Source organism: Candidatus Kuenenia stuttgartiensis (genome assembly GCF_900232105.1).
In the GTDB taxonomy this organism is placed as follows: Bacteria; Planctomycetota; Brocadiia; order Brocadiales; family Brocadiaceae; genus Kuenenia; species Kuenenia stuttgartiensis_A.
On the sequence record NZ_LT934425.1, the window covers coordinates 57,672 to 115,038 of the forward strand.

57 protein-coding genes, 2 tRNA genes, 6 pseudogenes and 2 CRISPR repeat arrays (1 of these 67 running past the window's edge) are annotated in these 57,367 nt (G+C 39.1%); of the genes and pseudogenes, 21 read left to right on the top strand and 44 right to left on the bottom strand.

Annotation, left to right across the window (positions count from 1 at the left end; translation table 11 throughout):
* The first annotated feature begins 345 nt into the window (after positions 1 to 345).
* Together ltrA and KSMBR1_RS22945 are read left to right on the top strand one after the other, a co-directional pair.
* Positions 346 to 1,242 carry a group II intron reverse transcriptase/maturase gene (gene ltrA, locus KSMBR1_RS00280; RefSeq protein WP_099323530.1) on the top strand — a complete coding sequence of 299 codons (897 nt, stop codon included), beginning with the start codon at positions 346 to 348 and terminating at the stop codon, positions 1,240 to 1,242.
* Between the two features lie 18 nt (positions 1,243 to 1,260).
* Entirely contained in the window at positions 1,261 to 1,536 is a 276-nt protein-coding gene (locus KSMBR1_RS22945; RefSeq protein ID WP_099323535.1) for a group II intron maturase-specific domain-containing protein, read from the top strand.
* A gap of 447 nt (positions 1,537 to 1,983) precedes the next feature.
* Here KSMBR1_RS22945 and KSMBR1_RS00290 read toward each other — a convergent pair whose 3' ends face one another.
* The 4 genes from KSMBR1_RS00290 to KSMBR1_RS00305 form a co-directional block, all read right to left on the bottom strand.
* A complete protein-coding gene (locus tag KSMBR1_RS00290; RefSeq protein ID WP_099323536.1) occupies positions 1,984 to 2,751 on the bottom strand; it encodes a glycosyltransferase family 2 protein in 768 nt (255 codons plus the stop codon).
* 308 nt (positions 2,752 to 3,059) lie between these two features.
* Positions 3,060 to 3,404, bottom strand: coding sequence for a muconolactone Delta-isomerase (locus KSMBR1_RS00295; protein WP_099323537.1), 345 nt, complete (start codon positions 3,402 to 3,404; stop codon positions 3,060 to 3,062).
* Between the two features lie 365 nt (positions 3,405 to 3,769).
* Complete coding sequence (fabG, locus tag KSMBR1_RS00300) at positions 3,770 to 4,513, bottom strand: 3-oxoacyl-[acyl-carrier-protein] reductase (protein WP_099323538.1); 744 nt, start codon at positions 4,511 to 4,513, stop codon at positions 3,770 to 3,772.
* Between the two features lie 156 nt (positions 4,514 to 4,669).
* Positions 4,670 to 5,260, bottom strand: a complete 591-nt coding sequence (locus tag KSMBR1_RS00305) for a hypothetical protein (RefSeq protein ID WP_099323539.1) — start codon at positions 5,258 to 5,260, stop codon at positions 4,670 to 4,672.
* Positions 5,261 to 5,602: 342 nt separating this feature from the next.
* On the opposite strand from KSMBR1_RS00305, the gene KSMBR1_RS00310 reads away from it, so the two are divergent.
* A complete protein-coding gene (locus tag KSMBR1_RS00310) occupies positions 5,603 to 6,976 on the top strand; it encodes an SPL family radical SAM protein (RefSeq protein ID WP_099323540.1) in 1,374 nt (457 codons plus the stop codon).
* Between the two features lie 230 nt (positions 6,977 to 7,206).
* On the opposite strand, the gene KSMBR1_RS20535 is transcribed toward KSMBR1_RS00310, so the two are convergent.
* The 8 genes and pseudogenes from KSMBR1_RS20535 to KSMBR1_RS00345 form a co-directional block, all read right to left on the bottom strand.
* The gene (locus tag KSMBR1_RS20535; RefSeq protein WP_157775556.1) at positions 7,207 to 7,368 is read right to left on the bottom strand and encodes a hypothetical protein; all 162 of its coding nucleotides are present in this window, start codon (positions 7,366 to 7,368) and stop codon (positions 7,207 to 7,209) included.
* 81 nt (positions 7,369 to 7,449) lie between these two features.
* Positions 7,450 to 7,539, bottom strand: a complete 90-nt coding sequence (locus KSMBR1_RS22950; protein ID WP_099323541.1) for a diguanylate cyclase domain-containing protein — start codon at positions 7,537 to 7,539, stop codon at positions 7,450 to 7,452.
* Between the two features lie 222 nt (positions 7,540 to 7,761).
* Positions 7,762 to 8,001, bottom strand: a complete 240-nt coding sequence (locus KSMBR1_RS00320) for a hypothetical protein (RefSeq protein WP_099323542.1) — start codon at positions 7,999 to 8,001, stop codon at positions 7,762 to 7,764.
* Positions 7,971 to 8,123, bottom strand: a pseudogene (locus KSMBR1_RS22955) (PAS domain-containing protein); the annotation flags it as partial. The pseudogene KSMBR1_RS22955 and the gene KSMBR1_RS00320, both read right to left, overlap by 31 nt.
* Positions 8,124 to 8,397: 274 nt before the next feature.
* Positions 8,398 to 8,868: a bacterioferritin gene (locus KSMBR1_RS00330; RefSeq protein ID WP_099323543.1), complete on the bottom strand. Its 471-nt coding sequence runs from the start codon at positions 8,866 to 8,868 to the stop codon at positions 8,398 to 8,400.
* A 131-nt stretch (positions 8,869 to 8,999) separates the two neighbouring features.
* Positions 9,000 to 9,081: pseudogene (locus tag KSMBR1_RS22960) on the bottom strand (short-chain dehydrogenase); the annotation flags it as partial.
* Between the two features lie 457 nt (positions 9,082 to 9,538).
* Positions 9,539 to 10,876 carry an IS1380-like element ISCku8 family transposase gene (locus KSMBR1_RS00340; protein ID WP_099323544.1) on the bottom strand — a complete coding sequence of 446 codons (1,338 nt, stop codon included), beginning with the start codon at positions 10,874 to 10,876 and terminating at the stop codon, positions 9,539 to 9,541.
* Positions 10,877 to 11,415: 539 nt separating this feature from the next.
* Positions 11,416 to 11,499, bottom strand: a tRNA-Leu gene (locus tag KSMBR1_RS00345).
* 383 nt (positions 11,500 to 11,882) lie between these two features.
* On the opposite strand from KSMBR1_RS00345, the gene smpB reads away from it, so the two are divergent.
* The 4 genes from smpB (at position 11,883) to KSMBR1_RS00365 (ending at position 15,090) form a co-directional block, all read left to right on the top strand.
* Positions 11,883 to 12,326 carry an SsrA-binding protein SmpB gene (gene smpB, locus KSMBR1_RS00350; protein ID WP_099323545.1) on the top strand — a complete coding sequence of 148 codons (444 nt, stop codon included), beginning with the start codon at positions 11,883 to 11,885 and terminating at the stop codon, positions 12,324 to 12,326.
* 176 nt (positions 12,327 to 12,502) lie between these two features.
* Positions 12,503 to 12,925 carry a response regulator gene (locus KSMBR1_RS00355; RefSeq protein WP_099323546.1) on the top strand — a complete coding sequence of 141 codons (423 nt, stop codon included), beginning with the start codon at positions 12,503 to 12,505 and terminating at the stop codon, positions 12,923 to 12,925.
* Between the two features lie 68 nt (positions 12,926 to 12,993).
* On the top strand, positions 12,994 to 14,454 hold the full coding sequence (gene dacB / locus KSMBR1_RS00360; protein ID WP_157775559.1) for a D-alanyl-D-alanine carboxypeptidase/D-alanyl-D-alanine endopeptidase: 1,461 nt from the start codon (positions 12,994 to 12,996) through the stop codon (positions 14,452 to 14,454).
* Between the two features lie 9 nt (positions 14,455 to 14,463).
* A complete protein-coding gene (locus tag KSMBR1_RS00365) occupies positions 14,464 to 15,090 on the top strand; it encodes a class I SAM-dependent methyltransferase (RefSeq protein ID WP_099323548.1) in 627 nt (208 codons plus the stop codon).
* 13 nt (positions 15,091 to 15,103) lie between these two features.
* On the opposite strand, the gene KSMBR1_RS00370 is transcribed toward KSMBR1_RS00365, so the two are convergent.
* Both KSMBR1_RS00370 and KSMBR1_RS00375 read right to left on the bottom strand, forming a co-directional pair.
* Positions 15,104 to 16,402: a UDP-glucose dehydrogenase family protein gene (locus tag KSMBR1_RS00370; RefSeq protein ID WP_099323549.1), complete on the bottom strand. Its 1,299-nt coding sequence runs from the start codon at positions 16,400 to 16,402 to the stop codon at positions 15,104 to 15,106.
* Between the two features lie 129 nt (positions 16,403 to 16,531).
* Positions 16,532 to 17,260 carry a hypothetical protein gene (locus KSMBR1_RS00375; protein WP_099323550.1) on the bottom strand — a complete coding sequence of 243 codons (729 nt, stop codon included), beginning with the start codon at positions 17,258 to 17,260 and terminating at the stop codon, positions 16,532 to 16,534.
* Positions 17,261 to 17,567: 307 nt separating this feature from the next.
* Here KSMBR1_RS00375 and ispH point away from each other — a divergent pair, with 307 nt between their 5' ends.
* A complete protein-coding gene (gene ispH, locus KSMBR1_RS20540; protein ID WP_157775562.1) occupies positions 17,568 to 19,310 on the top strand; it encodes a 4-hydroxy-3-methylbut-2-enyl diphosphate reductase in 1,743 nt (580 codons plus the stop codon).
* Positions 19,311 to 19,330: 20 nt separating this feature from the next.
* Positions 19,331 to 20,029, top strand: coding sequence for a DUF502 domain-containing protein (locus KSMBR1_RS00385; RefSeq protein ID WP_099323551.1), 699 nt, complete (start codon positions 19,331 to 19,333; stop codon positions 20,027 to 20,029).
* A 206-nt stretch (positions 20,030 to 20,235) separates the two neighbouring features.
* Here the strand turns inward: KSMBR1_RS00385 and KSMBR1_RS21725 are convergent.
* Positions 20,236 to 21,522: pseudogene (locus KSMBR1_RS21725) on the bottom strand (IS630 family transposase).
* 109 nt (positions 21,523 to 21,631) lie between these two features.
* Between KSMBR1_RS21725 and KSMBR1_RS00395 the strand changes: the two are divergent.
* Positions 21,632 to 21,892 (top strand): hypothetical protein, encoded by a 261-nt coding sequence (locus tag KSMBR1_RS00395; protein ID WP_157775565.1) that lies wholly within the window; start codon positions 21,632 to 21,634, stop codon positions 21,890 to 21,892.
* Positions 21,893 to 22,215: 323 nt separating this feature from the next.
* On the opposite strand, the gene KSMBR1_RS00400 is transcribed toward KSMBR1_RS00395, so the two are convergent.
* The 3 genes from KSMBR1_RS00400 to KSMBR1_RS00410 all read right to left on the bottom strand — a co-directional run bounded on the left by KSMBR1_RS00400 (position 22,216) and on the right by KSMBR1_RS00410 (position 25,639).
* Positions 22,216 to 23,274, bottom strand: coding sequence for an NAD(P)-dependent alcohol dehydrogenase (locus KSMBR1_RS00400; protein WP_099323553.1), 1,059 nt, complete (start codon positions 23,272 to 23,274; stop codon positions 22,216 to 22,218).
* Positions 23,275 to 23,422: 148 nt separating this feature from the next.
* Positions 23,423 to 23,614 (bottom strand): CxxH/CxxC protein, encoded by a 192-nt coding sequence (locus KSMBR1_RS00405; RefSeq protein ID WP_197705295.1) that lies wholly within the window; start codon positions 23,612 to 23,614, stop codon positions 23,423 to 23,425.
* Positions 23,615 to 23,764: 150 nt separating this feature from the next.
* The gene (locus KSMBR1_RS00410) at positions 23,765 to 25,639 is read right to left on the bottom strand and encodes an IS1634 family transposase (RefSeq protein WP_099323554.1); all 1,875 of its coding nucleotides are present in this window, start codon (positions 25,637 to 25,639) and stop codon (positions 23,765 to 23,767) included.
* A gap of 156 nt (positions 25,640 to 25,795) precedes the next feature.
* On the opposite strand from KSMBR1_RS00410, the pseudogene KSMBR1_RS00415 reads away from it, so the two are divergent.
* Positions 25,796 to 26,596 (top strand): annotated as a pseudogene (locus KSMBR1_RS00415) (IS1380-like element ISCku8 family transposase); the annotation flags it as partial.
* A gap of 257 nt (positions 26,597 to 26,853) precedes the next feature.
* Here the strand turns inward: KSMBR1_RS00415 and KSMBR1_RS00420 are convergent.
* Positions 26,854 to 27,264: a hypothetical protein gene (locus KSMBR1_RS00420; protein ID WP_099323529.1), complete on the bottom strand. Its 411-nt coding sequence runs from the start codon at positions 27,262 to 27,264 to the stop codon at positions 26,854 to 26,856.
* A gap of 105 nt (positions 27,265 to 27,369) precedes the next feature.
* Here KSMBR1_RS00420 and KSMBR1_RS20545 point away from each other — a divergent pair, with 105 nt between their 5' ends.
* The 5 genes from KSMBR1_RS20545 to KSMBR1_RS22970 are packed head-to-tail and all read left to right on the top strand — an operon-like array spanning position 27,370 to position 30,349.
* A complete protein-coding gene (locus tag KSMBR1_RS20545) occupies positions 27,370 to 27,642 on the top strand; it encodes a hypothetical protein (protein WP_131493604.1) in 273 nt (90 codons plus the stop codon).
* 38 nt (positions 27,643 to 27,680) lie between these two features.
* A complete protein-coding gene (locus KSMBR1_RS22965; RefSeq protein WP_164994994.1) occupies positions 27,681 to 28,133 on the top strand; it encodes a helix-turn-helix domain-containing protein in 453 nt (150 codons plus the stop codon).
* Between the two features lie 52 nt (positions 28,134 to 28,185).
* The gene (locus tag KSMBR1_RS00430) at positions 28,186 to 29,241 is read left to right on the top strand and encodes a Mu transposase C-terminal domain-containing protein (protein ID WP_230407994.1); all 1,056 of its coding nucleotides are present in this window, start codon (positions 28,186 to 28,188) and stop codon (positions 29,239 to 29,241) included.
* Between the two features lie 2 nt (positions 29,242 to 29,243).
* Positions 29,244 to 30,035 carry an ExeA family protein gene (locus KSMBR1_RS00435; protein WP_099323525.1) on the top strand — a complete coding sequence of 264 codons (792 nt, stop codon included), beginning with the start codon at positions 29,244 to 29,246 and terminating at the stop codon, positions 30,033 to 30,035.
* Between the two features lie 11 nt (positions 30,036 to 30,046).
* Positions 30,047 to 30,349: a CHC2 zinc finger domain-containing protein gene (locus KSMBR1_RS22970; protein WP_099323524.1), complete on the top strand. Its 303-nt coding sequence runs from the start codon at positions 30,047 to 30,049 to the stop codon at positions 30,347 to 30,349.
* 32 nt (positions 30,350 to 30,381) lie between these two features.
* Here KSMBR1_RS22970 and KSMBR1_RS00445 read toward each other — a convergent pair whose 3' ends face one another.
* Both KSMBR1_RS00445 and KSMBR1_RS00450 read right to left on the bottom strand, forming a co-directional pair.
* Positions 30,382 to 30,918, bottom strand: coding sequence for a hypothetical protein (locus tag KSMBR1_RS00445; RefSeq protein ID WP_099323556.1), 537 nt, complete (start codon positions 30,916 to 30,918; stop codon positions 30,382 to 30,384).
* Positions 30,919 to 31,098: 180 nt separating this feature from the next.
* Positions 31,099 to 31,395, bottom strand: coding sequence for a transposase (locus tag KSMBR1_RS00450; protein WP_157775568.1), 297 nt, complete (start codon positions 31,393 to 31,395; stop codon positions 31,099 to 31,101).
* An 869-nt stretch (positions 31,396 to 32,264) separates the two neighbouring features.
* Here KSMBR1_RS00450 and KSMBR1_RS00455 point away from each other — a divergent pair.
* From KSMBR1_RS00455 to KSMBR1_RS00465, 3 genes are all read left to right on the top strand, one after another.
* On the top strand, positions 32,265 to 32,831 hold the full coding sequence (locus KSMBR1_RS00455) for a YqgE/AlgH family protein (RefSeq protein WP_099323558.1): 567 nt from the start codon (positions 32,265 to 32,267) through the stop codon (positions 32,829 to 32,831).
* A 152-nt stretch (positions 32,832 to 32,983) separates the two neighbouring features.
* Positions 32,984 to 33,436: a ribose 5-phosphate isomerase B gene (gene rpiB, locus KSMBR1_RS00460; RefSeq protein ID WP_099323559.1), complete on the top strand. Its 453-nt coding sequence runs from the start codon at positions 32,984 to 32,986 to the stop codon at positions 33,434 to 33,436.
* A gap of 44 nt (positions 33,437 to 33,480) precedes the next feature.
* On the top strand, positions 33,481 to 33,960 hold the full coding sequence (locus tag KSMBR1_RS00465) for a TlpA family protein disulfide reductase (protein ID WP_230408027.1): 480 nt from the start codon (positions 33,481 to 33,483) through the stop codon (positions 33,958 to 33,960).
* Between the two features lie 664 nt (positions 33,961 to 34,624).
* On the opposite strand, the gene KSMBR1_RS00475 is transcribed toward KSMBR1_RS00465, so the two are convergent.
* The 15 genes and pseudogenes from KSMBR1_RS00475 to KSMBR1_RS00540 form a co-directional block, all read right to left on the bottom strand.
* Entirely contained in the window at positions 34,625 to 34,795 is a 171-nt protein-coding gene (locus KSMBR1_RS00475; protein WP_197705296.1) for a hypothetical protein, read from the bottom strand.
* A 737-nt stretch (positions 34,796 to 35,532) separates the two neighbouring features.
* Positions 35,533 to 35,880, bottom strand: a pseudogene (locus KSMBR1_RS22975) (transposase); the annotation flags it as partial.
* A 232-nt stretch (positions 35,881 to 36,112) separates the two neighbouring features.
* Positions 36,113 to 36,756: a CRISPR direct-repeat array (repeat unit 37 nt; unit sequence GTCTCAATCCCTTCTACATCAGGTCAATGATTTCCAC).
* A gap of 205 nt (positions 36,757 to 36,961) precedes the next feature.
* On the bottom strand, positions 36,962 to 37,237 hold the full coding sequence (cas2, locus tag KSMBR1_RS00485) for a CRISPR-associated endonuclease Cas2 (RefSeq protein WP_099323562.1): 276 nt from the start codon (positions 37,235 to 37,237) through the stop codon (positions 36,962 to 36,964).
* Between the two features lie 3 nt (positions 37,238 to 37,240).
* Positions 37,241 to 38,242 (bottom strand): CRISPR-associated endonuclease Cas1, encoded by a 1,002-nt coding sequence (cas1, locus tag KSMBR1_RS00490; protein WP_099323563.1) that lies wholly within the window; start codon positions 38,240 to 38,242, stop codon positions 37,241 to 37,243.
* Positions 38,224 to 39,168, bottom strand: coding sequence for a reverse transcriptase domain-containing protein (locus KSMBR1_RS00495; protein ID WP_099323564.1), 945 nt, complete (start codon positions 39,166 to 39,168; stop codon positions 38,224 to 38,226). The genes cas1 and KSMBR1_RS00495 overlap by 19 nt, the downstream gene beginning before the upstream one ends.
* Positions 39,169 to 39,170: 2 nt before the next feature.
* The gene (locus KSMBR1_RS00500) at positions 39,171 to 39,410 is read right to left on the bottom strand and encodes a CRISPR-associated protein Csx3 (RefSeq protein ID WP_197705297.1); all 240 of its coding nucleotides are present in this window, start codon (positions 39,408 to 39,410) and stop codon (positions 39,171 to 39,173) included.
* Complete coding sequence (locus KSMBR1_RS00505; protein WP_099323565.1) at positions 39,407 to 40,303, bottom strand: hypothetical protein; 897 nt, start codon at positions 40,301 to 40,303, stop codon at positions 39,407 to 39,409. Before KSMBR1_RS00505 ends, KSMBR1_RS00500 begins: the two co-directional genes overlap by 4 nt.
* Positions 40,304 to 40,560: 257 nt before the next feature.
* The gene (locus KSMBR1_RS22580) at positions 40,561 to 40,692 is read right to left on the bottom strand and encodes a hypothetical protein (protein WP_261341074.1); all 132 of its coding nucleotides are present in this window, start codon (positions 40,690 to 40,692) and stop codon (positions 40,561 to 40,563) included.
* Between the two features lie 282 nt (positions 40,693 to 40,974).
* Complete coding sequence (locus KSMBR1_RS00510; RefSeq protein WP_099323566.1) at positions 40,975 to 42,360, bottom strand: hypothetical protein; 1,386 nt, start codon at positions 42,358 to 42,360, stop codon at positions 40,975 to 40,977.
* Positions 42,361 to 42,367: 7 nt separating this feature from the next.
* A complete protein-coding gene (locus tag KSMBR1_RS00515) occupies positions 42,368 to 42,763 on the bottom strand; it encodes a hypothetical protein (RefSeq protein WP_099323567.1) in 396 nt (131 codons plus the stop codon).
* A gap of 22 nt (positions 42,764 to 42,785) precedes the next feature.
* A complete protein-coding gene (csm5, locus tag KSMBR1_RS00520) occupies positions 42,786 to 43,955 on the bottom strand; it encodes a type III-A CRISPR-associated RAMP protein Csm5 (protein WP_099323568.1) in 1,170 nt (389 codons plus the stop codon).
* 10 nt (positions 43,956 to 43,965) lie between these two features.
* Positions 43,966 to 44,940, bottom strand: a complete 975-nt coding sequence (gene csm4, locus KSMBR1_RS00525; RefSeq protein WP_099323569.1) for a type III-A CRISPR-associated RAMP protein Csm4 — start codon at positions 44,938 to 44,940, stop codon at positions 43,966 to 43,968.
* 9 nt (positions 44,941 to 44,949) lie between these two features.
* Positions 44,950 to 45,747 carry a type III-A CRISPR-associated RAMP protein Csm3 gene (csm3, locus tag KSMBR1_RS00530; RefSeq protein WP_099323570.1) on the bottom strand — a complete coding sequence of 266 codons (798 nt, stop codon included), beginning with the start codon at positions 45,745 to 45,747 and terminating at the stop codon, positions 44,950 to 44,952.
* A gap of 18 nt (positions 45,748 to 45,765) precedes the next feature.
* Positions 45,766 to 46,200 (bottom strand): type III-A CRISPR-associated protein Csm2, encoded by a 435-nt coding sequence (gene csm2, locus KSMBR1_RS00535; RefSeq protein WP_099323571.1) that lies wholly within the window; start codon positions 46,198 to 46,200, stop codon positions 45,766 to 45,768.
* Between the two features lie 21 nt (positions 46,201 to 46,221).
* A complete protein-coding gene (locus KSMBR1_RS00540; RefSeq protein WP_099323572.1) occupies positions 46,222 to 46,728 on the bottom strand; it encodes a hypothetical protein in 507 nt (168 codons plus the stop codon).
* Positions 46,729 to 46,887: 159 nt separating this feature from the next.
* Here KSMBR1_RS00540 and KSMBR1_RS00545 point away from each other — a divergent pair, with 159 nt between their 5' ends.
* The gene (locus tag KSMBR1_RS00545; RefSeq protein ID WP_099323573.1) at positions 46,888 to 48,624 is read left to right on the top strand and encodes an IS1634 family transposase; all 1,737 of its coding nucleotides are present in this window, start codon (positions 46,888 to 46,890) and stop codon (positions 48,622 to 48,624) included.
* A gap of 64 nt (positions 48,625 to 48,688) precedes the next feature.
* On the opposite strand, the gene cas10 is transcribed toward KSMBR1_RS00545, so the two are convergent.
* The 4 genes and pseudogenes from cas10 to KSMBR1_RS00570 form a co-directional block, all read right to left on the bottom strand.
* A complete protein-coding gene (gene cas10 / locus KSMBR1_RS00550) occupies positions 48,689 to 50,728 on the bottom strand; it encodes a type III-A CRISPR-associated protein Cas10/Csm1 (protein WP_157775571.1) in 2,040 nt (679 codons plus the stop codon).
* Between the two features lie 260 nt (positions 50,729 to 50,988).
* Positions 50,989 to 51,402, bottom strand: a pseudogene (locus KSMBR1_RS22255) (four helix bundle protein).
* 135 nt (positions 51,403 to 51,537) lie between these two features.
* A CRISPR array of direct repeats spans positions 51,538 to 52,243; the repeat unit is 37 nt; unit sequence GTCTCAATCCCTTCTACATCAGGTCAATGATTTCCAC.
* A gap of 291 nt (positions 52,244 to 52,534) precedes the next feature.
* A complete protein-coding gene (cas6, locus tag KSMBR1_RS00565) occupies positions 52,535 to 53,497 on the bottom strand; it encodes a CRISPR system precrRNA processing endoribonuclease RAMP protein Cas6 (RefSeq protein WP_099323577.1) in 963 nt (320 codons plus the stop codon).
* A 309-nt stretch (positions 53,498 to 53,806) separates the two neighbouring features.
* Positions 53,807 to 53,883, bottom strand: a tRNA-Val gene (locus KSMBR1_RS00570).
* A gap of 276 nt (positions 53,884 to 54,159) precedes the next feature.
* On the opposite strand from KSMBR1_RS00570, the gene tsaB reads away from it, so the two are divergent.
* Positions 54,160 to 54,837 (top strand): tRNA (adenosine(37)-N6)-threonylcarbamoyltransferase complex dimerization subunit type 1 TsaB, encoded by a 678-nt coding sequence (tsaB, locus tag KSMBR1_RS00575; protein WP_157775574.1) that lies wholly within the window; start codon positions 54,160 to 54,162, stop codon positions 54,835 to 54,837.
* 57 nt (positions 54,838 to 54,894) lie between these two features.
* On the opposite strand, the gene KSMBR1_RS00580 is transcribed toward tsaB, so the two are convergent.
* The 4 genes from KSMBR1_RS00580 to atpD all read right to left on the bottom strand — a co-directional run.
* Positions 54,895 to 55,347, bottom strand: a complete 453-nt coding sequence (locus KSMBR1_RS00580) for a hypothetical protein (RefSeq protein WP_099323579.1) — start codon at positions 55,345 to 55,347, stop codon at positions 54,895 to 54,897.
* Positions 55,348 to 55,370: 23 nt separating this feature from the next.
* The gene (gene rfbB, locus KSMBR1_RS00585; protein WP_099323580.1) at positions 55,371 to 56,393 is read right to left on the bottom strand and encodes a dTDP-glucose 4,6-dehydratase; all 1,023 of its coding nucleotides are present in this window, start codon (positions 56,391 to 56,393) and stop codon (positions 55,371 to 55,373) included.
* A gap of 131 nt (positions 56,394 to 56,524) precedes the next feature.
* Positions 56,525 to 56,929, bottom strand: a complete 405-nt coding sequence (atpC, locus tag KSMBR1_RS00590) for an ATP synthase F1 subunit epsilon (RefSeq protein WP_099323581.1) — start codon at positions 56,927 to 56,929, stop codon at positions 56,525 to 56,527.
* Between the two features lie 2 nt (positions 56,930 to 56,931).
* Positions 56,932 to 57,367 carry the 3' end of a F0F1 ATP synthase subunit beta gene (gene atpD, locus KSMBR1_RS00595; protein ID WP_211436038.1) on the bottom strand. The gene runs 980 nt beyond the window's last position, so only the last 436 of its 1,416 coding nucleotides appear in the window; its start codon lies beyond the right edge, outside the window; its stop codon occupies positions 56,932 to 56,934.

The following is a 57,367-nucleotide window of genomic DNA, read 5'->3' on the forward strand; positions in this document are numbered from 1 at the left end:
TTACGCCTTGGGCAAAATTCCCTAACAGCAAGGTATAAGGAAATTCCGAAGTCCGAGCTGTATGAGATGGTGATAGACAAGCTTCTCTCACAAGTCTATCTTTGAAGTCGTCAGCATTGCTCATAATAGTTTCCGGTGTGAATCGGAAATGAAAGGGGCATAACCGTAGTGGAATTGATGAAAGTGGTAGATTGAATACGTTCAATGAGAAAAGAAACTCTTTTGCGTAGGTAAGCAGTAACAAGAGCCTCTCTTGTTTTTGCCTATGTTTGGGAGAATCCGTACCCAGGAAACACGATTGACAAGTCTATTATCCGTAATCAATCGAAAGGAATATATCGAGAGATGCTTAAGTATCATTCATTAAGAGACAAGGTGTTTAGTCTGAAAAACCTTTATGCTGCTTTCAAACACGTAAAGAAGAATAAAGGCAAAGCTGGTCTTGACAGGGTAAGTATTAAGCAATTTGAGTCCAATCTTGATGTGAATATCATGAGTATCCATCAGGAACTCAAGACTGCCATATACAACCCTGCGCCTGTCCTGCGGGTATACATCCCCAAAGGCAGGCATGACAAGAGACCTCTTGGCATTCCCATTGTTAAGGACAGGATTGTACAGCAGGCGTTCAGGCAAATCATAGAGCCAATATTTGAGAAAGGATTCTCAGATAACAGCTTTGGATTTCGCCCTGACAGATGCTGTCACGATGCTATCAAACGGCTTGAACAGTATAAGCAGGAAGGGTATACCAGCGTCCTTGATGCCGATATAATGGCATTCTATGACACCATACCCCATAAGCTTATTATGGACTCCTTACGTGAGAAAATTGCTGATGGATGGGTTTTGAACAGTATTGAGAACATGCTCAAGGCAGGGGTCATGGAGGACGGCATCGTGCACGAGACAAACAAAGGCACTCCGCAAGGAGGCGTCATTTCCCCTTTGCTTGCAAACCTTATCGGTGACATCATCGACAAGGAACTTGAAAAGGCTGGATATAAGTTTGTCCGATACGCCGATGATTTCGTTGTCATGACTAAAACAAAAGATGAACTCCCAGCCGCCCTCAGCTATGTCAAAGAAATCATTGCAGGGAAACTTGGAATGAAGCTGAGCGAGGATAAAACCAAGCTCACCAACTTCGAAAGAGGTTTCAGGTTTCTCGGATACGATTTCAAGGGCAAGTATAAGGGTATAAGCACGAAATCACTGAACAAACTCAAGAGCCTGTCCTGAGCCTGCCGAAGGAACAACATCAGAGACATCACCAGACGTACACAGGGCGTCAATCTGCAAGCCATTGTTGATACATTAAACCCTGTAATTCGTGGGCATGTCAACTATTTTCGGCTGGGCAATGTACAAAAGGTATATCGCTCATTAGACTGTTGGGTACGCATGAGACTGAGATGTTTCAAGTTCTCAAGAAAATGGAGAACAGACAACAAGCGTTTCCCTGTTCACCGATTCTTTAAAATGGGGTTACTCTCATTCGAAAGAGAATTTCTTAAGGCGTGTGCTAAAGCATGATGTTTGACTTTTCTCTGTTATAGAGCAACACTTCGGGGTCGCTGACTACGAGAAAGACGTATGGTTTAAAAAGGATGCTTTGTCACGTTGTCCAAAGTATCTGGCGACGAGTGGGGGTTGGAGGCTAATGGCCTCCAGCCTACCAGCTATAACGTTTCATTAAAATATCTACATTGATACCGTCATTGCGAGCGACAGCGAAACAATCTTGAGTTTTTTTGGAAACAAGAGATTGCTTCGTCGCTCCACTCCTCGCAATGACATTTTTTTACGTACACATTTTAACGAAACGATGTACTAAATATGAGTATGACGCCCAAAACAGGTTTTGTAATAGTTCAACACCTTCCTCTAAACTAATAAGCGCTAGATTGTTTTTAATATTTTTTATATGGAGTCCAATATCGAAAATAGGCAGTCGGCAGTCAAATTCTAAATTTTACCCTTTCATATGTTAGAAAAATTTTCTGCTTTTTCCCGTTCTCTTTTCCCGTCAAGTTCTGTTTCTATAATTTTTTTATAATACTCTAATCTTGTTTCAGCATTTGCTAAATTGCCATGGAACCGTTTCGTAAGGTCTTTGTAGATAAGTTTAACCGGCAGTTCCCTTACTTCCAGCCCAGCCTTCCATGCCTGTATCCATAACTGTACCGGCATGCCATAGCCTGGTTCCGTCAGGATTAAATTCTTTAATTTTTCCACCTTATATGCCTTAAAACCACAAAAAGCATCAGTAAGTTGAAATCCGGTAATATCATTTAACATCTGTGTAACTGCCATGTTAATGCGATAGCGATCATCAGGCACTTCCTGAAGGCTATTGACCGGAAGAAGATATCTGGATCCTGAAAGTATATCATACTCGCGAAAGGGCATTTTGCTTAAAAACTGCGGGATTTCTTCAGGTTCATGCTGTCCGTCAGCATCTATGGTCACCAGGTAATCATAATCATTATTTATCGCAAAATTGAACGCATCGATAATAGTTTGCCCATAACCTAAATTCCATTTATGTCTAATGACATATATGCTCTGTATGTCCTTTAAACTACTACCAATATCATTGGTAGATCCATCGTCCAGCACCAGTACCTCCACGCCGACCTTTTTTACCCTTTGAATAATGTCATAAACATCACTTTCATTGAAAACCGGTATTGCCACTACATTTTTTAATTTTTCATTTTTTCTCATTTCTATCCATTCGTCAATCACATCTGTAACTTGCTACAACCAACACAAACCATTCTTTCCGTCAAAATATGAAACGGTAAAATACGCTTCTTCAGTATATCGCTTGCTGCGTTTTCGGAGGGCGGTTAAGAATGGCACAATCATCAGGAAGGCAAATATTGGAACTTACTAATAAGTTGAGGTTTTTATAACAACTTCCACAGTACACAGTCGGCAGTCGGCAGTCGGCAATTTGCAATTTGCCGACTGCCGACCGTACAGCAGAACGGTCAAGTTTTTAGAAATTCAGCGGTAATTTAATTATAGTGGGGGCTGAAAATCATCGGCCCCTATTTCATAAGGGAATGAATTCTCCTGGTGTCTTGTAATGCTTTTTCCATTGGTACGAGTGGCGTAATTTCTATCTCTGTAAAAAAAGGGAAGAGTGGCAACTTTGCTACAATCTCTTCCACTTCTTCATTCGATTCGGCATCGATAATCGCTGCGGCGCCTCTCCTGCCTGAAAGTTTTCCGCCTGCCACAATCTTTCCTCGCCTCTGATACCGTGAAAAATACTCCCACTCTTTTATCACATACCCCAGAAAATCCTTTACCGGCATTTGCGGCATTTGTTTTACTTCAACCTTCAAAAGAAACAACATCTCTTTTTCCCTTTCAATTGTTAAAAGCGCCATTTTATAAAATACCTTTCTTAGTAACACTTTAGTTTTTTGAAAAAGTAGGGGCGAAGCATTTACCCGTTTGAGTATGAACGCATTTATGACAATTTACAACAAATGCTTCACCCCTAAATTGCGATTGTTGGGATTTTTCAAAAAACTAAAATGCTACCATCCTTATCACATTACTTTGTTAAAATAATATGCAAAACAACCTTAATTCCCTCTATTTAAAAGGATTTATGCTTTGAAAAATCCTTGATTAATACCATACAATAAGTAGGATGCCGAACGCAAAGGCATACAAAATATATCACTTTATGAACGGTTTCAGTGGTTTTTAACAAAGTAATGCTTATCACTTCTCTTTATAATAGCGACTACATTGCCAAACCACCATCGACATTAATTACCTGGCCGGTAATGTATTTTGCATCTTCAGATAAGAGGAATTTTACCAATTTTGCAACTTCCTCCGGCAAACCAAATCTTTTTACCGGAATCATTTCAATCATCTTTGTTTTATATTCCTGCGGCAAAACGTCCGTCATGTTCGTTTCAATAAACCCACAGGCAATGGCATTCACCGTAATATTCGCCTTGCCCACCTCCTTTGCCAATGCCTTGGTAAAGCCAATCATGCCGGCCTTGGAGGAAGAATAATTCACCTGACCGGCCATTCCCATAATGCCGCTTACCGATGTTATATTAACAATGCTGCCAGACTTCTGTTTTATAAAAGGCATTATCAATGCCTTTGAGAAATTGTATACGCTCTTAAGATTGGTATTTATTACGTCATCCCAGTCACTTTCCGACATAAGCGCCAGGAGTTTGTCACGGGTGATGCCTGCATTGTTTATCAGAAAATCTACTTTCCCAAATAACTCTTTCACTTCTTTTACCATATCCTTCGCGCCGTTAAAACTCACCGCATCCACCTGAAACGACTTCCCTTTCACTCCCAATGTTTCAATTTCCTTCACCAGCGCATTGGCCGCCTCCACATTTTTGCTGTAATTAAAGGCAACATTGCAACCATTCTTTGCAAGTTCCCATACAATAGCTTTGCCAATCCCGCGTGTACCGCCAGTTACAATGGCTACCTTGTCCTTGAATTGCATAAAAAATCTCCCGTAGTAATTTGTTTTGTTTAATAAATGATTTCGAAAAACATTACAGGGTATGTTAAAAACATTGATGGAAAACCCTTTTTGAATCTCTGAATTTCAGGCGCATCCCCATACAAACACCCTCATAACCTGATCGTTATCGATCAATCAACGCCCTTCATTGCTTTTAACCCACTCTAAACCTGAGTCAATTAATAATTTTATTGCTTTTAACTCTTCCAAAGAATTAAAACGGCATACAGCGCCAACACCATATCCACCCGAAGAAAACCCTTGCCATGAGTAACCACTCTGCGAAAAACCTATTCTGAATGTGTCTCTCGTTGTAAATGCAACTTCTGTGTTTAGTCTGCGCACAGCCTTCCATTTATTAGACAGACTTATCATATATTCCGCTGCATTGGCCACATTTTCAATTTCATCCAGATCAACAAAAACAGTTTTTCTCTGTTCATTCCTTCCTCCCTCATAAACAATAACCTGAAAACCGCTTATTTTTTTATTTGCACTGATTGGTTCGTAAGAGACAATGGCCTTAATTTCAACGTATGACCCATAAGTGCCTTCAACCTTGCCCAAATCGACACTTTCTATGACAATTAACGTCTCAACTTTCGATAGAAAAGCCTCCAATTTTGTTGCAGGTTCATTTGCGGCTGCAATTGTTTCATGCCCCGGAGATATTAAAAAAAAGAGCGTTATTACGGCATACAAAATAAATATACATTGCTTTTTCATAAGCTTTTCTTGTTCAAACGTGCTTTTTATGCCGATTGCAGGTCATTTTTACATAAGCAAAAAGATCCTTCTGCCAAATCATAACAGGGCTGTGCATATGAAATATTTTTCTTTCCATAACCCCTTTTTCCCTGATAGTATTCTTTCATGCTTTTTATGGGGCAATCACGAGGGTTACCCCTACTGTGCGGTAAGCGGTAAATTGGTTTTTTGCATGTTAACAAACTCCATGTATGGTTTTCAATATAAAACAACTATCCCCGATAATAGCCACAGGTGCGACATCTGGCAACCATGTAAACGTTTCCCTTTCTAAGATAAAATTTATCTACCTGTATAATTATGGAAGATTCTCTTTCAACAATAGACGACATTGACTCTTTAAAAACCTTCGTCAGAAAAAAATATTACTATCTTGGGCAAAACAAGCAACAAGAGATATCCCGCCTTATCTTTGAGATTGCAAAACGTGAAAAGGTTGGATTTTCACTTGTTTTTGAACAGATTCCCCCACCGCCAAGCCGTTTCTCTTTCATTAAAAGTTATTTGCTGGAACGGCGTTATCCTTTGCTTCACCAAAATGGGGTCAAAATAAGCCAGACTTTTTGCGACGTCGATATAAATCCCTCCTTAAGGGTTAATCTCACTACGAAACAAATCATCACGCCGAAACAGTTTTTTGTAGAAGAATCCGTTTTGTCTACCGAAACCGTTCAGCGAATACGCGACAAATTCCCCAACAGTACTTTTACCATGATAGCGTCCTACCGTGAATACGTGAAGAAGAAAGCATTTACTATTGCCGATTACAACAGAAGGCTGGAAAATTTCTTTATTATACGCGAAAAATTTGACTTTTATAAACACTGTCCATGTTCAAACAACTCCGCATCGTGCGGATATTTTGTAATGAATTTAGGGAGCGGATGCCCATATGAATGCACCTATTGCTTTCTTCAAAACTATATTAACTCGCCTGGGATTGTGCTACCGGCAAATATAGAGGATTTTTTCACCGTCTTCAGGAATTTAAAAAAAGACATGCGCCTCGGATCAGGAGAATTAACCGATTCCCTTGCATTCGACCACATTACGGAGTATTCGCCTAAAATCGTGAATTTCTTCCGGCAATATCCCAAAAGCACTTTCGAGTTCAAAACAAAAAGCAACAATGTGCGCTTGCTCACTTCAGCACCCGGAGCAAAGAATATTATCATTTCATGGTCATTGAATCCGCAAAAGTTGATCGACACCGCAGAGTATTTTACCGCTTCCCTGGAGGAAAGGTTAGAAGCAGCGCAAGCATGCACAGCGGCGGGATATCGTGTTGCTTTCCACTTTGATCCGATTATCTGCTATAGTGGATGGGAGACAGATTATGAAGTATTAATCAATACCGTCTTTACCAAAATTGAATCAAACACTATCGCGTGGCTGAGTTTAGGAACATTGCGCATATCGCCTCAATTAAAAAAAATCATTGAAAACCGGTTTCCCGAAAATGCCCTGCTTGACGAAGAATTATTAACCGGTTTCGACGGAAAATTGAGGTATCCGGCAGAGATAAGATCATTTATATACACCACTATGAACTCATGGATACGGAAAAACAACAAAAGTGTTCCCGTTTATTTATGCATGGAGGAAAGAGAAATGCATAGAGACACACATCTCTCCCTTAAACATGAAACAAAACAGACAACGGTAATTTTTTAAAAGAGGGGATGATACATTTCGTGCCAGGGGAAAACCACCGTGAATGGATCTTGAGGCATTCAGATATTTATGTGCAGATAAGATTACAATGAGTGGAAAACTATTCTGTAATGTGTATTATTATCGGTGCAAAACTTTGTTTAACAGAAGATAATATGCAGGCAATCAAGAGGTTTCGACCCGGTTTCTCCCGTTTTTCCTGGATTTGTATAGTGCATCATCTACGGCATTTACCAAGGTTTCTCAGGTTCCATATTGCGGAAAAGACGCAATATACTTACGGTCAGTCGATACGTTTGTCCGTAAACAATCGTGCCAAAACAGGTAACTTCAATTGATTTACGAATTCCTTCTGCTTTTTCTTTTGCCTGCGATACATCTGCTCCCGGCATTATAATTACAAATTCTTAACCACCATATCGTGCCAATACATCTGAAGTTCTTAAAGAATTATTTAATATCTTAGAAACTTCCTACAATACCCGGTCGCCAGCCGTATGACCATACGTATCATTAATACTCTTAAAGTGCCATATCCAAAAGAAGCAAACATACAGACTCATAGCGCCTTTTCGTTAAAGCCAATTGTTTTTTCAACATTTCATCAAAGAATCTTATGTACTGAAACCGTAGCTATTCAGCGTAATTTATTAAACTACCTGAGATCAGAGCACAACTCGTTCCCAAACAGATACTTCACTGTTTTCAATATTCCACTCACAACTGCTTAATTGAGCAATCTTCTGGGCATGGGCAAGCGTATTCTTGCTTTTACGCCACTCTTCTTACATAAATTTTCGTTCAGTAATATCTGTTATTGCCGCTATATAGACGCTGCTTTCCTCTCTTTTCCCGACATCAGAAAAAAACAGGGGAATTCCTATGCACAATACCCACGTAATCTTCACATAAGGATAAATAAGGCGAAATTCCGATTTAAATGTTTTCTTGTTCTTTACTGCATCTGCCCATTCTTTACAATACGCGTGTGAGGTTAATCCCCCCCATGCAGTACGCCCATCCATCCGTTTCCCAGAGATTCATCCGTGGTAAGCCCTGTAATCTTGCACCATTGTTCATTGACAAATAGAAAATTCCATTCAAAATCAGTATAAAAAATTCCAACCGGCAGAATATTTGTTATTGTGCGAAAACGTCTTTCGCTTTCACTGAGTAATTCATTCTTTTGCTTGCACTAAATCAACAAGGATTTCAGTTTATTGATATCCGGGGACAAAGATTCAACATTCTCCATCAAACTGTTTTTTTTTATAAGATGCACTCATTTTTTCCCACCGGACGCAAGTAAACTTCCCACAGCAACGCAAATAATTTCCATGACCATCTGGAAACATTCGCGATGTAAAGGAATACGCACTTCCTGTTTTATTAATGATTATTAAGACCTGATTAATAGAAGATTACATTAAGTGTAAAACAATATATTGATCACCATATTTTTCAATATTGTTTACCATTGTTTGTAAATTACTTAAATGTTCTTCTTCCGACTTGAGAATTTCTTCTAAAAGCATTCTGCTTCCATGGTCTTTTTCGTTAAAACATATTGTTATGCCTTCATTTAATCTTGCAATAGCTTCAACTTCAATATCTCTATTAAGTTTTAACATTTTAACAATATCAAACTGTTTTTCTTCAGGCAAGGCATGTTTTTGGTTTTTAACTATTTCCCCTAAAAACAATATGCGCCCCGCTAACATTTCAGCATGCTTCATTTCATCTATTGCGTCTTTTTTAAGCATTTCTGCAAGTTTATTTAGACCCAAATCTTCACACTTTGTATGCTGATCCATATATATGCCTATAGCGCCTATCTCTGCTGTATATACCTCACACAACATTTTGTAAACTTTTTCATTCACACTACCCATTTTATCCTCCTTTTAATCTCTGGTTTTATTATATAATTCACTTTCTGTTTGTTCTACATTTCTAACTAGCATTTTTATTGAGCAGTATAACCACCATCAATAACCAATTCACTTCCGGTAACAAATTTTGATTAATCCGACACCAGGTAAAGAATTCCATATGCAATATCCAGTGGTTCGCCAATATGTACTTATTGGATGTAAACTGTCAAGATGTTCTCTAAAACCGTGTGTTTCTTTACCTGACGCGTCTACTAATGGTGTCTAAATGTAACTATTCAGCGTAATTTATTAAACTACCGGGGAGATCAGAGCACAACTCGTTCCCAAAAACCTTGTACTGAACATAGTGAAGTATCTGTTTGAGAACGAGCCGTGTATCGTTTAAGCTGAGTAATTATCTTTTATTTGTACCTAAATCCTGCAAACGATTTTCGCAATGCGAAAATCAGTATTTTCCACTACCAAGATTGGCAAAAAGCGATAACAGATATCCGTTTTTTAGCAATTGTGGTAGCGCTATTGTACTACTTTAAACAAAAAGACATGGGAAATTGTCGGAAACGTGCTCTCTGATGCAATGAAAATCAAGATAGGGATGTACTGTCTCCATCTGCGGTATACTTACCACTCTCAAAAGACTAAAAAAACGAAATACAACGTCGGTTTTCTACTGAAAAACTACATCCAGTGACATGCGTTCCCACTTTTCCCATTCCTCCTGATGGAGAAATTTCTCCGGCAATTTTAATGTCATCTGCCGGCTTCTCTCCACCAGTTTCCCTGCCACACGGATTAACCACAGTCTCATCGTCTTTACTTCCCACTGTTGTATCACTCCACCACTGAGCAATCCCATCCACTTCAAAAGATTATACGCTAACACCGCACACTGAAATAGCGCAGCATTGGCCAAAAATTCACCCGTACGTATGTGCCCCGCATTCATCTGTCCTTTACTCTCTTCTATCAAAGTCTCGCAGGTAGCCCTCTTTCCATAACAACGATGCGCTTCCATCGGACTTAACCGCTCCGTTGTAACGTAACAAAAATACTCATACACGGACACTTCTACTAATTTCTTTTCTCTTTTGACCAATTGCCGCACTGCCACAAAACGTCTCGCACGATCCCACCCTGCACATCGATACCAAAATTCAGCCTGTTCCCATCCTGGCTCCCCTTTCACCTCATTCCATTTCTGCCCTTCAAGCAATCCTTCCAGATTCTTCAGCTTTACCTTAATCAGATATCCCGCCAATATTGACTCAAGGTATTCAAGTAATTCTCCGGTAAAAAAACCGCTGTCTCCCCGAAATACCACCCTTACCCCCTTATTCATGTACGCCATACATTCCTTCATGAACTCTACTACTCCGTTACTCGTGTAGGCGCTTCCACAGCGGAACCAACTATGTAATACCTCCTTTGTTTCTGCAATAAATGCCATTAAGGGATGATACGCCTTCTGCCCCTTCTTGTGCGGATTATATCCTACCTCTGCACCCTCCTGTTTCCCATATACACCATCTACGGTAGAATCAACATCTATCCATACTTCGCAAAGAGCACTCCTGAGTTTATGGCCTGATCTCACCGCACGCTTCCATATCTTTCCCCTAAACCGGTGGATCACCCCCGTCAGTTCCACTATATCTCCCTGACTCGCCAGCTTCATAATACGTCCTATCGTAGTATCTACAGGTACCTCTTTCCACCCGGACATCTTCTTCAATACCTCATCTGTACACACCTTCATCACCTCTACCATCGATGTCGCCCCTGCTATCAACCCTATCACTACCATTTGTACCGCATCGACAAACTGATACCGGGCATTTGCTCCACGATCCTTATGGACCGCTTCATGGACTCTCTCCCGGAACATCAGCTTACCCATAAAATTCAATACCGGTAAAAGCCCTGCATGTACCGTTAAGCCTTTCCCGCTCATCTCTGCCTTGATTTTCGGTTGTCTTTTGCTGTATTTTTTTGCTATATTCTTCATCGAAATGGTGAATCTCCTTTCAGGTGTTTTTTGTTATCAATATACCGCCGAATACCTTGGAAATCCTACCATTTCAATCCTATTCCTGCAACAAGGCTTTGCCTTGTTTGCAGGATTTAGGTTGTATATTATTTCAATTACGTTGGATACTTTAATTTACTAAACCTAAAAACTTAAGTATTGCCAGATAATATTGTAAAAATTATTTAAACACCAACTTAACAAAATATATAATAATTAACTTTGAAAATCAAAATATTTTTATGTAATAATTATTGTTAATACACAATATCTAAAAATGTTTTTAAAAGAAAAAATCATGATGATCCCAAAAAACGTATTGGCGATAGGAAATGACCTCTTTTAAGGAAGATTGGAGGGTGGATCATAAAAAACGAAAGGAATCGGGCAGTTGGGATGTATATGTTATAGCACGGAAAATCGTTGTAGCCACGCTTTACCAATTAGACCTATGAAATAAGTTCTATTAAAAACCTTGTATATTGTACCTGTACCAAATCTTATCTTTAACATCTAAATGCCGAAGAAGGGACTTGAACCCTTACGGTGTTGCCACCACTAGAACCTGAATCTAGCGCGTCTGCCAATTCCGCCACTTCGGCATTCGAAAACACTTATTTTATCGAACATCCCATACGCAGAGATTTTAGGAAATAAAGACGATTAAGTCAAAGGTTTTTCACAAAATGACCTTGCATTGCCATTTGCAATTTGTTATTATTTGCAATCGTATGCCTTTAAGTTGTCAATAATTACGATAAAATTTTTTTATCGTAGTGATGAAAATTCATTTTGTCTAATGATTCGTCTCATTTATAAACTTTCCTTATTAAAGCAGTTATTTTGGTAACATCGCACTCAAATAAAACAAAAACCGTGTTTTATTTCTAATAAATATTATCGTTTCAAAATAAACCTATAGGAAAACATATGCATGTGAGAACACTCATAAAACAGAAGCATACTTTGTTTTATTCTAAATAGCATGGAAATTATTGCCAAAAATAGAAAAGCCTTTTATCAATATGAGGTTTTAGAAAAAATAGAATGTGGGATTGTGCTCACTGGTACAGAAGTTAAATCGTTAAGAAATAAGGATGTTAGTATAAATGATAGTTTTGCGCAATTGGATCATGGCGAAGCCTTTCTGTATGAAATGCATATTGGTGAATATAAACAAGGAAATCGCCAAAATCACGAACCCAAAAGGAAAAGAAAGCTCCTCCTTCATAAAAGGGAAATATCAAAAATAGCAGGAAAAGTACAACAAAAGGGATACACTCTTATACCATTATCAATATATTTTAAAAATGGACTTGCTAAATTAGAAATTGCAATAGCACGAGGAAAATCCATGTTTGACAAACGTGAAGACATTAAAAAAAGAACGGTCGAAAGAGAGATTCGCCAGGTAATGAAAAAATTTTAACATTCATATCAGTTGCTAATTAATAATAGTATTCAAAACATTTTTCAATGAAACAAATGTATCAAAACATAAAAAAGGAGTTTTAAAGCTCCTTTTTCATTCTCTTTCTTTAAAACAATTAATTATACAGGTTTTTGCACCTTATAAAACCACACAATTAACGAGAAAGGTAAATTATGCCTTCATCAAGGATAATGATTGTAGAGGATGAGCGACAAACAGTTGATACATTAAGGGATTTATTTGAACAATACGGTTATGAAACAGAGGTTGCCCTTAATAAAAATGTAGCGATGAATATTCTCCAGGAGAGAAAAATGGATGTTCTTATAATAAGCGAAATGGTTCAGGACATCCCTGGCATAGAAATTATGTACGATATCAGAAAAACAAACAAATTTTTACCAATAATTATGATTTGTGATCAAAAATCAAAGCGCATTGAATCTTCTCTGATGAAGGCCGGCGCAAATATTGTTCTCTCTAAACCTTTAGACCCCATTATTGCAGTGCAAACTATCGATAATTTGTTAAAGATGAAATATATCGCCGAAAACATAAAACCTAAAAAACGTAAAACCTCTCTAAAAAAGAAATAACTTTTCTCTCCCAATTTTTCATACCAATACGATTTATGTTTCTATTTCAACGGTTATTGCATTTTTATATGAGAAGTTGCATAATTTTTATTGCCTTATTCACCTGTTTAACGTTGCCAGTCAAAGTAATCAAGGCTGAACCAACGCATCTCAATGAACAAATCAGGAATATTTTACAGAAATATTTATTAAAAAATGCTCACTGTGGAATCAGCGTTGTATCTCTAAAAACGAATACACCTGTCGTTAATTACCAAAGCAACGATTTATTCATGGTTGCATCTAATATGAAACTTGCAACAACCGCAACCGCATTGGAATATTTAGGGACAGATTTTAAATACAATACCTCCGTTGAAGCAGATGGGAATATAAAGAGCGATGGAACACTTGAAGGCAACATTATCATCAGGGGAAGCGGTGATCCAAATCTATCGGGAAGATTTTACAATAACAATATTTTAACTATTCCGAATGCATGGTTACAAGCAACAAAAAATCTTGGCATACAAAAAATTACAGGGGATATTGTAGCAGATGACTCAATCTTTGACCGCAATTATATCAACGATGCCTGGCCAAAAAACCAATTGCATGAGTGGTATTGTGCGCCCACCAGCGGTTTATCATTTAATGATAATTGCATTGATATTATTTTCGTTCCCCGGAATAACGTAAATAAAAAAGTCTCGCTGCTAATTGAACCGAACACTTCGTTTGTCACTATCCATAACGAGTGTATTTATACTTCTGAAGAGAAGCAACATGCGTATTCCATTTATCGAAAACCCGGAACAAACGATATTTATGTTAAGGGGAAATTTTGGACGAACGCCTCTCAGAAACGGGAGTGGGTAAGTGTGCACAGTCCTTCACTCTATCTTGCAACACTTTTTAAAGAAATGCTTAAAAATGGCGGTATATCTGTCTTTGGAATTGCCCGATTAATTAATGAAAACGACCGGATATCATATTCGAATAAACCTATTAAAATTGCCCAAACCATTTCCACAATGGAACAATCTATTCACATCACAAACAAACGAAGCCAAAATTTCTATGCCGAACAAATAATAAAAACATTGGGAGCACATATAAAAGGCTGTGGCAATACAGAAAACGGTTTACAAGTTATTAGCGCTTTCATGAAAAAGTTAGGCTATGACAGTGAAGAGTATAAAATACGGGACGGGTCTGGTTTGTCAAAAGAAAACAAACTCTCGCCTAATATGATAACCACTCTTTTATCATATATGAATACACACAAACACGGCAAAGTGTTTTGCGACTCACTTCCAATTTCAGGCATAGATGGCGGACTTCACCGCCGTATGGCATCTCTACAATATAAGGGTAAAATTCACGCAAAAACCGGATACATTGCCGGAGCTTCGGCGCTTTCCGGTTATATTGATACCTCTAAAGGCGATAGACTTGCATTTTCTATTCTTATTAATAATTTTAAAAGCTTACGCGATGCCAAAAAAGCACAAGACGAGATTTGCCAATTTTTAGCAGATAATTTATAAACCATACACATGAGCGACCACTTAAAAAAAATATATTCACTTTATGCGTACGTTTACGACACGCTCTTCGGAAAAATATTCGAACATGGCAGATGCACTGCTCTTAAGATGATGGATATTGAACCACATGATACCATTCTTGAAGTAGGTATTGGTACAGGGTTGTCATTGCCGCTTTATCCGAAGGGAATCAGTATAATAGGAATAGATTTGAGTGAAGAAATGTTACTGCGGGCAAAGACGAAGAAAATGAAATACACCTTGAATAACGTGCACTTATCTACTATGGATGCATCACTACTGGCCTTCAGGAATAATACTTTTGATAAAGTCATCGCATCACATGTTATTACCGTAGTACCGGAACCCATACACACTTTGAATGAAATAAAAAGGGTTTGCAAAAAGGAAGGGGATATTTTTATCTTAAATTACGCCGGTATTGATAATCAGTTCATCTCCCGATTTGAAAAAATTATCTCACCCATAAGGGATAAACTCGGTTTAGGAAAACATTTCGATCTTGACTTGTTATTAAAGGAGGCCAGCCTTCCTGTTATGAGTAAACAACAGGTAAATATTTTTAACGCATGTCAGATAATAAAATGTCGCAATAATACCTCCTCTGAAGCTTGAAGGTCATTAATAATTATCTTCCCACGCATAAATAATGAAAACCCAATTCTTTCATATCCTTAGGTTCGTATATATTTCTTCCGTCAACTATATTTGGACATTTTAAAAGTCTTTTTACTTTTTTAAGATCAAGGTCTCTAAACTCGTTCCACTCTGTTACAATAACCAGAGCATCACAGTTTTTAACCGCGGAATAAGGATCATCATAATATTTTATCCCTCTAAAGATAGTCTTTGCATTATCCATTGCTTCAGGATCAAAGGCATTAATTTGAGCGCCCGCTTCCTGCAATTGCTTAATTAACGTTATAGAAGGCGCATCTCTCATATCATCTGTTTTTGGTTTAAACGCCAAACCCCATATAGCAATTTTTTTGTTCTTCATTTTGGGGACAAGTATTTGTATTTTTTCAAAAAGAGACCTCTTTTGTTGTTCATTTACCTCATTAACCGCTGTTAGTATTTTTGCATCAATGCCATTCTCATTCATTATTTGTATCAATGCATTTACATCCTTCGGAAAACATGACCCGCCATATCCAATGCCTGCCTGAAGAAACCGTGGCCCTATTCTTGAATCTAATCCAGTCCCCTTCGCAATTTCTTTTATATCTCCACCAACTTTCTCACATAGTTGCGCTAATTCATTCATAAAAGAAATTCTCGTTGCAAGCATTGCATTACTCGCATACTTAATTAACTCCGCACTCCTTATATCAGTAAACATAATCGGTTTATCTGTTCTTGAAATACCATTATATATCGATTCCATAATCTTTTTTGCCTTTTCGCCTTGCACGCCTATTACAATTCTGTCCGGGTTGGTAAAATCCTTAATCGCCTCACCCTCTCGCATAAATTCAGGATTCGATGCCAAGTCAAACCTTATTGCTTTTTTTTGAAACGATTTTACCACTTTTCCTATTTTTTCTAATGTTCCGACAGGTGCAGTACTTTTATTCACTATAACTTTATACCCATTCATGTATTTTCCAATACTTTCAGCAACCGAAATAATAGCGGAAATATCAGCGCAATTATTAAGGTCGGATGGTGTTCCCACCCCAATAAAAATAACGTCTGACTTTTGAATGCCATCTTTAATATTTGTTGTAAAAGTAATCCTCCGCACTCTTGCATTTCTTTCCAGCATGTCTTTAAGACCGGGTTCATATATAGGAATGATACCTTTTTTCAAATTATCTATTTTGCCTTTATTAGAATCTACGCATATAACATCGTTGCCCATATCTGCAAGACATGTGCCTGCCACAAGACCTACATAACCGCTGCCAATACAACATATTTTCAATTATCGCCCTCCCCGTATTATTTTTGCCACTATCATCCTTAAAAAGAAAAAGCAGCAAGATAAATGAAATGACATTCATCATTACTGCTTTTTCAATGATCCCAGATTTTAATTCTCTAAACCGTCATGTTATTGCAAAGGATTATTAATGCGTCTCGTCTTAAAAACATGCCTAGTTTTCCCTATTCTGTACTCGCCATCTACCGACACGATTATTTCTTTTACCATACTGTTTACCGATACATTTTCGGATTCACCTTCGGTCAGAATAACATCATACGTCAATGACCAATCTTTTATATCCTTATCGGGATCAACAAATATTGATCCGAAATGATTGGTAAGTGAACTAACCTTATCAGTAACAAAGATTATTCTGTAGTTGTTAAGATTAAACATATGTTCCTGAAATACTTTTGGAGACTGATGGATTGGTTGACATTCAGGAATTAATTCTGAGATTTTTCCCAGAGGTACCGGACCATCCGTAAAGTTCACATAGTATTCACTCACACGGTATGTTTCCCCGCCATTTGATCTGTCAACACCATAATAAATTCTTAACTCTATATTAGTATTATTTCTTTTTAAATAGTACAGATCGTGTAGCGGAACATCATACAAAAAAGTTTTTTTCAAACCGTCCTCTTCCTCCGGAGTAACTATTCTGTATCTCCTGAAAGGTTCTTCTTCACAATATAAGTAATTTGGCGTACCAAACTTCTCCCGAACTGCATTTTTTGTCAACCATAAGATGCCATCTTCCAAACTCTCTGAAGCATGCAAGCTGCAGACAAAACCAAATATAATACTGCACAAACTAAAAACCAAGGCCATCGAACGTATTTTCTTTACCATAATTACGAATTCCTTCCTTAAAATAGAAATATCTTCACTATTTAATACAAAAAAAGCTGTTTTGAGTGGTCAGACTGCCCTAAAATCAAAGTAAGCCGAAGTATATAAATTATCAATAAATTTGTCAATTAATAATTTAGAAATTAAAATCTCCAATTATTTCAATAGCAAAAGCGCCACTCATTTAAAATCATTGACAACCAATATTGCAATTGATAGAATTCTGTTTAAAAATTATAAATCTTGAACATACTTGAGTTTATGTCTGATATAGTAATATTGTTTAAATTTCTTTCTGGAGTTATCATTGAAAGTTTTTGTTGCTAAAACCGCAGGTTTTTGTATGGGAGTCCGAAGGGCAATGGATATCCTGCTCGATGCGGCGAATGAAAAAAATATTGGCGCTAAAGTTTATACGGACGGTCCGTTAATCCATAATCCGCAAGTGCTTGAATATCTTGAAAAAAGAGACCTTCACATTGTTAATGATGTTACAGACCTCTCGAATAGCACCGTTGTCATCAGAGCGCATGGAGTGACTCCATCCCGAAGAGCGGAAATCGAAAGTAAAGGCGCAAAAGTATGCGACGCTACCTGTCCGCATGTAATGAGGGTGCAATCTATCATCAAAAAATATGCCGCACAGGGATATTCGACGATAATTGTCGGCGATAATGGACATGCCGAGGTGGTAGGATTGCTCGGTTATGCCGAGGGAAGAGGGCATGTAGTTGAAAACATGGAAAATATAGAACTACTTCCCCCTATGGATAAGGTATGCATTGTCGCCCAAACAACGCAAGACAGGCATTTATTTAAGAGGGCTATCGATGAAATAAAAAGACGTTATCCGAATTCAGAATCTTTTGAAACTATTTGCAGTTCCACCTACAAAAGACAGGATGAAGTAGTGAATCTCTGTAAATCTGTAGATGCAATGATTGTTGTTGGGGGCAGGGGAAGCGCAAATACAACACGGCTAGTTACAATATGCGAATCACAGGGAACTCCGACATTTCACGTTGAAACAGACTCAGAAATAGACCTCAATAAATTAAAAGTTTTTAATACCATTGGCGTTACTGCAGGTGCATCAACACCAAATTGGATGATCAAAAGGGTTGTTGACAAAGTAAGAACATACAAGGTCAATAAATACCAAAAAATCTTATTTGCTACAAAAAGTATCTTTAATTTTTTAATAGGCAGTTGCACGTATGTAGCATTAGGTGCGGCAAGCATGAGTTATTCGTGTGCACTGCTGCTTGGTGTTCAGCCAAGATTGATTTTTTGCATAATCGCCGCTCTTTTCATTTTTTCAATGCAGGTACTTAATCATTTTGCCAACAAAGAATCCGTGGCACTCAACGAGCCGGCGCGGGCAAAATTTTATGAAAAAAAGCAGGTCCTTTTTGTTATTTTAGGCATATTAGGAGCGGCCTTATCTTCAATTCTTGGGCTATACCACGGCAAATCCATCTTTTTTTGTGTTTTTCTCGCCAGTCTTTTTGGTATTTTTTACCGGCTGCAAATTATACCAAAGAGTTTTTCAGGTTTTATCCGGTACAGAAGCCTTGAGCAAATACCGGGTTCAAAAGAAATTTTCTACGGCATCGCCTGGGCAGCAAGCACCGCTTTAATTCCTTTTCTGGGTGTACGGAGAGACTTCATACCGGCGCTTGCCATTACGGTTGCATTCGCATTCAGTCTCGCTTTTATACGCGCTGTCGTTCTTGATATTCGGGATATTCAGGGGGACCGCATTTTGGGCAAAGAAACCATTCCTATCGCAATTGGAAAAGAACGCACAAAAAAAATTCTTGTTAGCATTACCCTTTTCATGGCATCTCTTCTTATAGCAGGCACACTCCTTGGATGGATATCAACGCTGGGATATTTTTTGCTTCCGTGCATAGCTTATGCCTCCGGTTATCAATATCTTTTCCAAAAAAGAATAATAACGGAAGGATTGCTGCTGGAAACGATAGCAGATTTTAATTTTATTTTTGCCGGTCTTATGGCGATTTTATGGCAATCTTTAACTTTTTAATTCGATAAAGTAAGGCGTGTATGGAAACATTAAACAAATTTTTCAATCTATTAAAAACAGACATCCGAAAAAGGATGTTAACGGGCTTGTTATTAATCATCCCCATTTACGTAACCTTTTTTGTTGTAAAATTTCTCTTTAGTTTTATTGGGGGGACTCTTTCTCCACTTATAAAAAAAATATTTCTTTTATTTGATGCTGAGCTGCCAAAAACATCCGCCGATGAATTTATAATTACGTTCATCGGGCTTATCTTCACATTCGCCTCATTGTATTTTATAGGTGTCTTCGCCGCGAATATTATCGGCAAATCAATAATTCATTATTTTGAAAACCTTTTAACAAAAACACCTGTTATTAACAATATTTATTCCACCGTGAAACAGATCGTACACGCAGTAAGCCTCCCCGGCAAACAAGCTTTCAAACGTGTTATTATACTGGATTTTCCAAAAGAAGGCACAAAAGCAATTGGTTTTGTAACAGGCAGCGTAAAAGAGAACGGCAAAGAAATATTTATTAGTGTTTTTGTACCAACCACTCCAAACCCCACATCTGGTTTTTTGATATATACGACAGAAGATGCGGTGATAGACACAAACCTTACCGTTGAAGAGGCATTTAAAGCACTGCTATCTGGCGGCGTATTAACTCCTAAACAATTTGCAACAATTTTAAAAACACCGCCCGACACGAAGTCTTCTGAAAAAAATACCTGAACCATTTCACACTACAGGTCATTTATCAAAATCGGCATTTGTTTAGCCAACGCTTTTGATAAAATCCAGGTCGTTCAATGCTCCGTGTTTATAAGTGTATTGCTCCTTGATTATCTGAATTTCAGACAGCACTACATTGAAAGTCTCAATCAGCCCAGGATCAAAATGCGTCCCGGCGCATTCCCCTATTTCACGCACCGCCTCTTCTATAGACCATGCCTTTTTGAAGGACGATCTATTGTCAGGGCGTCGAAAACATCGGCTATGGTGATAATCCTGCCAGACAGCGGGATTTCCTCGCCCCTGAGCTTCTTGGGGTAACCACTCCCGTCCCATTTTTTGTGGTGAGTTAGCGCGAGTATGCATGCTGTCTGGCGCAGAATTCCGGGATGGTTCCCGATAATTTCTGCACACATTGCCGGGTGCATACGCATAACCACCCATTCGGTTTCATCGGGCTTACCAAGCTTGAGGAGTATATTGTATTGAAAATTAGGTGTCAATAGCGAAGCAAGTTCTTCTTTATGCTGCGAATGGTTTTTTTGCAAGCAGTCCATTATAGCGTTTTTAAATTTTGCAAACTCTGAATAATACTTTGAATATAAGCACTGTTTTTTGACAAATTTCCAAAGCCGCTCAATAAGATTGAGGTTCGGTGAATACGGGGGCAAAAAAACCAACTCAATATGCAACTGTGCTGCCAGATTCTTAACAACGGTACACTTCTGATAACGGGCATTGTCTAATATGAAGGTAATAGGCATCGCTAAATTTAAACAGGCAGTTTTCCATAGTAAATCACAAACACTTTGAGCATCTATGTAAGTCTCATTGGTTATGGTAATCAGTTAATGGGTTATTGCATTCAACGCTCCAAGGACATTCAACCGTTGCCTTCCGGAAGGCGCTTTGATAAATACACTGGCAAAGCACCAAAGACACCCTAAAAAGGGGCTAACACAAAATGAGCCGCATCAATAAAGAATACGGTTCTTTTCCCTTCTTCGGCTTCTTTGAGAAAGGGTTCTAACGTTTTTTTTAAAGGCTTCTTGCTCGTCAACATTAACTTTGGAGGGAATTGTGCCTACTTTACGACGGTGTAAACCAATCTTCTTGAGAAATTTCGCCACTTGTTTTTCACTGCGCTTGAGCCCTGTTAGCTTCTCTATTACGCCAATTGCTTCTTTCATTGTCACGGGTGGGTGTTCGCGGAAATAATTCTCAATCGTTTGTTTATGCTCGCTGAGTTTACTTTCAGGACGATAAAAATTGATCTCTTTTAATTTCTCTATACCTCCATCCTGATATTCTTTGATATACTGGGTAACAACATTAATCGAGATTCCGGTTAATTGTGCTATTTTGTTATACGGCTCTCCTTGACTCTTGAACCACAGCGCTTCCATCTTTCGTTGCACTCGTGTATGGGGATGATGATATCGTTCATAATTTAATGCTTTTATGTCTTCTTCAGTAAACGCTATTTTTATCATAATCTCCTCATGGTTCAGGCCAAAAATAACACCTAAAAAAACCATATAATAAAGAATTCCATATATTCGTCCTCTAATACTTATATAGAAATAAAATAGTAAATTTAATATGGTGTCCTCTAAATTCATGTATGGCAAGGAACCACCGGAATGGTTGCTTACAAAGCCTATTCTTTCTCTTTTAGAAACAAAAAATAAGTATCTGGCATATAGGAAAATGGTACAAAGTTATTCCAGGGAAGAAACAAAAATATTGGAAGATTTCCGGCATGGTCTTTTTTTGAGTTCCCGGAAGTTGATTGACCGTATAAAGTCAAAATATTTGGCAGAGAACTTGATGTTGAAATACCTCAAAAACGGCAAGTATTAAGGGGCACTAACCCTGAAAATATTCACAAGAAAGCCGCAAAGATTTTAAAATGTGATACAAACAATTTTTTACAATCCGCAAGAGTAAGAGAAGCGAAGGGGGGGGCAAATCTCTATTGTTGACAAATATGTCATTTTAAAAGATTTGACCCCACAAATGCCACTCATTATAGCAACCTCCTCAATGCATATAGTTAGTATCGCCAAAGACTAATAATTTAATTACTTTCTTAGTGATTGAGAAGTAATGAAAGTTAAACAAAAAAATGACACTATATACCGGTGTACATAATGCCATTTTATTATGAGGAGATATTGCTTCTGTTAATCAATTAATACAACTGGCTTTATTAAATCAGCGGGTTTCTCTTTCATTAGCTGTAAAGCCTCTTCTATCTTGTCAAATCCGTAGAATACATGGGTAACTAATTTTCCTGGATCTAATCTGCTGTATTTGACCAATTCAATTAATCTTTCCATTCTTACTCTACCGCCAGGAGTTAATCCACCATTAATCGCCTTGTGACCCATTCCTACTCCCCATGCTTCCCTTGGTATAGGTATGAATTCATCGCCACCAAAGTAGTTAATATTACCAATTGCTCCACCGGCCTTTAGAATTTTTACTGCATCAATAAGAATGTCACAATTCCCACCAGCTACTATTACTTTATCTGCTCCTCGATTATTAGTCATCTCTAGTACTCGATCTACTACAGATCTCTCTCGATAGTTAACTATATCTGTTGCTCCATAGAATTTAGCGGCTTCAATTAAAGCGGGTCTGCTTCCTACACCAACAATTCTTCCTGCCCCCATTAATTGAGCTCCTGCAACTGACATCAGTCCAACAGGTCCTATTCCTAAAACCACTACTGTATCCCCATATTCTACATTAGCCAATTCCACCCCATGGAAGCCTGTTGTTACCATATCTGTAAGCATGACTGCTGCTTCTAAAGTAATTCCATCTGGTAAAACAGCTAAATTCATATCCCCATCGTTCACGTGAAAATACTCACTAAATACCCCGTCTTTAATATTAGAGAACTTCCAGCCAGCCAACATCCCACCTGAATGCTGTCCAAGTCCTGTGTCTTGTAATTCAACACTTCTCCAATCAGGAGTTATAGCAGGTACTACCACTCTATCCCCAGGTTTAATATATTTAACCTCGCTACCTACTTCGACTACCTCTCCCACACTTTCATGACCTAACACTAAATTCTTTCTATCTCCGATAGCACCTTCAATTGTATGTATATCTGAAGTACATGGTGCGAAAGCAATTGGTTTCACAATTGCATCATATGGACCTGCAACTGGTTTTTCTTTCTCAATCCAACCCACACTACCAATCCCTAACATTGCAAACGCCTTCATTATGATTCCCCCTTGAATAATTAGTTTATATTAATATCCAAAATAGTTTTGATTAGTATCTATTATAGCTAACTAAAGGGTGAAGGGTATAACTTCTTGAAGAATTTGTCAAGTATGTTTAATCTTTTTTTCACAAACAATTTAGATACTATACCACTAAATATTTTGGTGGATTATCACACATGTCATAATGGTTTGGTGATGTCCAGTCTGAGAAAAAACCCTTATCCAAAATATAAATATCCGGTGGCACTTCATAAACATTTACAAATTCATCTATCGCGATTTCAATATGTTCTTCACAGACCACATACATCCCCTTCACCCCTCTTATCTTCATAATATTTATTTCTTAGCCCGACTTTACCTAGTTGAGGAAAGAAGAGCACGCAAACTCGCACGGCATAAGGTAGTGAGCACAGTCTTAATCCAACTTCGACAAGCAGAAATCGTATCTCTTTTATTGCCAATGTGATACGACTTTAGTCCTTCATTTTTCGGCACTACATCTTTGAGTTTTCATGGGTGATTTTATATTTTTTCTGCCTAATGGTGTATGTTTAATTTGTAGTTTATTGTAAATCGTGTGCTGCTTTTCCGTGGGCGCTGTGCAGGTTCTGACGTCAATAACGCAGCCGTCCTTTGTGTTCATGGTCGTTGTTACCCTTATATGGGTGGCAAGGATATTACGAATCGTATTCCAATTATAATGAACCCCTGCGGTTCTTAGCTTTTTTAATATCCCGGCAAGTATGTGATAGGCCAATACAGTGACATGCACGTGGGCAATGGTTGGGGTATCTGTGTGGTGAAAGTTTGGCCGTAAACCAAGGTTGCCTTTCATTGTTTTAAAACTTTCCTCAACAGTACTCAACGACCTATGGAGCTTTGATATCTCTTCCCCGCTAAGATCAAGTCGGTTTGTCCGTAATACATACGTGCCTATGGCTTCTTCCTTTGCTTGCGCCTGAGCATTTTTCTTAAATTTGATATCGGTCGCTTTGCCATCCGTCTGTTCCACTTTGATCGTATATAAATTGCCCACCTTGTAGCGTTCTTTTAACCGGCCTATCCTCTCTATGATCGTATCATATTTTTTCTGTCTTTTTGGCTTCTCTAATCCTTCTTTTATTGCCGAGAGCGCCTCTTCAAACCTTTGTTCTTTCAGGGAAAGGATGGACTTCTCTTTTGACTCTTTTGCCTCTTTTGCCTCGCTGTGGCATAAAAGGAATGCCTCTTCTTCAGTACGGACTAATTTCATGCCCAACGTTGTTTTCCCGTCTGATAACATAATCTTCTCTTCGTCCGTTTCAGGCCAAAAAGTATCTTCAAAAGATTTCTTGCGCGAGACGACCACATATTTATAGCCACTCTTCCTGATAAGCGCAATGTTCTCTTCCGTTGCTATCCCTGCGTCCATAACTATCGTTCTATCATTTGAAAACATACCGTCTTCTTTTTTTAATCCATCCAAAATATCTTTTAGGGTACCAGGCTCCGACACATTGCCCTCAAAAACCTTGCTCTGCTTGGGAAATCCCTCTTCATCAACGGTAAGGGATAGCGTAATTAACGGACAATCATTACGGCTCTCTTTTGATTTGTAGCGCCGGGCCACCTTACTCCCTCTTTTGCTACCCTCAAAATAGGTATTTGTTAAATCATATAAAATCACCGTCTCTTTAAGGGAAAATATCTCTCGCGCCCGCTTTGACAACTCTTGCTCTATGGCGGCATGATTCTCCCAAAGCAAGACTGCCGCGCGATGCAGCGCTTTATCATACAGTTTAACCCCTGAGTCCAACAGCTCTCCCGCCCCGCTTGTTTCAGAAAGCCATCGCACGGTATCACGCTCGCTGCCGGGATGAACCATTCTCCCCACAATGAGCATCTTGGAATAGGCAATCTGGTCATCTGTAAAATCAAGCCCTTGCAATATCTTATCAAACCCGTATTCATTCATTTGGCTTATGGCCACGTGTTCGGCGCCTACGGTCTTTGCATCATTTGTTATCAGGGAATTAATATTCACGTGCTCGTATTGAGCAGGTTCTTCCCCTGCTGATTCACCGCCGGTAATACGTTCTTGCGCCCTGTCCAACCGCTCCTGTCTTATCTGGCTGGCATAATGCCTTGCTTTCGCCTCTATTTCAGGATCTTGAGGAAACAACGTTTTTTGATTTGCTAAAAATCCTTCAATGCAATTGGCAAGGGTCTTCCACTTCTCCTCGGGCAGACTAAGCTGCCCAAGGTTTAAGACTATTTGCTGTCTTGGCCCTGAAGGGGTGCGAATGGATTCGATGAGTTGGTGTTGTATGTAGCTCTTCCCGCCATTCACTTTTTTGATCTTTTCACGGATAAACACACCGGTATTTTACCATGTAAGCAATGGCGCCGCAAGCATAAACAATAATATTCAGGCACTACATTAAACGCCGAAAGCAACATTCAACCATACCAATAGGTTACGACTATTACATGCTCAATTTCTTGCCTTTTTCAGGATAAATTTGTCGAAGTTGGGTTAACGGTACATGCAGGGCTTTTACCGGTATTGAATTTTATGGGTAAGCTGATGTTCCGGGAGAGAGTCCATGAAGCGGTCCATAAGGATCGTGGAGCAAATGCCCGGTATCAGTTTGTCGATGCGGTACAAATGGTAGTGATAGGGTTGATAGCAGGGGCGACATCGATGGTAGAGGTGATGAAGGTGTGTACAGATGAGGTATTGAAGAAGATGTCCGGGTGGAAAGAGGTACCTGTAGATACTACGATAGGACGTATTATGAAGCTGGCGAGTCAGGGAGATATAGTGGAACTGACGGGGGTGATCCACCGGTTTAGGGGAAAGATATGGAAGCGTGCGGTGAGATCAGGCCATAAACTCAGGAGTGCTCTTTGCGAAGTATGGATAGATGTTGATTCTACCGTAGATGGTGTATATGGGAAACAGGAGGGTGCAGAGGTAGGATATAATCCGCACAAGAAGGGGCAGAAGGCGTATCATCCCTTAATGGCATTTATTGCAGAAACAAAGGAGGTATTACATAGTTGGTTCCGCTGTGGAAGCGCCTACACGAGTAACGGAGTAGTAGAGTTCATGAAGGAATGTATGGCGTACATGAATAAGGGGGTAAGGGTGGTATTTCGGGGAGACAGCGGTTTTTTTACCGGAGAATTACTTGAATACCTTGAGTCAATATTGGCGGGATATCTGATTAAGGTAAAGCTGAAGAATCTGGAAGGATTGCTTGAAGGGCAGAAATGGAATGAGGTGAAAGGGGAGCCAGGATGGGAACAGGCTGAATTTTGGTATCGATGTGTGCTACGTCTTAGAATAAATGCTCCAAAAATGCCCAATTAGTCTCAGAATATTTGAGTCTAATACCCAGCAAATGATTTGAAAAATCTTACCCAGCTACCCCGCCTTTTTTTTATCCTGCGTAAGTATTTCACTTGATTTTTTGTTCACGTTAAGAAAAATACATCGTTTACCCCGTTAGAAAGAAGTTCCGTCCGTAAGGCGGAGTAAAGCCTCATTAAATAGTTTGGAAGGGGTTAAAACCACTTCCAAACTTCCTAACGGCGGTTTACTTCCCAGTTCCCCGTTTTCACGAGGACAAGTTTTGTAAGATTTTTCCGGAACATAAAAAACTCAGGGCAGGAGGACCGAACGTTGGGAAACTTCATCCTCCTGCCCATTTCCCCCCTATACAAAGGAGGCAGTGCGTGAATATTATAGAAAAAATCCACAAGCATGAAAAGCTTATTGCGACAAAACAGAAGCCATGCTTTTGTCCAAAGTGCAAGAGTACCCATGTCAATTTCACCCTTCATGAATGCAGATATCGGTTGTTTCACGTTATTATCGACTCCCTTGTTCATACGATAGAATCTTTCCTGGGACGTTGGAAATGTTCCTTGTGCAAGAAGACGTTTACTTCCTATCCTGAGTATGCGCTCCCTTACAAGCGGTACGTAAAGGATCACTGTCTCTCCTTCAGTCAGGCTTATGTCAAAGATGATACAGAAACCTACCGGAGTGTCTCCTCTGCCATCGGATATACTACCCGAACACAGGAAATAGACAACCGCATGCTTGCCTGGTCAACCGTTTGGAGGTGGCTGCGTTTCTTTGGCTCACTGAAATACACACTCCGCAACGCCTTTGACCTCATCAGGCAGGCCGACCCCAACTCTCCGGTTTTTCGCCAAATGTTTCCCATTTACCACGGAAAGTATAAAAGCAAACAACGAAAAACCTCCCTCGATCAATCGATTCAATTGTTCAGCGCCGAGCCGGAATATCACCGAATTTTTGGGCATTCATTTTTCCCCGAACTGGCAACAAAAAGCGGCTGGTCTTGAGTTACAATCACCTCCACACTTAAAAAAGGAGGTGAATTATGAAATCGAAAGACGAAAAATGGGCTTTATTCTGGTGCAATCTTCTGCATCCTGTCATCTTCGGTGAGATTGAGAAGGAGCAGACCAACCTTTTTCTGAAAAAACTCTGCCTTCAGGAGGTCGTATTCCCCAACGGAAAGCGGAAAAGACCCACTATCTCTACCCTCAGGAGAAAACTCAACCGCTACCGCAAAGATGGATTTCAATCTCTTGCAAGAAAGGCGAGGAGCGACCGTGGCGCATCCAGAAGGTTTTCTCCTGAAATTATCGACAAAGCCGTTGAACTCAAAAAAGAACAACCACGCCGCAGCGACGATTGCCTCAACCGCTTTCTTGAGAAATACTATGGGAAAACGATCCCCAAATCCACCCTCTACCGCCATCTCAGACTCGCAGGGGCGACCCGGCTCAAACTCGGCGTCTCACAGCAAAAGGTGCGTATACGCTCTTAGCCGTGAGCATACCCACGACCTCTGGATTGGCGACTTCCAGGAAGGCCCTTTCGTGCTCGTTGACGGCGAGGCGCTTCCCACAAACCTCTGTCTCTTTATCGACTGCTACAGCCGTTATGTGGTCGAAGGACGGTATTATCTCAAACAAACCCTCGATATCCTTATCGATTCTCTCATCAGGGCCTGGACTATCCACGGCTCGCCCAAAGAACTCTACCTCGACAATGCCAAGGTCTACCACTCTGACGCCCTGCGCTCTGCCTGTTACAACCTCGGCATTAAACTCATCCACAGACCACCACGCGACCCTGCTCCCGGCGGACTGGTCGAACGTTTCTTCGGCACCAGCCAGACACAGTTCGAGTCGGAAGTCCGCTCCGGCGACATTATCACCCTTGATGCCATTAACCAGGCCTTCTCCGCTTACCTTGCCGTTGTCTATCACGCAAGAATCCACTCCGAAACCAATCAATCTCCAAAACAACGCTACGACGAGGGGCTTACCGTCATCCGACACGTCGATATGGACGCCGCTCTTGCCTTCTTCATGAAACGCATCCCCAGAACCGTTGACAGAACCTTTGCCGATGTCCGCATTGATAACCGCTTTTACCGTGTTGACCCCAAACTCAGAGGCGATAAAGTAGAAGTCCGTTACGACCCATACGGCGATCTCAAAAAGGTCTTGATCTATTCCGCAAACGGTGAATACCTCGGCTCGGGAAATCTCTACCTGCGCGACCAGGGCGCTGAAACTCCAGCCGCCTCACCTTCAAAACCAAAACATAATTACCTCGACCTTATCACTCAGAAACACAAATCCATTCTCCAGGCTCAGGCCAAAGGCATTGATTACCACCAAATCATCTCCGAACGACCCTGGCCATTCATGGCATTCGTCCAGAAACTCGCACTCCTCATGGGACACAAAGGCTCTCTCTCCGCCTTCAGCTCTCATGAACTCGAATCGCTTAAAAAATGCTACAACCGTATCCCCGCTCTCAACGAATCATTGCTCACGGAGGCATTCCAAAATGCCTCCGTGAAAACCTTACCCTATATCATTCGTGAATTACAAATCGCTTACTCGAAAAAGGAGGTCTCTTAACCATGTTTACTTCTCATTTTTCCATGACTACTCAGCCGTTCTCTGAAAGAATCAACACCAGCCTTATCATGAAAGACGAACGCTTTACCCAGGGGCTTGCACGACTCCAATACCTCTTACACTCAGGCTCTATCGCCGTCCTCTACGGACAGACGGGAGTCGGAAAATCCACACTCCTCAAACTCTTCCTCTCACAAATCCCCCAAAACCTGTTTCTCCCCATCTACCTCCATTTTACCCACCTAAAATCATCCAGCCTTCTCTCCTTAATCGTCTCCCAGCTCGGTGAAATACCAAAACACACCAAAGACCGGCTCTTCCTCCAAATTATGGATAAATCCTTGCGCTCAAATCTCACTCCCATTATCGTTATCGACGAGGCTCATCTCCTGAAAACCGACGCCATCACAGACCTCAGACTCCTTGTCAGCTCTCCGCTTGATTCTTCCACTCATCTCAAAATCATCCTCTCGGGACAGGAACACCTCAAATATATCCTCAAAAGAGACATCCATGCCGACTTCGCACAACGCATCTCGGTACATTACCACATTCATCCCCTTACTAAAACTCAAACCGCTGCATACATAGACTTCCATCTGAAATCTTCCGGCGCATCCGATAAAATCTTTGACTCAGACGTCAAAGACCTGATCCATGAGTTCTCCGCCGGCATCCCAAGGCAAATCAACGCCATTTCCACCGCCTGCCTGATTAACGCTTCCATCAGACAATCACAGAAAATTACCCAGGATATCTTCCATCAGGCTCTTGCTGAAATTCAATCTTTTTAAGGAGGTCTACCATGGCCCGTCTCTTTTCCCCTCAACTCTTGCGCTCATTACGAAACGATATCCCCATCGATCGACTCATCGCTGATGTCCTCTCCATACCTCATAAATACTCCGAAGGCTATTTCCGCTTCCTCTGCCCTCTCTGTTCTGAATTTAATTCCGCCACCAACCCAAATACGAACCTCGCCAGGTGTTTCCGTTGTAAAAAAAACTTTAATACCATCGACATCGTCATGGTAGATTCCAACTCCTCTTTCCCAGATGCTGTCTATCTGCTAAAATCCGTTTTACCTCAATATATTAATTCCACTTAATCTGAGAATTCCAGGTTCATTTATTGTGGGGCTTAGCATCTTAACTCAAACAGCTTTCGCTCTATCTTTGCCTGATTCTCTGACAACCATGACAAATTATCGTACAGATTGTTCTCGTCAAACCCACGCTTCATATCCAGGACGTCACCCGCAGCATGTATCTGCGCCAGCCTTACTGCAGACAGTCTTGACCCCTGGCCTATTACCCTTGCCATTACTTGCCAAAGCGCCAGCTTTCCTTCAAAGTCCTTTCCCAATGCCTCTTCTATCCCTAATTCCTTTGCCACTTGGTACACGCTCCACGCTGCTCCCACAGACAAACCCTCATGGAGTTTCACCGATTCTGACAATGCGCCCAATGCACAGAGATCGTCTTTATGTGCGAGTGCAAGTCTTATCGCTTCAATCTCCAGGGGAGTGCAATTCGACAGATTCGCAATGGTACGTTTCTTGACCTTCCCATCCTCACGGTACGATTCCCGCAGAAGGGTAGATCGATAGATTTTTTTACCGGATTTTGACTTGTTCTCTACAATATGCATGTCCACCATTGTACAGATAACAACCATTATCAGTCAAGTATATTGTCGTATAATAACAATATATTAGTGACTACATATTTATTAAAAATACAGCCTTAACAAACTATGTATTAAGCACTTATGCGTTTTGGCAGGGGTGAACATCCGATATAAACAAGGTGTTTCCCTCTATCAATCCAATCTCTATACAGAATTTTACATTCTGATTTAACACCTGCTTTTTATCGCCTCTTTATTCTCTCTGCGAAATCTCGATATCGTACGGTAATCAGGTTTTATACCGGATACTAACCACATGAAGGATAGATTATGATAGCACGCCCTTTCCAGTCTGCGGGAACTCCTTTCCCCATAGGCATATCCATATACGATTAATTTTAAGAGCGCCCTTGGATGATACTCATGCGCACCGGCTTTATACGCATTGATCTCAAAACCCATTTCCTGAAGGTCTAAGCTCTCTATAAACGCATCATACGCCCTCACAGGATCTTCTTTTCCCACATAATCTTGTATTACCGGTGGAAAAAGTGTATTTTGATCTCTATTCCCTATAATATAGCCAAACAAATATGATTTTAGGAATTTGGCAATAAAATGGCTTTCTAAAAAACAGATTTATTTGACTAAGCATACTATACAAGCACGCCCCTTAATTCCCTCTTTATAGAGAGGACTGGGAGGTGTAAATTTTTCGAAAACCTTATTTGTTTGACTATATATGCCATATTCCCCTTGTCTCCTTAGTTTAATGCAATCATGTGTGATGAAAACAAACCGTAAAATAGGTTTATCTCTTTATTTTACAAGTGGTTATGTTAGCATAAACCATACAGATAGTCAAGGGTTTTTTGACTTTAATTTGTTGATTTATAAACACTTACGTCATTTCACCTATGTCTGGCTAAAACCTGCACACAACGACTACCTGGTGAACGGTTGTTTGGCTGAAGATAGTTTCTTATTCACCTATGTGACCTTTTTAAGCCATAAATGTTTTCATTTGACCCAGTCTGCGGAGCTTTGGAACGAGCGTTTTTTTCATAGAACTAAAGTGTTACGCTTTTTTAGATGAATCGTAACAGTTTGCTTAACAGATAGAGTGTATTCCCGATTGGGATAGTTCAGCAGCGGCAATTCATGGAATTTTTAAAACTAAACTGTTGCGCTGAATCTTATAATTAAACTACAAATAAACCATGAATGAATATAGATAAATACTTTGTATTTCTCTAAAACATACCATAGAATGATTAGTCTATTTGTCAGTTTTATTTCATTTTTGCGCTGTCAGTAGTTTTCAGGTTGCCATGTAATACAAGATTGCAGAAATTCAGATATTTATTTATAGGAATAAATAGGAGTTATGGATAATGGAAATAGATGTTGGCAAGGGATCAATACTTATTGCTAATCCGCAGGGCACCGATCCGAATTTTATGCAGACAGTAGTGCTAATATGCGAACATAGCAAAAGAGGGACATTGGGTTTAATATTAAACAAAACATTAGGGAAAAAAGGACAGGAAATATTTGTTTCTTCTGCCAATACCAAGACAAAGGATAAAGAAATATTTTTTGGAGGCCCTGTCGATACAAACAATATGTTCTATCTTCACGGCAACTTTAAAAATGAAACACATAATTGTGTGAAAATATGTGAAGGGGTTTATTTAGGTTCAAATCAAGGATGTTTCAATGCGTTTATGTCTCGTAAAAATGTATCGGATAATATTTTTCGTCTTTATCTTGGCTGTGCCTGCTGGTCGGGCGGACAGCTTGAATCTGAAATTGAGACGAAGTGCTGGACGGTGGGTACCGCAACTGAAAAAATGGTATTCTATCCTAGCCCGGATAATATATGGTGGAACATCTTACGTTCAATCAGCAGTATTGACCCTGAATTTCCCTATGATAATGCGGAACCAATACTGAACTAAAAAACATTAATATTGAAATTCCTAAACGTTCAATTAGGGCGGATTGGCACGGACAAACTTGTTTGACCGTGCCACCTTGCAACGAATTTTTATTTAAAATGTATAAATCCTTATTATTCATCTTTTGAAAACCTTATTTGTGTGACGATAAAATGAAAATTGCCATTGGATCCGACCATGCCGGTTTATGGTTAAAGAAATCATTTATAGCACATTTTGATAAACCGGAGTACCAGTTAATTGATGTAGGCACATACAGTACAGAACCGGTAGATTATCCTGATTATGCAGAAGCGGTTGGCAGAAAATTACTAGATGGGAGCGCCGATAGGGGTATTTTGATTTGCTGTAGTGGTGTTGGAGCTTCTGTTGCGGCAAACAAGATTCCTGGTATTCGTGCCGGGCTTTGCCACGATACCTATTCTGCTCACCAGGGCGTGGAACATGATGATATGAACATACTTGTGCTTGGCGCATGTATAGTAGGATTAAAACTAGCCATTGAACTCGTCCAGTCATTCTTAGGCGCCACATTTAACGGAGAAGAACGTCACAAGAGAAGAGTAGGGAAAATTGAATCTATTGAAAAACGTTACAAAGGCTAATTACTTAAATTGTATTGTTTATGCTTCTATGAAAGGGGGGGACGGTGAATAATAACGTATTTAAACGTGCATGCCGCAATGTATTATTTATAATGATGTTGTTTTTATGCTGTGAAACAACCTATGCCAATGAAATTAGCCGCATTAATCTTGATGATTTGGAAAATATTATTTCTGACAATAAAGGGAAGGTGGTTCTGGTAAATATGTGGGCAACATGGTGTCCATACTGCAGAAAAGAATTGCCAGGATTTAGCAGTTTACAAAAAAAATACAATGGCAAGATAGAAATTATTGGGATTGCTTTCGATGAAAACGGTGATCAAACAGTACCGACATTTTTAAGAAAATGGAACGTAACATATACAAATTATCTTGCAGGGGAGGATCTTACTTCAGGATTTAGTTTACTGGGATTTCCAACAACAATTATATACGATACAAACGGAAAAGAAGTTAACAAACACATCGGCTATGTATCAGAACAGGATTTTGAAAAAGAGATTAATGAAATATTGGAATAAATCTGATCTGCAGAGATTTTAAATATGAAATTGCTGGAGACGATGTAAAAGGGTTCTTCGCATATAATGGGATTGATATTGTTGGCGTTGTAAATGCCCAAGGGGCTGTTCCTTGTACAATTAGTTAACCAAAAATCGGGAATGCTCCTGTTGTTCAAACTATGTCCCCCGCTGGCGGGGGTGCAGGGGGTGGACTGTATTTCTCCATCGATTCAACTACCCCTTTTATTATGAAAATAAATTTGACCCTCTTTCCCACGCCCAGCAGACTGGTCAGATGGACAATTTTATCCTGTTTCGTGACATGCATTCCCGCAGAACGTAGGAATGAGAAGAAAAATTTATGGCTATTCATATTATAAACCTCCCGAATTTCCTTCGCAGACAATTCCACCCCCTTAATCCCCCGCCAGCGGGGGACAGGCTTGCAGCATTGTTTTGCCCCAATCACACAAACGGTTACAAAAAATCGGGAATGCTCCTGTTGTTTGGGAATGCATTTGTTCGAGAAACTCCGGTTTCTCGCATGTTTGCGGATAGATAGGGAATAAAATCACAGGGTTAAAACAGTTTGTAATTTGTCAAGTCAGACCCTCACTGGAAACAAAGTTTCCAGTGCAATTGCGTTCTGATCTCCGATAGTTTAATAAATTACGCTGAATAGTTACAAGATCATTGCATGTCTTTCTTGCCTGGGTATTGTTGATTTCTGTATGCCGCGGCACAGACGATCGTTTGTTTTGAATTGGATTCCACCACCACTAATGATGACTACCTTCTTGATAAATTCACATCCTTGCGGCCGTAAATGCTTCAGCAGATCATTGCGCTTCATACAACAATTTTTTCTTCCACATATCACTTCCTACGGGAGCATTCCTGATTTTTGGAAAACAAAAATGCTCGTTCCCAAACTCCGGTTTGGGAACGTAATTGCGTTGGAAGCTCTAGCTTCCATTTAGCCGGCAAGCGAAGCTTCGTGTATTATTCGATTCAAAAGAGGTTTCCAAATATCTTGGGTAACATACTGAAAAGCCTCCAAGCTGACATCATGGGTTCATTCCCTTTTCCATTCGAAGCTGGAGCTTCTCAAACAATCCCGTTCCCAAGCCGGAGCTTTGGGAGCGAGCGGTTTTTTTCACGGGAATGCATCCGTTAAGAATTATTGTAACACTTTGGTTTTAAAAAAAACGTATTACCGATAAGCTCCGTAGGAGCAACCTGTTTGTAGATAGAATACCATAACAGATCGTAGAGACAGGTTTGAAACCTGTCTCTATAATCAGGAGCGGCCTGTCTTCCTGTCAATCATATACAGGCCGCTCCTACGGAGCTATTTACCTGTTGAATTTTATTGCGCTACAAACAGACCGCACCCAAAGGGGCTACATTGTTTTTTATATCCCCTTGAATTTTTCAAATAACTAAGGTGTTGAGAATTATTTTATTAAAAACAACCCCCCCTTTTTCCCCCTTTATTAAGGGATACTTTTCTGGCAGGTTGCTTAACTTAATGACATTGGTTTGCAAACCTGAACCTGCCGGGAGTCGTGTGATGTTTATGCTGAATAGTTACTCAAAATGGGAAAGAACTGACGTTGTAAGCAACCACTTTGGTGGTTTTTTGCCATAGGCACACACGGGATAACTACTCCACGGATAATCTGCCAACCGCCTGACTATTTTGGCTCGTAAAGGATTCCTGTGTATATAGCGGGAAAGACACATCTGGTATTCATCCTTTTCAACAAGAAAGGTTTTGAATCGTCCCTGGAAAAGGTGCCAAATTCGCTTGTGTTTTAAATTATACCGGTGCGTGTACGTAGTTCCAAACCATTGCATACATTGAAAAATATTGGGTTTATTGGTTTTGAGGAGTAAATGATAATGGTTATCCATGAGAACATAGGCATATACTTCAACCTCAAACCGTTCCTATATGTTTCCCAAAATATCGAGAAACGAAATACGATCGTCATTGTCATGGAAAATATTCCTTCGCTCATTTCCCCGTGATAAGATGTGATAGTAAGTCCCCTTCAAATTCTATGCGCCATGGCCTTGTCATGGCAGCCAAGATATAAAAATTGCCTTTTATTATCAACAAATTAATCACCAATCAAGGTGTGACCCTCGCCCTTTTAATTGAAGCGTCTCAATCCCTTCTACATCAGGTCAATGATTTCCACCGACAAAATCAAGTACATAAGGAGCTGCTCTTTGGAGTCTCAATCCCTTCTACATCAGGTCAATGATTTCCACGCAATTGTGTCGGCGATGAGCTATTCCCGGTAACAATGACCGTCTCAATCCCTTCTACATCAGGTCAATGATTTCCACAAAATGGGTATGCTCCTCATCAAGCATTCTCAATCAAGGTTGTCTCAATCCCTTCTACATCAGGTCAATGATTTCCACGTGGAATGACGCGTGGCTTAGTAACAAGGACTGCGACGTCTCAATCCCTTCTACATCAGGTCAATGATTTCCACGGCAAACTGGAGGTGCTGGTCGGAGGGCAAAAGACACTGTCTCAATCCCTTCTACATCAGGTCAATGATTTCCACCGTTTAGTTGTATCGTGCGCGCGCACGGATACTTTTTTGTCTCAATCCCTTCTACATCAGGTCAATGATTTCCACGTATTAATATGTTAGACGGCGTTAACGAGGTATTTACCGTCTCAATCCCTTCTACATCAGGTCAATGATTTCCACAAAAGCACCTGCGATAGTAGCTAAAGCACCCGGCAACATAGCGTCTCAATCCCTTCTACATCAGGTCAATGATTTCCACAGCGGCATATGTAACTTTAGAATTAACAACTACTTGCAAGGCCATTTCCTGTAACCTCCACAATCTGTAATCATTACACATCGAAATTTTCATCCTTTCCATTAAAAAATTGTCTTAACCTCTTAAAACACAATCGATTATGATTTTCCTGTAACCACCCCCTTTTTAGCTATGTTTTAAAAATCCGCTAAATGCTTATCACACTTTAAATTACGTATATATTTTCAATCTTTGAGACCTTTCCCTTTCCCATTACTTCTATCCTTTTTTCACACCCGGCACAAATAGAATAAATACGGATACTGTCGTCTTCTGCGATTATAATCTCCTGTATTCTTTTTATCATTTTGCCTAAAAGCTTCTCATCCAAAATACATTCAAATACACTATACTGCACCCGGTCGCCAAAGTCTTCCAGGATTTTTGCGAGCTTTGTCCTTCTTCTTGTTTCCGGAATATCATAGGAAACCAAATAAAACATTGGTTATATCTCCATTACAAATGAAGTATAAGGAATATTATTTTGTATATGAGACGCTAAATTCTCCGCTTGTATGCGAAAACATTTTCTGAAGGTGGTGTTTTCTTTTTGTTGCGGATGAAGAAATTCCCTGTTTATCATTGTTTCATATTCCACAAAATACCGTTTCAATGGCTCTCGTTTCAAATACACCCCTCCCGTACTCGGATTAGCATAGAAATCTTCCTCGCAAAATATCCGGTTATTGATAAGATTCAGGGTGATACGATCTGCAATGGGGGCACGAAACTCCTCCATCAAGTCAGACGCAAGGGAAGATCTGCCATAATCAATTCCATGATAATATCCAAGATAAGGATCAAAGCCCAGCCCGTCAAGGAGCGAGGATATTTCATTAAAAATCATCGTATAATTTAATGAAAGCAATGCATTCACGGGATCAGTTGACGGGTACTTTTTCCGTCCTGGAAAAGCAAATGCAGAAAGGATCATTTTCCCAAAAGACGTAAAATATACCCTGGCGGCATTTCCCTCTATACCAAAAAGCTGGCTGATGTTCGCCGCTGATTCCACTTCATTTAATCGCAGGGAAAGGTCGTCCATTTCTACATCAAAGCTATTGCGGGGGTGATTATACGAAAACGACCGTACCAGTTGTATACAATTTTGTATCTTCCCGCAAACAATTACTTTTGCAAAAGCCAGCCGAAAGTCGTCATTCCAATATTGTTTAAACTGTTGAACACGAAGGGTAATATTTTTGGTGTAAGGGGAGGTTATCTGTCCAATGAGTTTCCCTGTTCTCGTGAGAATAGCCATTTCTATTCCATGCTCAAAGAGTTCGTGTACCGCTTGTGTGGTAAACTGTACATTTCCAAATATGAGAACGGCGTCTATTTTATGGCATTGCACTTCAAGAAGCACTTTGTCATCCTTTTCAATAATTAACCGGTCACCGCTTTTCCGTAAAATGGAATTCTGTTCAGTCAGGTAGAGGTTTGCCATATTTTCCCTTGCTTTCTTTGCTTAAAATAAACTTCAAGGTCTAATGGTTTTGGAAAGAACAACACCTTCCGTTCCTTCTTTGGCCGGTCGAAAGGCACCATGATCATACTCTTTACAAAAATAACTCCCAGGAATTTAAAACCCTGGTCAAAGTTAATCACCTGTTCTTCATCCAGTTCTAAAAGAAGTTTTTCCAATATTTTCTTTGTTAATTTGAGTGATTCTTTTGCCATTCCGGAATTTTTGCAAAGGATGATGAAATCATCTGAAAATCGCACAAGCTTATATCCGTTACGAGTAAGTTCTTCATCGAATTCATCAAGATACAGATTTGCAAGAATCGGGGAGATGGGTGAACCTTGCGGAATCCCTTTTTTTAATGTGGTTACCGTTTTTCCATCCCATACTTCACCTTTTAGCCAGAGCCCTACCAGGTTTTGAATACATGGATCGTGAATATAACATTTGAATTTTAACAGGAGCAATGAATAATCCACACTATCGAAAAACGCATCGATATCTGCATCCACAACCCACTGATAACCCTGTTCATAATACTCCCTGACTTTATAAACCGCCTGTTTTACGGAACGGCCTTTCCGGTAGGCAAAGCTGCACTCTTCAAATTCTTTCTCAAGAACAGGTTCAATGAGTTGCAATACGGCTGCCTGTACTATCCGGTCTCTCACTGAAGGGATGCACAATGCCCTGGCCTCTCCGTTTCCCTTATCAACCAGGATTCTTAAAAGAGGGAGAGGAAAGTACGTTTGTTCCGTAAGCTCCTTGCGCATAATTCTTAGATTCAGATCAAGGTTTCCCTCATAACGTTCGATAGTAACACCATCCGCGCCTGCACAACCGTGATTTTCCTTAACGGCATCAAAGGCGGAATATAACGCTGAGAGATTTAATGCAAATTCCTTCATACTCAAAATGGGTCATGGTCAAATATGACAACATCACCGGTAACAGGTGATCGATATATCAATTTCTTCGCTTTTCCGTGCAAAGCATGTGCAACCGCCAGGTAAAGCCAGACAGGGGCACTACCGGTCAAAATAACTTCGTCTCCTTCGCCGGCGAGATTCATACATTTGCCTAAATATTCATCTAAATTTGAAAGTTTAGCAACATTATCAAAAACCGTTGAGAGATCAATAATAATCACGAATCCAGCTCCCCACTATCAGCAGAAGAAAGGAGAACATCATAACTCACCACATGCCATGGTAAATTTGTTTGAACATATTGCAATTTGATTTTCAAATTAAAGGTCATTGAAGCGCCTATAACACTTGTTGGTTTTTGACCTCCCGTAATATCGATCATAATTTCTTCTTCTTTATATTTATTTTTCTTAAATTCACTGAGCAAAAACCATAGTGCGTGTGAGAGCCTGTCAAATTCTTCAAAATCAAAACCTTGATAACCATTTATTGTTACATCAGGAGAAAGTTGCAATAGTTTGTTTGTGTCCCCTTTTCGTGCTAATAGATAAAAACGAATCTGTCTAAAAGAATTATATTTTTCGCAAAGATGAAGAAACATATATACTTGATTGATAGATTCCGGTGAACAAATAAGAGTAACGGTTTCCAGAATACCCATATGATGCCGTATTGCCCTGAGCGGCATTTCCCATTTCCACAAAATTGGGTGTTGTGGTTCTTGTTTTAATAGTTCAATGGTTTCTATATCTTTATCTATTTCATAAATAAGGTGTAAACCCTTCGGAATTCCGTTTGTTTCCTCAAGTTTCTTCGGAAGATTTGAAAGGAAAAGAACAAGGTGTTTCCTTTTTTCAGGATTTTCATCATATGAAAAATATCGGGTACGAGGCCTGAAGAAAACATTTCTCTTTCTATACAATAGATAGGCCATAGAGAAAAAGAAAACAACAGAGACAATTTTTAACAATCGATGCAACATTATATTTTCTTTCGTCAGATATTCAAAAAAATCCCAAAAAACTTCGGTCGCCCATCCCGCGCTTAATAATACACATAGAGTAATAATAAACGGCGATAATTCTTTTATTCTTGTTTGTATCTTTCCTCTCATTAGATTCGATTATCTCCATTATTTGAATAAATACGGAAGGTAATGTTTCGTGCTCCTTCTGTTAAACCCTTGGCGGTGTTAGCGCTTATTGAACCAACCGATCTTAAGAGTTAATCAATTAAATTATATGCACCTCTACCACGGGGAAATTTCTCAACATCAATCAGTGCCAATAAATATAAATTGTGTGCCTCCTGCCATACTTTCAATTCGGTAAAATGATGCAGTATGTTTTTATGCGTATTTTTGTTCATCTGTCATCTGGCCACTCGCCTCTGGTAACTGTGTTCTGTCCCTACGACAACAGGCCAAACAAATGCAATGTTCAATTGTGAATGAAGAATTATCAATTCGTATCTTTCTGTATCCTTCGATTCATCATTGTTCATTCTCCATTCCTAATTAATTTCTAGCCCCTTATTCATCAGGTCAATGTTTCCTAGGGTACCCTTTTTAACATCAATAAAGACAGCCACTTATAAGGCCAATTCCTGTTATCATCCCCTTTTTTTACGATAAAAAAAATTCGTTAACCTATTATAAAATAAGGTTTTATATATAATTTTAGCCAATTTCTCACAAAAACGGCTCTACCACAGTATTTCTTGCCACGGAGAATACAGAGGGACAAGGAATAAATTCTCTTGTAGAAAACAAAATTCTTCTCCACATTAAAGTAACGACTCAATTAATTTATTTACTCTGATAAACGGATTCTCAATTGCTTTTATATCCAGATTCTCTATAACAAGAACAAGTTGCTCTAAGGAAAATCCTGGAATTATTTTTTCTATTTTTTCTTTGGAAACGCCTTCAAAACCGTGTCCCAAGGGGCTTTTATTTCTTAGTGTATTGAGACGTTGAAGTTCTCTTAAAGTATTAAATATATTTGAGAAAGAGGTGTTCCCCTCGTTTTTTTGTGTAATAAAATTCAAAATAGCCATCAAGGTTGGAACAGAAGGCTTGTTGTAGAGCAGTTTATTGTTTTCAGAAGGGTACTGCTCTAAATAAGGTATCAAACCCTCGATATTTTGAATACCCCTTGAGTAATTTTCATAGGTATTCTTGTTTTTATCTGTGTCGGTAACTATTTCAAGATTTGTTTCAACAATGTAACGCAACACCGCTTCCTGAAAACGAAATAATCTTCCAAGGAAATCAAGATATTCCCCCTTTTTCCATTTAATCTCCGCATTAAAATAGAGTTCCAATATTAAAGATTTAAGATCATGATCCAAAAGTTCCTGAAATTCCGATGTAAATACAATTAAAAGGTTTCTAATTTTGCCAGACACCTTTGCAATGAGTTTTCCCGATTGGCTCCTTGCCAAGTCGAAGTTGAAATTAAGTCGGTGACGAGTTATTTCCGCAACTGAAGCAATATCTTCCTGGTTCAAATCCCTTAAAAGAGAAGACGCCACGCTATATTCAAAATTTTCTATTTGTTTCAATACAAGAGCAATTTTGGAATTTTTAATAAGTTGTTTTCCTATTTGCAAGGGAACAACAATACCGCTACCTTCTAAGGAATAGACAGGTACACACTTTTGCTGAAAAATACTGATTGAGTGGAAGCACAACGCCATATTGCAGGCAGGTATTCCACCTGCAAGAGAAACGTAAATTTCATCAAAATGATCATCGAACATACTTTTTTTACCACTGAGAAATTTACCGAAATATTCGAACATTGAGTCATAAAGGTTAGGATTTGCATCTATTTCTTTGATAGCAACTTTCGTTATTGGTTTTTTACCACGATATAATTGTTGAATGCATTTTGCAAAGTAGAGAGTATCGTTACTTCGATAATGTTCTGCAGCATCCTCTTGATTGGTAGAAAAAAGCAATAATTCAATGTCGGAGTCTGGATTATTATCTTTGAGGTAGTTTATTATGGGGGATAAAATAGGTGTTGAGAGTTTTTCAGAGACACTTTTGAAGTTCTCGTTCATCCTTTCACCTTCTATCCTTGCAGGCTTTATTGCCTCACCCTCTAATTGAAGGTCGCGACTGCCTATATTGGCAATAAGAAGTATTTTTATTTTGTTATGCATGATTATTTCAGGTTCTAAAGTTTAATATTTTGTTATCAATTTCACATTCGAAATCATAAAAATCAATCGCTAACGCATTACAATCGGGGCATTTCGCTAAAGTAATTGCAATTTCTGCAAATTCCTTTTTTAACCTTTTCAATCCTGATTTTGTTCGAATTCCATTAACACGTTTGTGGATTTCTATACATTCATCAGCTTCTGGTTCACATTTCTCACAACCTCTGACCCTATGAATGTTCGCTAAAAGAAAACAGCTAATTTCATATTTAATGTCATCAATGTTTGTTACCGTATTAGCATCAATGTCTTTTTTGTTTTTTCTAGCAATAACGAATTCATATATAACAACTAAAGCAGCTACACCTCCTAGTATTGTGGGAATTATTATTATCCAGTCCATAATTTATTTAAAGAATATTTCTTCAAATATTATTTTCTACTACACACCAGCCTAATATAGCATAGCTTGAATGGTTACTTGTTATTATCCTTCTTGACTTAGGCGCAGGTGAATCTCCCCGATCTGTGAAGAGTATATTTCTTAAGTCTTGTTTCGTCTCTGCTGGCAGAAGCATTGCTACGGACGTCCCTAAAAGTCCCATGCCCCAACCCAGTCTAAAATTTGGAGTTTCATTTCCAAAATTTAAAATATTCTTCAGTTTCAATTTTTGCGAAAAGAACGATTCTTCCTCTCTTAATAAATCGGAGGTCATTTCATTCACTGCTTCAAAGGGATTAGATAAAATTTTCTTTAGTTCTGAGAAGGCTACACCGAAGGAATTTGATGGGTTATTTTCTTTAAATTTATTTAGCAACCATTCGTCAATTTTACATTGAAAGGTAAATTCATTACCAGCAGGTATGCATTCAACAAAAACAGACCAGTCTTTTGGGCTTTTAGCAGAGTCAGCACTGAATATTTTTACTTCTTCAAGATGTAAATTGCCGGTATCAATAGAGTTTGAATCGGAAATCTGTATGCACCTTAAGATATCAGAATGCGGATCATATCGTTTCTGGTTATTTTTGATAACAAATTTTTGAAAGATTTCTTCGTCGAGTCTTTGTGCAAACCATTGTTTAAACCTTTCTTTAAACCAGGAATAGCCCTGCTCTCCTCTGGGATCTTTTTTATATTCCAAAAGTTTTTTTTGTACAAAATCAGTTAATATCTTTTTACGTAAAGTATCATTAAGTCTTTTTAAGATGACATACATTATTGACGTCCTTATCACCCCTTTTATGGCAGAACCGGGAAGATAAGGCTGTGAAAATGCATTTCTAATGCAGGATCTTATATTACCTTGGATATTGATGTTGCAATGACTGGAATAACTGGATGTTTTATCCAGGAATTCCTGTGTCAGGAGTTTTTTTTCTTTAAGGAAGGCATCAACGCTAAAATCTTTGCCTTTTTGTTTGATTCCGGTTAAGAAGTTATCAAGAAGTTGTCTATCGTACAGTTCTTTTGAGAGCTTATCTTCGTTAATGAAATAACATTTATTTCTAAAAATGAGATATTCCATCGGTAAAAAATTTCCCTCTTTTCCTCCAATGTGAATGGAAGAAAGGGTTTTAAGCTTCAATTTCATAATTGATATCCTATGCTAAAATTGGCACGGTAAAGGCAAGTCCATTTCTATAAACGGGATGAAAATCTTTTTTTTCTAATATTTCCGGTGTAACGGAAACAAGATTCCCTTGTATGGTTTGTTTGAACACTGAACCTTCAGAGAACATGCTTACTGTTTTTCGTTTGTATTGAGCTTTACTGAATGGAGTAGACATCCACCCTCTTCGCTCAATCAATCCATATGAAGCGCCTTCAATAAGACTCTCTAAAACCCCTTCAATATTCATGTGGTAAAGCGATAATGTGCAATGCGCATTGCCTTTAAAGGCAAGAAGATTTTTCCATTTTTCATTTATGTCTTCCCAACATAATTTGTATCTTCCCAATCCAATGTTTCTTTTTCCACCGAGCCCAGATTCCCCAAGGTATTCAAGGGACGACTTTATCTTCTCTTCAATGGATAAATCATTTATTTTGACGATGCAATATAAACCGCAATCTTTATTGAATCTCACTGTTTTCATGCGGAATATTTGTGCATTTAAGGTTGAGCGATCAATGGTAGCTCGTGGAATCAAATCAAATTGGTAACATGAGTCGTAGTCCGGCAATACTACTTTTTTGAGATAATTCTCAATTTTTTCTCTTTTTGCCCACTGTTCAAAAAGTTCAAAAGGTAAAAAAGATATATTCTTAACCTTTTTGCCAAATTCTTCGCGAATCTCAGCGTTTTCAAACCCAGGGGGAAGTGTATGTGGTTTGGGTAAAAAAAATGTTTCGTTGCTATAAAGAAAACAGGAGGTAATCAGAAAAGGAGCGGCATCTTTGAATTTGGCAAGCATGGATTCCATATCCGTTTTTCCATAGACTATTCCCCAAGCATGACATATGGCGCTAAATATGGTGTCGGAGTGAACCATTTCACTTGATTCTTCAACGCCGATTCCGGCTTCACCAAAATAAGCAGAAGTATAAAATTGAAATTTTGCAATTTTAGTAGACATACCAACCCCTTACAAAATATCAAACATAGATAATATTTCGTCAACATTCTGCTTGCATTCATCAATGGTTTTATTTTCCAAGATTGAACTATTGCTTTTTTTGTCTTCTTCGGAGGTTGCCCTGTAGAATTCCAATTTTCTTGCCATGAATTTATCTATTGTAAAACCGACTTTGCCGTAACCTCTTGAACCATGTCCTCCCAGATAATCGTCTTGCAATAAACTTATTAACTCTAAAAGGTTGGATAAATCTTTTTTTGCCTCGCCATTACTAGCCTCCACGTTATATACGATTTCAAACTCGAATTTGGCGCCAGCGGGAATACGCTCTAATTGTCGAGGATTTGCGGCGGCAGTAACTCTATCAAGTGAGTTTTCAAATTTCCATTCCGTGTATTGCAAGCCGGTATCAATTTTTTTTAATTTTTCTCTACTCTCTTCCTCCAATAAACAATCTCTGACAGAAAGCCTGGAAGGAAGATTTTCATCTGCATTACTTCCGGTAGATCCGAAAAGTCTACAGACGTAGCACTGAGAGTCTGTGCATTCATGCCTCCAAACGTCTCCCCCACCTGATCTATTAAACTGCTTATTCTCCATTCGCTCAAAAAGTGATCTTAACTTTCCTTTCAATGAACTTCCGGGTATGTACGGTTCTCTTGTAAGAGGATCTCTCATTACCGGTGCGTCGATACCACCAATATCCATTTTTTCTTTTGAGCCGCCAATATGAAGTCCAGTTTCACATTTTATCTTTCCCAGAATAAATATTTTTCCTAGTAATGGTTTTTCTTGAAGCCTTGGCATTATATTTTCTCCTTTTATTTATGATTCCCGACCGCCATGATACCGATGATATGCAACAATCGACTCAACGAACTTGTGAAATCTTTCAAAATCCTTTTCAACCTTAACTTTGTCCATACAGGGATCAAGAACTTCCATAAGGGGGACAACCTCTCTAGACCTGCCTGCCGCATATGCAAGTTTGGGCTTTAACAGAATTACTTTTTCCTTATAATGCAACTTAGGATTTGCTATCCCCTCGGCCCGTATGGTATTTACCATGTCGAGAAATTTACGAATTTGATTTGTTTTGAGACGCACTTTGTTTGCGAGAAAGTCACCAACGTCTTCTGCGTATTTCACAAGATGCGATGCCGGCAAACTTCCCATATCTGGAAGAGCCTTCAATTCTTTCACTATGCCGTTTATTACAGAAGGTGGACCGCTTGGCACATTTTTTTTAAAATTTGACATTTGCCTATTTCCCTCTCATTATTAATGAAGATTTTCTGCTCTACTGAGCAACTCTATCCATATTAAAGGAATTCTTAAATTAATAATATCATTCGGATTCATTAAAAAACTTTCAAATTTGTTTCTGTCAGTCTCATTTATTTTTTCGCTTAACTCCTTTCTTACTCTCGCAATTACATACGCCATTCTCGGCAGATATATGACACCTTCCCTTTCCCACAATTCAAAGAGGGAAAAGAGTTTGTAAATTAATCCATGCGCATATTCGGATTTAAAACGATTTTCATTTTGATCTATTTTGCCCATGGTTTTAAATAAATTTATGAACTTCAATACATCATCCGTAGTTTTGTCCCACGAAAAAACCTGCTTGATTGTATTCCTTGTTCCAAACCTTTTATTTTTTAACGCTGGATTATAAAATAATGCCAGGCTGTTCCGTCCTGAATCTTTTGCAAGATTTTCAGCGTCTCCTGCAAGATCTGCTAGCGTGAGTTTATCACGAAATAAGGTGTAAGACAAAGACATCAAGTTGCAATCCAATGATTTGTATCGGGTTGCGACTTTTTTTGTCTAAAAAATTATGTATACACTGAATAATACTATATTTATATTGCATTATATGCCTGTATATACTATTATACACGGAGTATTAATCTATTACGTATACACTAACAACTAATAGCCATGGCTACCATTCAATCTAAAAACTCCAGAGGTTATAAATATTGGTATATTGTCGAATCGCGGCGCGTTAACGGCAAGCCCAGGCCCATCGTCCTGGCCTATCTTGGCAAGGCAGACGATTTATTAAAACAACTGCAAGGTCTTACCGAAAAATTACGGCTCAAATCTTATTCACATGGCGCGGTAGCCGCATTGCTAAGTGTGGCCAATGCCCTGGACGTCCCTTCCGTGATTAATAAATATATAAAGTCGCCACGGCAGTATTGTGCTAAAAAACCTGTTCGAAATAATCTGACCGCCGGAAGTACCCTCTTGTTGGGTGCCGTGGGGAGAGTGTGTGTGCCTACCAGCAAAAGAGGATGGTGGGATTGGGCAAAGACGACTACTGCCGAATACTTACTCAGACACAGCTTGAGTAAAATAGACAGTCAGCATTTCTGGGATTTGATGGATGCACTTCCTGAAGAATCCATTGCAGAAATCGAGCGCGAATTAATTGAAAAGACATTTAAAACATACAACCTTCAAAGCGACACACTGTTTTTTGATACAACCAATTTTTTCACGTATATCGACACAACTAATCTGCGATGCACTATTGCCCGGCGGGGGAAAAACAAACAAAAGCGATACGATCTCAGGCAGGTCGGGTTGGCGATGGTCGTTACACGTAACGACATGATACCGTTGTTTCACCATACCTATCAGGGGAACATGGCGGATGCAAAGGTGTTCAGCGCGGTTCTTGAGACGATAAAAGACAGGATGACCGGATTAGGTTTCGACAGCAAAAAGCACACTATTGTTTTTGATCGTGGAAACAATTCCATGGACAATATGGCTATTGTAGAGAGATTGGCATTGCATTACGTTGGAGCGCTTACACCGTATCATCACAAGCAGTTGGTAGGGGATGCCATGTGTAATTTCAGGGAATATGACGTTGACGGCAGTAAGATACAGGTGTACCATGACAAACGGGTTATTTGGGGGCAGGAAAGAACCGTTGTCGTATTTATTTCCGAGAAATTAAAGGTTGGGCAATTAAGGGGAATGTCTCAGTCTCTGGAAAAGGCAGAACATCAGTTAAAGCTCTTACAGCAGCATCTGTGTAATCCAAAGGGAAAGATGCGGGACAAAGAGGGTCTGGAGGATACGATAAGAAGTGTAGTGAAATGTCAATTTGCGAAGGATGTTATCGATTGGTCGTTAAAAGAGGTATCTGAAGGCAAGTTTCAATTGAATTTTTCAATCGACCAGAAAAAGCTCGAAGAAATAGAAGGGGAACTGGGGTTCAGGATTCTTATGACAGACCATCACGATTGGGATACCGCGGACATTATAAAAGCCTACTATGGGCAATCAAAAATTGAACATGCCTTTAGAAATCTCAAGAACCCCTATCACCTTGCTTTAAAACCGCAATTTCACTGGACGGATCAGAAAATCAGGGTGCATTTTTTTATTTGCGTCCTCGGATACCTAATGGCGGCGATTGTGTGGTATCAGGCAAAAGCGCACGCACAATTTAGTGGAACGTTAGATACCCTGTTAGACACCCTTAATAATATAAGGCTTTCTGCTATGCTTGAAGAAACAAAGGCCAGAGGGAGAGTTAAGGCTACCTACAAATTGGAAGAAATGTCCGACAAGGAATCTCTGTTGATGAATGCGTTAGGCATTATGGATTTCCACAAACATCGGCTGAAACTTCAAGGACTCAGTGTATACAATTGATGTTGTGCTTAACGCATTGACTGTATTTATGTTACGTTGCTTCATGCCTTATTTTGTGATAAACTCACGCTAGAAGATGTAAAGGGTAGTTTTCGTCGGCAGTGATAATACCTCCTGAAATGCTAAGCCTACCGCAGGTATAACTCTTGAAACTATTATTAATGTCGAAGGCAACTTCAACTACATCATCCCATGAACCAACTAAAAACAAATCATCACCACCGGAATAGATTATGCTTATATTTCTACCTTTGTTTTCCGTGTGGCTTTTCTCGCTAATATCAAGGGCGCTATATATACTGCTATCAAGCTTTCTCTCACAAATACGCCTGATATAATGTTTAAAAAATAAGGTCAATTCTCTTGAGAGTGTGGATAGTTTGGAGAAGGTTCTGTTCTGTTTGTCTAAACCTTTTAAAAATACTTTCGCCAGATGATCAATATCCATTCTTAATACACCAATCCTTGATGCGCCTCTCGATGCCAAGCTGAGCCCCTGAAAACTAGCAGTAGATCTTATGGATGCTTTCCCTTCCAATTCCTTACTTTTGGCTTTTTCCGGGAGATCATTTACGATACGTACATAATTACAATAACAGAGTTGAGAGGTGTTATGGGTTGAGAATTTATTTATGTCGGAATTATTTAGAAGATAAGTCCTGTCTGCATCATTTGTCCGATTCTCAAAAGAATAGGATATAAAATGCCCTTTAATTTTAGGCAAACATATCGTGTCTTCAATTTTTTCATCTACATTCTTTCCTTGTATCTCCGTGCAATCAATTAGGGTATCTCCCAAAGAGTATAATTTTTTGCAAAAGTCGCAAGATTTTATTTTTTTCTGAAAAATAATTAGATCAGTTAAAGTAACATCATCTCTGTAGCAAATAGAACATTTTTCTAAAGGGTCTTTTGTCTCTATAGGACTGAGTATCTCCGACAAATTGTTGCTGAATTTGTTTGATTTTACTTTTGATAACTCATTGCCCAAGTTAGACCATACTTCGCATATTTTATCCGTAGATAAATCATCTCCTGAGACCGGAACGGAGGTCATCGCGAGAAATAGCGTGTGTCGAAAATTGGCCAATAACCAGTTGTTAATTTTTTGTGCAAAATGATTTATTTCTAATTCAATACCATCCTTGTTATGAGAAAGGATATAAAATTTGCCTCCGCCATTGTAAATAATGTTTGCTCTGGTTAAATTGAAGTACTCTATTATTTCAGAAACCACGTGTTCCGTAAATAGCTCAAGAAAAAAAGACCGTGCTCTTAGAGTTTTTAAGGCACCTTTTGAAGATATTGTATAGATAAAGGTTTGAACCCCGGAGATATCACCCCCAATGAGTCTGAAATAATTTTTATTTCTGTCTAATATTTCATCCTTAAATATATTTGCATTAAACATTTCTTTTTTTAATTCAATAAAATAATTATAAAGGCAGGAAGCTATGGCGGATGTTACCTTGGCATGGTCAAAAAAAGAAACGTCTGAGTATAAAGCCACATTATTTTTTGTTTTTACTGTTTCCGAAGGTACGGAAGACCAATATTTTTCTAATAATACGATAAGTGCTGAAATCGATAAACCTTTTTGAATCCAAATTGTAAAATCATTCTCAAATTGCTTGAGAAGGTTGTCGTAATCGTACGCTTCTATTTTTATATGCTCCCTCTCTTCTGGATAGCGTATTTCTCTTGAAAGCGGTTTTAATTTATGAAAATAACATTTTTCTTCAGATATATTTTCTTTCAAATGGATTTTTGAAAATATTGACATTAAGGGCTCATGCTTTAGGTTGATTGATTCAACTATTTCTTCGTCTTTTAGTGACGTTGCTAAATTATTTGCCTGGTAGCAAATCAAGGTTAAATTGTTATTTTCTATTTCTCTAATGTATTTTTTATTATGGAGCTTTGTGTACGTTGATATTGTCGATGGCAAACCATTCATTACATGCTTATCTAGCCATTCCATACCCATGGAACAAGAGTCTCTTCCATTATTATCTTGATTTGCACGAATTACTATCTTTCCTATATCATGTAATAATGAGCCAAGGATTATAGATTTATATTCCCTCGTCTGTTCTTCATTCATATGATTCTCCATAATTTCGTTTCTCTTATTCAAAATTAGCAATCCGTTATTGAAATATGTAATACTTCTTCATACATAAAGTGCCTTGTTGCTCCAATTAATTCAATATGATTAGATAATTATATTGAATCAATCATCAATAGTTAAAAAACTCATATCAACCTTCAAAAGAAAACGCATACCATAAACACCGAATGGATACAACATCCCTTCTATCAGGCCGAACCAGCAGAGCTGGAGTGAAAGTCAAAAGTAAAAAGTCATTCTTTCTCCCATGTACTAATCATCTTACTCAACATAGCCCGTATCTCCTGGCATGTTTGTTCCCGTTTCACAAATACCATTGAATCTATGAACCCAGATCTTTTTAGTTTTTCATACCAATCAATTGTTCCATTTGCAGACCCTCTTGAAATATATAAATAATGTACAAACTCTTACTCTTACTCTTACTCTTACTCTTACTCTTACTCTTACTCTTACTCTTACTCTTACTCTTTCCTTCTTCCATATCTCTCTGTAATATTAGCGGTAATTGAAAAAACACTTCGTATTATTTGATTTGCTATTATCTTGCCAACCTCTGTTTTTGGGAATTTTTCTATGTCCCTTATCACTTCATCAAATAAATTCATGCCCGTTTGCCATACTTTCAGTTCCCCGAAATCTTTCATGCTTTTTCGTTATTTCCTTTAAACTTGCAACATTCATCTTTCAACTCCGCCATTGGTGGCTTATCCCTTCTACATCAGGTCAATAATTCCCACGCACAAACAGAAACTAACCCTGATAATTTGCTTTTTAGTTCTGTCTCAATCCCTTCTACATCAGGTCAATGATTTCCACAAGAAATTTTATCTGCTTTTGACGCAGACTTTGTTTCTGTTTGTCTCAATCCCTTCTACATCAGGTCAATGATTTCCACGATGGTGTGCTATATGTTGTGTGGAATGTGTTTTTGCTGTCTCAATCCCTTCTACATCAGGTCAATGATTTCCACCCAATGCAATAACGGGGGAGACGTCTTTACCTTTGTCTCAATCCCTTCTACATCAGGTCAATGATTTCCACCAAAAAGAAGATTTTCCTGATGCAAAAGTATGTATCGTCTCAATCCCTTCTACATCAGGTCAATGATTTCCACGTCAATAGCACTGGCGATGACTTTCCGTTCTCCAAGTCTCAATCCCTTCTACATCAGGTCAATGATTTCCACGTTCCTAATCCGGCGCCACACATGCCTTTTTCATACCACGTCTCAATCCCTTCTACATCAGGTCAATGATTTCCACCGGGAAAGCGACCATACCTACTGGTACGGCGATGAGCGTCTCAATCCCTTCTACATCAGGTCAATGATTTCCACCTGAAATTGATGACAGTGGGTTCTCCAATCCGTTTTCGTCTCAATCCCTTCTACATCAGGTCAATGATTTCCACCCAGATTCATATGAAGCGCCAGAATGTCTTGATGATAAGTCTCAATCCCTTCTACATCAGGTCAATGATTTCCACGCCGGCATATGTAACTTTAGAATTAACAACTACTTGCAAGGCCATTTCCTGTAACCTCCACAATCTGTAATCATTACACATCGAGATTTTTATCCTTTTTCTTAAAAAATTCTCTTAACCTGTTAAAACACAATTGATTATGATTTTCCTGTAACCACCCCCTTTTTTAACTATGTTTCTAAAATCCGTTAACTCTTTAAAACATAGTCTGTTATGCACGGATTTAGGACTTTCTCTCTTTTTTCTGGCAACAAGGGAAAAACGCCTTATTCACCTCCTTATTTTGCTTTTTTACTTATTTGAAGACTTCATTATTTCATATCTCCCAAGACCGAATGACGTCCCTTTTCCGATATGGATAAATTCCCCTAATTTGAGAAAGGGTATAAATTCGGAGTTATTACCTTCATAGGTAACAGTTCCCAAAACACCACCAAGGGACATCCACTGCTCCTGCCGCGTAGAATACCGATTCCAGTCATACCAGTGAAGATCAGAGTGTGTTTGCCTGATAGTGGATGCCTTTTCGATTAATCCTTTAAAATCAACTTCCAATCTTTCTTCACAATGGAAATATGATAAAGACGAAATGCGCCTCAGAAGGTTTCGGACAAGGACGTGGAATTCAAGGATATCCGTAATGTGACCGTTAAAACGAAGCCGTACAGGGGTTTTCAGGGAAATATGCAGGGTATCATTATCAGAACTGCCATTGTGGTGTTGTAACTGCCGGGAGTAAATGATGGGAAATTGGTTGGTAAGTATCTGGTCTTGACCGTTATAGATAGGAACCGATTCATCGTTAATGCCGGTTCCCTCAACAAGGGTAAGGTCATATTTACCCCTGCCCTTACCGATACCCTGTCTCCCCAGTTCGGTAAAGGTATAGATAAAATAAGGCAAATACTCTATGGCCTTGCCAATGAGGATAAGATTGAAGGGAAATGATTCTCCGGGGGTATAAAGAAGCTTTTCATCTGCAGGGGGTTCTATGACAAAAGGATGGGGCACTTTGGGGTAGAGACGAAGCATCCCGGCGTCTTCCGGGGGCGGAGTTTCAAAGATATATGCGTAAATGCATTTTTGTTTCAGCATGCAGTTATCGCATGGTTTTCCCTTTACCACACAGACGATTTTTTTAAAGGCATACCCAAATCCACCGCGAAATACCGCCCCCTTATATGCAGGAAAACGTATGTGGTCTTTCGCACACACGGTAAATCTGAATTTCGCCAAACGGAATGAGATGGGCATTCAATATTTCCAAAACAGAAAAGATTTTTGAGAAATAAACACCACCCTACCGAAAACTCCCTCCCCGATGGCTCAACACTATAGTTTTAATATTGGGGAAAATCAATAAGAAAATGGAAGGGGAAATATACCGGATCTAAACGCGCCGGAAAAGAAATGAGTTCACCGCAAATCATAAAAAACGCAAAGGTCTTTAAAGCAATTCCGGAATAAAAGATTACTGTGTAAGAATGGTGAAAGGCCTGAAGATTAGTGATAATTTAGTTTATTTAAACAAGGGGTTTATCCAATACACTCTTTTGCGTGAGATGGTGGGCGATACTGGACTCGAACCAGTGACCTCTTGCTTGTCGAGCAAGCGCTCTAGCCAACTGAGCTAAACGCCCATATAATGTTTCGGAGAAATTCTGTAACGGTTATTGATGTGGTCGGGTATGATCAACTACGGAATAATGTTATTAAAATTATTGTTTATTGTCAAGGCAATAAGTAGTTTATACGATTGTGATAATTTACCGCCTAAGTGGCCGGAAACGCTGAGAAACGAAGGGCAGAAGAAATTTTTATAATATATTTTCATTTTCCACAATCTCCAATTCCCTGTTATAATTTAACAAATGCTGTTTTTACTTAGCCACTCCCGCCTCCAATAGGCAGGCATCGTGTTTAACGTTTTTTTTAATCGTGTTATGAAAGTACTTGGTATTGAAACATCCGGGAATATCGGGGGTATTTCCCTTTGTGAGAATCAACAATGTATTATCACAAAAACATTCAGCGGTATCGTACAACATGAAAGGGAGCTCGTCCCTGCCATTAAGGATGCTTTAGAAGAGGCACACTGGCAGATCAACGATATTGAAGTTATCGCAGTGAATGTGGGACCTGGTTCCTATACGGGATTAAGGATTGGCGTTACTTGCGCAAAGACCCTCGGATACGCGCTGAACAGGCCGGTCGTTGATGTGCCAATATTTGATATCATCGCGGAAAATTACCACTCGGACGGTACGTTATCCCTCTGCCCGATAATTGACGCCAGGCGTAAGCACGTATACGCATGTGTTTACCTATTTGAAGGAAACCGAAAAAAAAGGCTAACGGAATTTCTGGTAATTGAGCCGGAGAAGTTGTTAGCTCTTCTCCCAAGACCGGTAACTATTTTCGGAGATGGCATTCCGCTCTACAAGGAGATTTTTTCTCAGGAAGATATTATCATTGAAGCGGAATACTATGCTATACCAAAACCGGAGCACGTTGCGTTGCTGGGAGAAAAATTGTATGTGTCAGGATATCAATGTGCACTTGAAAAACTCTTGCCTCTTTATTTACAGAGGTAGGAATTTATAATTTTATCGACTCTATCATGAACAAGAACTATTCATTTATTTCGTCCGTTATCGATATCTTATCAATTTACAGTACGCATGCCTCAAACCTAAAGGCGCTACATCCCGTAATTTTAAAATAATCCTTGTCCTTTCGATGGACATGTTTTTGACGGCTAATTGGAAGACATGTCTCGATCTGTCATAGGTGAATAAGACCATGCCGATGAAATATAATTTAAAGAGAATAACAAGAATTACCGGGGAAGTAAAAAGCAAGACCTTCAGCCTGGAAGTCTCTTCAACAAATGCCTGAAATGCCGGCATCAAAAACAATATCGTTATTGAACACGTCGCTAAAAGAATAAGAAACACCTTTACGGACATATAAACCAGTGCGCATTTTTTAAAGCAATTATCCCCTGTTCCGTCAAAATCCTGTATTGCTGAAAAGAATTCCCCTTTTTTCTCCCGTATATTTTCTAAAAACCCAGCTATTGTATTATTTTTTATTTGTTCCATTAAATCATCCCGAAGCTTTTATGTTAATTTTTCCCTGCAAATCTGTGGTTATATTGTATTTCATAGTATTTCATAAATTCACCATTCTTTATTTGCTTCCACCATTGCTCATTTTCTTCGTACCATTTTATTGTGTCTCTCAGACCTTCCTCAAAATCTATCTGTGGTTTCCATCCTAAAGACTTCAGTTTCGTACAATCCAGAGCATAGCGCCGGTCATGTCCCTCCCTGTCTTTTACGCTCTCTATCATACCTTTATCTTTAGCAAGTACGCTTAATATAAATAACGCCGTATCTATATTTTGTTTTTCATTTCCACCGCCAATATTATAGACTTCGCCCTCTTTCCCATTTTCAATGATAAAATCGATAGCAGCGCAATGGTCTTCCACATGAATCCAGTCCCTTTCCTGCCTTCCATCGCCATACAACGGAAGTTTTAACCCTTCAATTGCATTGGTAATAAAAAGCGGAATAAACTTTTCCGGATGTTGATAAGGTCCGTAATTATTGGACGCCCTGGTTATGATAATTGGCAGTTTGTAGGTATTCCAGTAAGCAAATGCAAGGCGATCCCCCCCCGCCTTGCTGGCTGCATATGGATTGCTTGGGTTTAACGAATCGGTTTCTTTAAAAGCATCATGGAAAGCGGTGCCATACACTTCATCCGTTGATATTTGAATGAACTTCTTAATGGTGTATCTGCGTGAAGCTTCCAGCAGTACGAATACCCCTTTTATATCAGTATCTATAAACGTACCAGCGCTGAGTATACTACGGTCAACATGTGTTTCCGCTGCGAAATTGACAATTACATCAATCTTTTCGGTGGACATTACATGGTCAACTAATTCCTGATTACAAATGTCGCCCTTATAGAATTTAAAATAACCGGATAGTTCCCTGTCTTCGCGAATATCTCTTAGATTTTCCAGATTGCCCGCGTAAGTCAATTTATCAAGCACTACGACATGGCTATGCTTAACCATACGGCGGACAAAGTGACTCCCGATAAATCCAGCGCCACCCGTTATCAGTATTGCCATAATTTGCTCCAGAAAATCAGCCCCGGTCTAAAACCACACCTGGGAATCTTTACCCTGCTTTTATTTGTTTGCAGAACTCAGCCATGTTTCCACAAAGAGACGCATACAATGCGTCTCTACATGGATTTCTCTTATTTATTCGCAAGACTCAACCATGTTTCCGCACGTTTCAGCGTTGCCATAACGTGTTCTTTTTGTCCACGGGCTTCTTCTTTGCTCAATGCCTCCTCCGCAGATCTTTTCTCTTCCCGAACTTTCACAATGTCTATTTCTTCTTTTGTAACACACGAATCAGCCAGTACGATTGCTTTATTCGCAACCATTTCAAAAAAACCCCCATCAACCGCAAAGCTTACCGTGGAGTCTTTTTCGTCCTTTATCGTCAGGATACTCGTCTGTAATTCAGTAATAAATGGTGCATGGTCAATCAATATTCCAAATGAACCTTGTGTTCCCATAGCGGTTATATTCTTTACCAAACCTTTAAATACTGTTTTCATCGGAGTTATAATCTCTAAATCAAACGTTTTTGTCATGCTTAACCACCCATTTGCTTTGCTTTTTCAACCACTTCCTCAATACCCCCTACCATATAGAAGGCTTGTTCCGGTAAGTTGTCATATTTACCTTCCACTACCTCTTTAAAACCGCGTATGGTTTCCTTTAATGGCACGTACTTGCCCTTCGTGCCGGTAAACTGTTCTGCAACAAAAAAAGGCTGAGATAAAAACCTTTGCAATCTCCTTGCCCTGGCAACCAATACTTTATCGGCCTCCGAAAGTTCTTCCATGCCAAGAATCGCAATGAAATCCTGTAATTCCTTAAAGCGCTGCAATATCCTTTGCACCTCCCTTGCGACCTCATAATGCTCCTGCCCCAATATTCTTGGATCCAGTATCCTCGAAGTCGATCGCAGAGGGTCAACAGCGGGATAAATACCCAGTTCAGCAATTTGTCTTGATAAAGCAATAGTT

Bases quoted from the DNA above. Each gene is read 5' to 3' on its own strand.
- KSMBR1_RS00340 (WP_099323544.1), bottom strand. From the start codon at position 10,876: ATGAAGAATATAGCAAAAAAATACAGCAAAAGACAACCGAAAATCAAG.
- csm5 (WP_099323568.1), bottom strand. From the start codon at position 43,955: ATGAAATTGAAGCTTAAAACCCTTTCTTCCATTCACATTGGAGGAAAA.
- KSMBR1_RS00310 (WP_099323540.1), top strand. From the start codon at position 5,603: ATGGAAGATTCTCTTTCAACAATAGACGACATTGACTCTTTAAAAACC.
- KSMBR1_RS00385 (WP_099323551.1), top strand. From the start codon at position 19,331: ATGGAAACATTAAACAAATTTTTCAATCTATTAAAAACAGACATCCGA.
- cas1 (WP_099323563.1), bottom strand. From the start codon at position 38,242: ATGGCAAACCTCTACCTGACTGAACAGAATTCCATTTTACGGAAAAGC.
- KSMBR1_RS00495 (WP_099323564.1), bottom strand. From the start codon at position 39,168: ATGAAGGAATTTGCATTAAATCTCTCAGCGTTATATTCCGCCTTTGAT.
- rpiB (WP_099323559.1), top strand. From the start codon at position 32,984: ATGAAAATTGCCATTGGATCCGACCATGCCGGTTTATGGTTAAAGAAA.
- atpC (WP_099323581.1), bottom strand. From the start codon at position 56,929: ATGACAAAAACGTTTGATTTAGAGATTATAACTCCGATGAAAACAGTA.
- KSMBR1_RS00400 (WP_099323553.1), bottom strand. From the start codon at position 23,274: ATGAAGGCGTTTGCAATGTTAGGGATTGGTAGTGTGGGTTGGATTGAG.
- KSMBR1_RS00540 (WP_099323572.1), bottom strand. From the start codon at position 46,728: ATGTCTTTGTCTTACACCTTATTTCGTGATAAACTCACGCTAGCAGAT.
- KSMBR1_RS20535 (WP_157775556.1), bottom strand. From the start codon at position 7,368: ATGCCGGGAGCAGATGTATCGCAGGCAAAAGAAAAAGCAGAAGGAATT.
- KSMBR1_RS00545 (WP_099323573.1), top strand. From the start codon at position 46,888: ATGGCTACCATTCAATCTAAAAACTCCAGAGGTTATAAATATTGGTAT.
- KSMBR1_RS00475 (WP_197705296.1), bottom strand. From the start codon at position 34,795: ATGAAGCGCAATGATCTGCTGAAGCATTTACGGCCGCAAGGATGTGAA.
- cas2 (WP_099323562.1), bottom strand. From the start codon at position 37,237: ATGTTTTATTTGGTTTCCTATGATATTCCGGAAACAAGAAGAAGGACA.
- ltrA (WP_099323530.1), top strand. From the start codon at position 346: ATGCTTAAGTATCATTCATTAAGAGACAAGGTGTTTAGTCTGAAAAAC.
- csm3 (WP_099323570.1), bottom strand. From the start codon at position 45,747: ATGCCAAGGCTTCAAGAAAAACCATTACTAGGAAAAATATTTATTCTG.
- cas10 (WP_157775571.1), bottom strand. From the start codon at position 50,728: ATGAATGAAGAACAGACGAGGGAATATAAATCTATAATCCTTGGCTCA.
- KSMBR1_RS20545 (WP_131493604.1), top strand. From the start codon at position 27,370: ATGCTTGCCTGGTCAACCGTTTGGAGGTGGCTGCGTTTCTTTGGCTCA.
- KSMBR1_RS00365 (WP_099323548.1), top strand. From the start codon at position 14,464: ATGAGCGACCACTTAAAAAAAATATATTCACTTTATGCGTACGTTTAC.
- cas6 (WP_099323577.1), bottom strand. From the start codon at position 53,497: ATGCCCATCTCATTCCGTTTGGCGAAATTCAGATTTACCGTGTGTGCG.
- KSMBR1_RS22580 (WP_261341074.1), bottom strand. From the start codon at position 40,692: ATGAACAATGATGAATCGAAGGATACAGAAAGATACGAATTGATAATT.
- smpB (WP_099323545.1), top strand. From the start codon at position 11,883: ATGGAAATTATTGCCAAAAATAGAAAAGCCTTTTATCAATATGAGGTT.
- KSMBR1_RS00355 (WP_099323546.1), top strand. From the start codon at position 12,503: ATGCCTTCATCAAGGATAATGATTGTAGAGGATGAGCGACAAACAGTT.
- KSMBR1_RS00395 (WP_157775565.1), top strand. From the start codon at position 21,632: ATGGTGTCCTCTAAATTCATGTATGGCAAGGAACCACCGGAATGGTTG.
- KSMBR1_RS00510 (WP_099323566.1), bottom strand. From the start codon at position 42,360: ATGCATAACAAAATAAAAATACTTCTTATTGCCAATATAGGCAGTCGC.
- KSMBR1_RS22965 (WP_164994994.1), top strand. From the start codon at position 27,681: ATGAAATCGAAAGACGAAAAATGGGCTTTATTCTGGTGCAATCTTCTG.
- rfbB (WP_099323580.1), bottom strand. From the start codon at position 56,393: ATGGCAATACTGATAACGGGTGGCGCTGGATTTATCGGGAGTCACTTT.
- KSMBR1_RS22950 (WP_099323541.1), bottom strand. From the start codon at position 7,539: ATGAGTCTGTATGTTTGCTTCTTTTGGATATGGCACTTTAAGAGTATT.
- KSMBR1_RS00405 (WP_197705295.1), bottom strand. From the start codon at position 23,614: ATGAAGATAAGAGGGGTGAAGGGGATGTATGTGGTCTGTGAAGAACAT.
- KSMBR1_RS00445 (WP_099323556.1), bottom strand. From the start codon at position 30,918: ATGGTTGTTATCTGTACAATGGTGGACATGCATATTGTAGAGAACAAG.
- KSMBR1_RS00515 (WP_099323567.1), bottom strand. From the start codon at position 42,763: ATGGACTGGATAATAATAATTCCCACAATACTAGGAGGTGTAGCTGCT.
- csm4 (WP_099323569.1), bottom strand. From the start codon at position 44,940: ATGTCTACTAAAATTGCAAAATTTCAATTTTATACTTCTGCTTATTTT.
- fabG (WP_099323538.1), bottom strand. From the start codon at position 4,513: ATGCAATTCAAGGACAAGGTAGCCATTGTAACTGGCGGTACACGCGGG.
- KSMBR1_RS00580 (WP_099323579.1), bottom strand. From the start codon at position 55,347: ATGGAACAAATAAAAAATAATACAATAGCTGGGTTTTTAGAAAATATA.
- KSMBR1_RS00505 (WP_099323565.1), bottom strand. From the start codon at position 40,303: ATGAGAGGAAAGATACAAACAAGAATAAAAGAATTATCGCCGTTTATT.
- csm2 (WP_099323571.1), bottom strand. From the start codon at position 46,200: ATGTCAAATTTTAAAAAAAATGTGCCAAGCGGTCCACCTTCTGTAATA.
- KSMBR1_RS00375 (WP_099323550.1), bottom strand. From the start codon at position 17,260: ATGGTAAAGAAAATACGTTCGATGGCCTTGGTTTTTAGTTTGTGCAGT.
- KSMBR1_RS00295 (WP_099323537.1), bottom strand. From the start codon at position 3,404: ATGGCGCTTTTAACAATTGAAAGGGAAAAAGAGATGTTGTTTCTTTTG.
- KSMBR1_RS00435 (WP_099323525.1), top strand. From the start codon at position 29,244: ATGTTTACTTCTCATTTTTCCATGACTACTCAGCCGTTCTCTGAAAGA.
- KSMBR1_RS00455 (WP_099323558.1), top strand. From the start codon at position 32,265: ATGGAAATAGATGTTGGCAAGGGATCAATACTTATTGCTAATCCGCAG.
- KSMBR1_RS22970 (WP_099323524.1), top strand. From the start codon at position 30,047: ATGGCCCGTCTCTTTTCCCCTCAACTCTTGCGCTCATTACGAAACGAT.
- dacB (WP_157775559.1), top strand. From the start codon at position 12,994: ATGAGAAGTTGCATAATTTTTATTGCCTTATTCACCTGTTTAACGTTG.
- KSMBR1_RS00305 (WP_099323539.1), bottom strand. From the start codon at position 5,260: ATGAAAAAGCAATGTATATTTATTTTGTATGCCGTAATAACGCTCTTT.
- KSMBR1_RS00330 (WP_099323543.1), bottom strand. From the start codon at position 8,868: ATGGGTAGTGTGAATGAAAAAGTTTACAAAATGTTGTGTGAGGTATAT.
- KSMBR1_RS00320 (WP_099323542.1), bottom strand. From the start codon at position 8,001: ATGGATGGGCGTACTGCATGGGGGGGATTAACCTCACACGCGTATTGT.